The organism is Sulfuricurvum sp., assembly GCF_049587615.1.
In the GTDB taxonomy this organism is placed as follows: domain Bacteria; phylum Campylobacterota; class Campylobacteria; order Campylobacterales; family Sulfurimonadaceae; genus Sulfuricurvum.
The window spans coordinates 1-57,671 of the sequence record NZ_JBAVEF010000022.1 but is presented as its reverse complement, the minus strand read 5'-3'; the positions used below and the strand labels follow the sequence as shown (position 1 = coordinate 57,671).

Below are 57,671 nucleotides of genomic sequence, written 5' to 3'. Positions count from 1 at the left end.
CAGCGACCCCCCCAGTGCAACCGCATAGGCGGCAATCGCAATGATGAACGTCTCACTCAGGAGTTTCAAAATAATGGTACTCGAAGAGAGGCCGATGGAACGCATAATCCCAAACTCCCCTTTCCGGTCGTTTACTACCATACTCATCATGCTCACAATCCCCAATATCCCCATTAAAAAGGCCAAGGCGGCAATCACGCCCGAACTGGTTTGGATAATCTTGAACTGATTGTAGGAGTCGATAAAACTCTCCGTTGTTTTTGCCTCGATGTCAGAGCTCAATTGATTGATTTTTGCGACGATCTCATCGCTTTTACCCAAATCTCTCAGGCTGATCAAAAAGATCGAAGCACTTTTGTGAAACACGTTCCCCGCATCCGAGAGGCTCATCACTACTCCGCCGTCTTCAAATCCGATGCGGCTTTTAAACACTCCGCTCACCGCAAACGTTTTTTTAGAGAGGACAATTTTTTCGGGATGGTTGAGCGTCTCATAGATTTTAGACCCCAGCATCACTTCACCCGACACCGGATAGCCGCCTTTTGTCAGCGTATAGCTTTTGTAGCGGTTCTCACTCACCCCGTAAATGCCGACAATCGGCAGCGGGTCAACGGGGGCAGCCCCTAAAATAAGGATACTGCTCTCTTTCACTCCGTCGATATGTTCAATCGAAGCGCTCAAAGAACGGTTAATGTCACTAAAAAAGGTATCGGCAATCCCTTTTTGAGTAACAATAATGTCCCCATCGGTTTTGAGCATCGTGCTGTACATGCTCACAATTCCTCCTGAGATGGCGCTGATGAGAAAAATAGCGGCGATCGATACGGTCATGCTGATGAAGATAAGGGCGGTTTTAAACCGGTTTTTACGCAGTGCTTTGAGCGGTGTAATCACTGCTCAATCGCTTTTTTAACGTCTTCGGCTGTCGAGATAAACTCAATGGCGGTAATAATATTCTCCCGAAATTTCATAACGGTGATCTTCTCTTCCTGATACGGGAACTTAAGCCCCTCCTCTTCATCCTGAATCAGTAAAATCGTATGAGTATAGTTACGCATTTTCGGCAATGCAAAGGTTTCGGCGATAAATTTCGGCATTTGGCTGATATCGGCGACAAAAGCCGCTTTATTTTTAGCCAAATACCCTCTATCCTGAGCAGCAAGATACTCGTTAACCGTAGCCGCCGTCTTTTTTTCGAATGCCATAATCAACGTTTTTGGCATCGTTGTGAGGGTAACGCGTTTGCCGAATTGATCACTCAAATCCAGCGGCATGACCGATTGCCCCACATTATACGGAGCCGCCCAAACGCTCACGGCAACCAACAACGCAACAATCACTTTTTTCATAAAATTCCTTTTTTTATCTGATGTTACACACTTTGCTGGCAAAGCCTGCAAAGTGGCAGGGACATTTGTCCCTACAACCCCCTCAAGCTACCCATATCTTTCGGATATGGGAGAAAAACTCTCTTTTCACACTTCTTCAAGTTAAGTGCATAAAGTCAGTTTTTAATCCTTCAAAAGTGTAACCTATCAAGAGTAAACGGGCTATTGTGTTACGAAGGATATCGGTAGATGATGAATTTTTGATGAAAATGAGGTTTTTATCTTCGGCAGGCAAATGCGGTACAGAGGAGCGACCCTAATGGGTCAGTTTGCTTAAAAGCGCTCCAAGCTCCTCGTGCTGAGGAAGGGTGAGTGCGAAAGTCTCGTCCATCACCTTGTCGAGATGATTCATCTCGGTGAGGGTGATTCCAAAAGGATCTTTTTTCGCCACTTTGCTCCCCGCGGAAGCAAGGGTGACATTATCCAGTTTTTTAGAGCTGTGACGGATAAAATAGGTGAGGAAATAACCACCCGAATGATCTTTTTCGATGGCAACCACGACGCGCGAAGCGTTACTGCCGCTCCACGAAAGATCCGGGGCAAGGGTTTTGAAATCCTCGACGGAAAGATACCCCACATAGACTTTCGTATAAATATCGTGATACCGCTGCGTCGCCGCCCGACGGAAAAAATCGACATCAATCGGACTTTTTCCCCGCAATGAGCGTACCATCCAGGAGAGGGTACTGTAATATTTAAAGGCCGCAATTTTCAGCTCTTCGGCATGGGCAATTTTAGCGCTTTCGACACGGATCATCGGAGCACGCGGAGACTTGGAGCTCAGACGATCCAAAATATGGCGGGCACTGTAGGGTTTCGTCAGCCAAACCGAAGCATAAGAGGGGAGATCCGACGTTCCCGTTGCCCCTTCGTTCAACACCAGCAGTGCTTTGACGCTATAGCGGGGGAAAAGGACTTCAAGCAATGCCCGTTTTTTACGGAGCCGTTTTTTGAGATTGCTCACCGATTTTACCAGGGTCATTTCGACAAAATAAAGCTCTTTGTCGGTAAAAAGGAGCCCATCGAATTCACCGATCTCTTTGTGGCGGGCACGGTATATAATCTGCCCTTTCCAGCTCACGGAGAGGGCATCGCTCTGCGCACGGGTTCGGTGTTTGTGGGGCCCTTTGATGATAAAGCTTTTGATTCGGGGCTCATTGGCGGCATAACGGAGGAGTTTTTCGTAGATATAGTTCTCGTACACTTCCCCCTCAAATGAGCGAAATGCACTGATGTACCCTTCATCCTCCATTGTCAATCCCTTCGCTTCCAGGGAGAGAAGATGATCAATGTTATAGTCGTAATATAAAAGGTTATCGCCGAGTTCTGCATCGCCCTCAGGGATAACGGTATGGTCGAATGTTAGGATGGGAGCCTCTTTTGGGGGATTAGAACATTTTTACTAAATGCCCGTTACCATTTTACTTTATTTTAGCCAATAATTTAGATGCGTTCTAAAATTCCGTCAGCTATTTTATGTAACGGCAGTTGTTTTTCGACTGCACCGAGGTCATACGCTACTTTTGGCATGCCGTAAACGACACAGCTTGCTTCATCCTGCCCTAGGGTTCGTGCCCCCGCATTGCGCATCGATAAGAGACCTCGGGCACCGTCTCCTCCCATCCCCGTCAAGATAACGCCGATCGCATTAGCCCCGGCAATTTTGGCGACGGAGTTGAGTAAAACATCGGCGGAGGGTCTGTGTCCTGAAACTTTCTCTCCGCTCCCGATCTCGACGTAATAGCGTGCCCCCGAACGGCGCACCACCATGTGATAGTCTCCCGGCGCAATCAAAACAACCCCCGGAGTAATCGAATCGCCGTTGCGGGCTTCACGCACCTCCATCGCACACAACGAATTGAGCCGCTCGGCAAAGGGAGCCGTAAAATTGGCGGGCATATGCTGAACGATAACGGTTCCCGGAGCGTTTCTGGGCAATCCCATCAGGACATCTTTAAGCGCTTCGGTTCCCCCCGTCGAGGCTCCGATGGCGAGAATCTTATGGGTTGTTTCGGCGAGTGACGTCGTATTGGCCTGCAGGGAATCACGCAGTACATGTTGTTGCACTTTTGCTTTTGACGCCGATTTGATTTTTGCGATGAGTTCATCGCGCATCTCCTCTTTGCCGTCATAAATATGCGAATGGGGCTTGGGGACAAAATCGACGGCTCCCGCTTCCAGTGCTTCGAGGGTTGTTTTGGCGCCGTTTTGGGTCAAGGATGAAACCATAATAACGGGAATAGGCATATAATGCATCAGCCGCTTCAAAAAAGTGATCCCGTCCATCCGGGGCATTTCGACATCCAAACAAATCACATCCGGACGTAATTCGACGATTTTATCCCGGGCGATATAGGCATCCGATGCGCTCCCGACTACTTCGATCATCGGATCCGATGCAAGAATCTCCGTGAGCACAGCCCGTGCCGTAGCACTGTCATCAACGATCAATACCCGTATCGCCATCCCTTACCTCCCATTCATCATATCGCTGCGCTGCGCGTATTTTAAGAGCACTTTTCCCCGTTCCAGATCAAACTGAATCTTGCGGCCGTTTTGTCCCCCGATATCCTCGGCAACAATCGAAATTCGGTACTCTTTTAGAATCTCCCGCGCCACCAGTATATTTTTCTCTCCGATCATCATCGCCTCCGACCCGCTTATGTTCATTGACGCGCCGCCGAATATCTTGGCCTGAAGGGTTTTAGAACTCGACCCCTTAGCCATCATCGTTTCAATCAGTTTTGGAATCGCTATGTTCCCGAACCTCGGGGATTGCAAACCATTACCGTTCCAGAACGGCAAGAGGTAATGGTTCATCCCTCCTATCCCCAGGTTTGAATCATACAAACAGACGGCGACACACGATCCCAAAACCGTAGAAATCGCCCCCGGTGCACTGTCGATGTGAATCTGACCCACATGGATAAACGTGGAACACCCTTGAATCATCAGAGTTCGATCGCGTCATCAAACGATTCAAACAAAAACTCATTTGAACCGCACGCTTCTGAAGTGGAGAGGAGCGTTTCGAACGGAAGCGTTACGGTGAACGTGACGGTATCATCCCCGCTCGTATAGTCGATGCTTCCGCCAAGCCGTTCACACAGCTCTCTTACGATACTGAGTCCTATTCCTAATCCGTGTCCCCCATCCGGTCCGTGTGCAAAGCGGGTAAAAACCTGCGGTTTGTACTCCACATTCGGCCCTTCTCCGCGATTTTTGACCGTAATACAAACCGTTAAGCCGTTCTCGTGTATCCCCACCTCGAGCTTTTCGTCGCTTCTTCCGTAACAGCAGCCGTTAGCCAAAATATTTTTGAGGATGAGATAGAGTTTTTGGGGATCGGTGACGATTTTTTTCTCCAACGTGTTCTCAATGAGGAGGTGAATGTTTTTCGCTTTCAACGGGTATTTTAACGCCTCAGCTGCCTCATTGACCAGCTCTACGGGATCCACCAGGGCTTTTGTGATATTGCGCTCACCGCTCTCGATCTCAGCGGCCGCAACGAGATTTTGGATACGAAAATCGAGGATCAACGCCTCTTCATGCACCAGAGAGTGTATCGCCTCCAGCCGTTCATCGTTTTGGGGCGCCAAACGGGGGATCAATCCCAAAAGTGCCGTCATCGGGTTATTCAGTTCACTGGCGACCAGCGATAAAAATCGTGATTTGGCTTTCTCGCTTTCGATGAGCTGCTTATTGAGATCGAGGATTTTACGGCTTAAAAAAGCCACTTCCTCACATTTTTCACCGCACTCATCTTCGTGATACATACGCTTACTTTCCATGGTTCTCTTCCCTTGCTTTGATCATCACCATCTCCTCATGCAGACGTTCCAGAATCACAACACTCTCCTCGGACCTTTTCATCAGTGAGCGATTTTCACCGTCAAAATTTTGCCCCATTTTCTGCATGGTTGCGATCTCCTGAACCGTTTCACCGATCAATGCTTTGAGCTGAGCAAATATAATTCCAAACCGTGCCGACTCATCCGAACTTCCCGCCGCCTCGATCACCCCGTATACCTGAACATATCCCAGATACATCATCTGCTTTTCAAGCTGATCCAGATAGGCCAAAACCTCTTTTATTTCCCCGTTCAGTTCCCCTTGCAATGCTTTTGTTTTATCCGAATACTCCATTACCAAAGCAATCAGATCACAAATATTCCCGCGCATTTCAACCATCTGAACTTCACTGTTCTTACACAATACCTCATCGATCACGTACGTAACCATCTCAATTTGCAAACGAATAGCAGAGACTAAAAAAACTATCCCGTTCAATGCACTGGAGAGCTTTTCAATCGTTTGGTGGATCTGATGGATCAGGGCATCATTCTCTTTTGCATTGATGCGGATATCCCGCGCCAGAATACCGAACGTCTCCCCTCCATTCGCTACCTTATACGACGATACCGAGGTATTCAGCGATAAATTGACGATATCACGGGCGAGGTAGCGCAGAGCCATCCCCTTCTCTTCGAAAATCGATTTTATGTCGGCAAAAAAATCGATTTTTTCAAACCACCGATCATACTCTTGCAGTAATATTTCACACTGGGTATGCGCCGATTTAAGCTGGGACAACTGCGGATGTACCAGGACAAAATCTTCCGCTTTCATACACGATTGTGATTTGAGGTTTTGCCGCCCTTTAAGCTCAGATAGCAATGCATCCCCCATAAAGTGCTCATAACTTTCATATCCCACTTCACGCAACAACTCCGGCATTATCCTCTCGCTCTCGTCCATCCCCCCTGTGCTCTCAGCCATCAAAAGTTTAACGTAGAGTTCTCTGATAGCGCTAAACACTTTGGTATCGGGTTTGATCCGAATCGAAACGTATCGCTCTTTAAGAGGGAAAACTGCAGCAAGAACCCAGTAATATCCCCCCTCTTTTGTTTTATTTTTGACGTAGGCAACAATCGGTTTGCCGGCTTTTATATGATCCCATAAGGTTTTAAAAATAACTCTCGGCATATCCGGATGGCGAACGATATTATGAAAACTGCCGATCAGTTCGTCTTTCGTATATCCGCTGATTCGGACAAATACGTCATTCCCCGAGAGGATAGTACTGTCGTGGCTCGTGATGGAGAAAAAAAGCTCATTGCTATTTAATTTAGTTTCCTTCAAAGTCACGGTGTATTCATTCTTCTCCACTCAATTCCTTATAATCGTTGATAAATCGATGAGCCCAATAGCTTGAGCGTATCGCGATGACTGGTCAAAGATTCCGAACTCCCCAGAAAGAGGGGGGAACCTTTGGGCAATACCGTCGTAAAACGTCGAATCACTTCATGACGGGTCGGATCGTCGAAATAGATCATGACGTTGCGGCAAAAAACCATATCGAATTGGTTTTTGAAAAAAAACGGATCGGTCACCAGGTTATAGAGTCGAAACATCACTTTTTCCCGTAAATGAGAGGCAATCCGATAGTGAATACCCTTTTCGGTACGCACTTTTTCAAATGACTTCCCTATAATCTCTCTGGGCATCGCTTCGACGTTTTTAGCCTCATAACTCCCCTCGATTGCATGGGAGAGTACCTTAGGTGAGATATCGGTTGCCAAGATCTTGATGTCCCAGCTCTCGAAATCACTCAAATGGTGTTGTAAAAACATCAAAATCGTATACGGTTCTTCTCCGCTGGAGCACCCTGCCGACCAGATACGGATCTTTTTCTCCCGTTTTGAGGCGATAAGTGCGGGTAAATAGCTCTCCAGCCATTTCCACTGCGCCCCCTCGCGAAAAAATGAGGTGACGTTGGTCGAGATGGCGCTGACGAACAAGGCGAGCTCTTCCCCGCTCATATCGTGCACAAGGTAATCATAATAGGCCCGAAAAGAATCCAATCCCAATTGATTAAGCCGCTTATTCAGCCGCCCTTTGACAAGGGTGCTTTTCTGATCCGAAAGAGAAATGCCTACTTTTTCATAGATATACCGACGGAAAAGGGCAAATTCTTCGGGTTTAAGCTCAATTTCCACCATGAGATGCCTCGATCAATGGGCGCAGCTCATCGACGTTGAGGATCAATGCAATATCGCCGCTCCCCAGGATCGCTCCCCCGGTGATCTCTTTGAGACGGGCAAGTGCTTTGCCCAGAGGTTTAATAACCACTTGCTGACGCCCGACCAGTTCATCGACCATGATGGCGATTCGTCCCGCTTCCGTTTCGACACAGACGAGAATCCCTTCCCACGGCTCCAGGCGCTCGCTAACCGGAAGATCAAACACATCGCTCAGGCGAATCACGGGGATATGCTGTCCGCGCATGCTGACAAATTCCCCTTTTTCTTTGAGGGCGTGGACAATTTCCCGCTCGGGGCGGAACGATTCGACGACACTCAGCGTCGGGATGATATAGATCTCTCCTGAGGCTTGTACGAGCATCCCGTCGATAATGGCCAACGTCAGAGGGAGGACCATCGAAAACGTCGTCCCCTCCCCTTCGCGTGATTCGATCTCGATCTTCCCTCGCAGTTTCTCGATCGAGGTTTTCACGACATCGAGCCCTACCCCGCGCCCCGAGAGATCGCTGATCGTGTCGGCGGTTGAGAATCCCGGCTGCATGATGAGGCCGAAGATTTGGCTGTCGGTGAGATTTTCATCTCCCGTGATGATCCCCCGCTCTATCGCTTTGCGGAACACTTTCTCTTTGTTGATACCGCGACCGTCATCGCTGACGCTGATGACGATGCTGCCGCTTTTGTGGTAGGCGCGTAATGTAATCGTCCCCTCGACCTTTTTTCCTGCGTTCACACGCTCTTCCGCATCCGCTTCGAGACCGTGATCAATCGCATTGCGGATAATATGGATCAGCGGGTCGGAGAGGCTGTCGATCATCGTTTTATCGATCTCCGTCTCTTCCCCCTGTATATTCAAGCGAAGTTCTTTCCCCGTTTTTTTCGAGGTATCCCGAACTACCCGTTTCATTTTATCAAACGTATCGCGGATTGCGACCATTCGCAAACTCATGACCCGATCCTGAATCCGTTTGGTGATCTTTGAGAGGGTCTCAATCGTCCGGCTGATCGATTCGTCTTCTATGGCGCGAATCTTTTCATTCTGGGCGATAAAGTTTTGGGCAATGACAAGTTCACCGACCGAATCGAACAGTTCATCGAGTTTAAAGGTATCGATACGGATCGTCGATTTTGCCGAATTTGCACTTGCCGATGTATTCTCAGAGGATACTTTGGAAGCTGTTTTAACAATCTCCTGTGTTTTTTCGACATCACTCGCGCTCTCCCGGACTGCAGCAGCCGCAACCGGCTCAACCCGGGAAACCCGATATTCATGATCAAATAAAAACTCAAAATTTTCACGAACCTCTTCCTCCGTTTGGGAGGTTAATACGATCGTAGAGACCCGTCGAATCGCATTCTCATCGCAGGCAAATTGCCCCAGCGGCGGAACCGCTTCCATATCGAAAAAGCTCTTCATCGATGCCGCTTTTTCCCCCAAGAGCTTGAGAAAAAGGAGATGATCGAACCCCCGTTTGTAGGCGTCGGCATCCAGCATTAAATCGATTCGGTAAAGGCTCAATCCCTCGGTCTGAGAGGCTTGATAGAGCTGAAGCGTATTAACCACGTTATTCTCAAAGTGTTCCGTACAGCTCAACCCAAACTCAGACGCAAGATCATTCAACGATCCGCACGCCTCCTCTAGGAGATCCTCTATCGGCAGATTTTTTTTCGAAGCGATCAGTTTTTTGATCCGATCCAAACACCCCCCGTATTCCGAAGGAAGCTCCGGAAGGGCATCGAGTTCGCACGTCATTACCTCTTTAATAATGTCGACACTTCCGACGAAGAGTTCGAGATGGTGCTCTTCAATATCTTCCTGGGTACTGCGATAGTGATCGAGTACGTCTTCGAAATGGTGAACAAACTCTCCCAAACGGGTAAAGCCGAAGGCGTTAGCATTCCCTTTTAAGGTATGCACGCCCCGAAAGATTTCGTTCAACAGATTGAAATCGGCCGAATTCTCTTCAAAACGGAGAATATCGACATCGAGTTTTTCGATAATCTCCCCCGCCTCTTCGATAAAAATCGCTTTGACCTGTTCTTGTTTAGTCATGACACATCCAATGCAGGGTTCCATACGCACCGGACGTCGTCATTCCCCGTTCTAAAAACGGGATATTCAACTCCGGACGCGTCCGTTTCAAACTCACCAACAGTGCTATAAGGGCACTGCTTTGCAGTATTCCCCCCGCTTCAATGGCGATGGTTTCTATATACTCCAGACGGGGACGAATAAACTGCTCAAACTCCCGTATATCTTCCATCGATAATTCCGCCCCAATGGTGAGGACATCACCGTCGAATTCCATCTTAGAACTCTTTCAAATCGTCCTCATGCAGAGGAAAAATCTCGCTGGCTTTTGCCGGAGTTCCTCTGCTCTGAGAGACGGGAACGCTTCTGCGAGGAGCCGGCGGCGCTTTGATTTCCAAAGAGTGGAGCTGCTTTTTCTTTACAACCGCCGAGGGAGCATCATTTTCCATCCCGACCATTTTTGCCAGAACACGGACCGTTTCCATCATCGAGGTGGCTTGCGCGTTTAGCTCTTCGGCGGCAGCCGCGGCTTCTTCGGAGTTTGCGGCAACTTGCTGCGTTACCTGATCGACCTGACCCATCGCCTGATTGATCTGTGCCATCCCTTCGGCTTGCTCTTTTCCGGCAATAGCGATTTCACCGATCAAATCGGAAACTTTTTTCGATTGCTCGACGATCTCTTGGAACGAAGTGTGGGTAGCGAGGGCAATTTGATTCCCCTCTTTGATCTGTCCTACAACCTCTTCGATGATATCAGAGGTCTCTTTGGCCGCAGAGGCGGCACGCTGTGCCAAATTACGCACCTCATCCGCAACAACGGCAAAGCCTAGACCGTGTTCACCCGCGCGCGCCGCTTCAACCGCCGCATTCAACGCCAAAAGATTCGTTTGGAATGCGATTTGATCGATGGTTTTAATGATCCCGGAAATTTTCGCCGCCGATTCGGTGATCGCGTGCATCGAATGGGAAAGCTGTTCCCCCTTTTCGTATCCGGTACGGGCCGCATCGTTCGCATTTTTCGCCAAAATATCGGCTTGGCGTGCGTTATCGGTGTTTTGGGTATTGATGGCAGTGGACTCTTCCAAGGTCGCACTCACCTCTTCGACGCTGCTTGCCTGCTCACTCGCCCCTTGCGCCAATGATGAAGAGGATGCAGCTACCTGGTCAGAGGCCGACGTGATCTGCATCGCTCCGTCACGGATCGAAGTGACACTCGCGGTAATAGCCCGGGTGATCGATCGGATAATCACTATCGACAACATAAGGGCAAGAGCAAAAGCGATTGCCACAATGGTCATTGTCATTTGGACAGCCGCCGCAGACTCTTCGGTCGCTTTTTTCACCTCTTGATTTGCAATATCGATGTTGATCTGCGCAATTTTATCCATGCTCTCTAACGCCGCTGAACGAGGCGCACGGCTTTCTTCAACAAACTGGGTCATTTGAGCAAAATAGACCTCTATCATTGCAGGATCGGTATTGTTTGAAAGAGGAATAAGGGTGTTGGTTAAAAACTGTTTGCTCATCTCCTGCCATTTGCCCATTTGTTCTTCATATTTTTTCCACTCCATTGCCTCTTCAGGAGTTTGAGGGAGAGGTGCATAGAGCTTATACCCTTTTTCATACCGCTCGAACCCTTTATTGATCCGCTCTACAGCATCTTGAAGCTTATCGTGCATTTTCGGATCGTCTTTAAGGGCGCGAACCCGATTTTGCTGGATAACCACCTGATTAATACCAACCCGCATATCCATGATTCCGACAATCGAAGGGACTCTCACACCCCCAACTTCGTTCATTCCACGCTCCCATTTTTGGGTCGAGTCATATCCCAAATACCCGAGAACACCTAAAGCGATCATCATAACTGCGGTCAACAAAATCAACTTGCTTTGCAATACCATGTTTTCCAACCAATTCATCGTTACTCTCCCTCACTTATCTGTTTTTGCTGTATTTGTTCCAAACTCAAAAGTTCATCCGCTTCGAAAAGCTTCAAAACATCCAAAATCATCACCACGTTCTCCTCAATCTGCGCCATGGAGCAGATAAAATCGGTATCGATATGACTCCCGAACTTCGGCGGTTCGCTCAAGTGTGCCGAATCGATCGATGCCACCTCTTCGACCCGATCGACGATAAAGCCGACGTTCACTTTTTCCACCTCGACAATAATAATCGCCGTGTGCATATCGGGCTCTCGAATCTCCATTCCGAAACGGAGCCGCGTATCGACGATCGGGATGATTGAGCCGCGCAGATTGATCACCCCTCGCATATAGTGGGGGGTTTTAGGAACCTGGGTCACCTTCATCATCGCAATAATCTCTTTGATCCGATCAATCGCTATACCGTATTGTTCGTCACCCAAAAAGAACGTCAGGTAGCGTTCCCGTCTGGATTGGGTCGTGTTTTGTTCCATATTTAGACTCCCAACACCATTTTAAGTGATTTAACCAGCTTGTCATCACTGAACGGTTTAACCATCCATCCCGTCACTCCGATCTCTTTGCCTGCCATTTTCATCTGTTCAGAGCTCTCCGTCGTAAGGATGATGATCGGCTTCGTTTTATATCGATCGTCCGCTTTAATAGCACGTGCCAAATCAAGACCGTTCATTTCCGGCATATTGACGTCGCTGATCAGCAAGTCAAAATTCTCATTTCCCGCTTGCAGCGCCCCCAACAGTTCCAACGGGTTCAAATACGATTTAAATTCGATCACACCACTTCCGATCATCTCATCGAGTGCCAACTCCGCCGTTGCAACAACCGCCCTTGAATCATCCACAATAATCACTCTTTTTGCCATTATTTGTCTCCTTTAATATGTTTTTAACTGATCTTACACACATTGTATTCAAAGGTGCGTTGATAGCAGTTTTTCTCCCGTATCCGAAAGATACGGGAAACTTTAGGGGATTGCAAAGGACACGCGTGTCCTTGCCACCCAAATGAGCTTTGCTTATTTGGGTGTATCATATCAGTATCTTAAAAAAATTCCATATCATTATCATCTTCTACCTCTAGCTCCTTATTGCCGATAATCCCTTCGATCTGCATGCAGGAACTGAAAAACGAACTGTCCAGATAATGGATGTCTGCGGTATCTTGCAGATTGAAAATATGTTCCCTCCACGACACGAGATCCGAACCCAGATGTTCCATCAGCATGACCGTCTTTTTTAACGTGACAGGATCATCGATGATTGCCTTCGCATTCTCTTTTAAAAATGCCCCCAGGGAGGAGAGGGCGTAGCCGAGTGCGGTAAATTCCACCAAATTATTGATCGCATGGACATAAACGCCCAATGCTCCATCTACAAAATTGCGGAGGTTTTGGACGGTATGCTCTTCCTCCAATATTCGAAGTTTTTCTTCCCACTCTTCATTGAGGCTCTCCAAATCACGAATCTCATCGAGGACATCCCCGCCGATATCACGAACGTACTCAATGGCCGTCGTTTTATGGACGAAGCTTTGGCGCAGCATCTCTTTTTCTTCGGAATGAACGATGCGCGTCTCTTTTAGCTCTTTGATGACCTCATGCACCGCCATTGCGCTCGGAGGAGCCGGGGTTTCGATGACCGGAAGGGCGGTTTTCGCTTCCAAAACTGCCCTCTTTTGTGGAGCATTTACCACCTCTTTACTCATCCCCAGACGGACACACACCAAATTTTCCTGCACTATGCAGTCTGCTCCCAACTCTTGGATCAGAGTGGTTGCTTTGGGCTTCAGCTCAACCCTTTTCTCAAATTTTATCGTCACAAATATCTCTTCAAAACTCTCTTCGATAATAATACTCAGCGGTTCTGCGTTGCGTTTTCCCTGACGCATCAGCTCATAATAAAGTTCGATTACGCCGTCGACTTTCGTGCACGATGTCGCCCATTTCTCCTCGCACCGGGCAAGTACCCACATACCGAAATCCATCATCGCATCCGAATCACAAATATCAAAAACCGTTTTAAAATGGCGGATATCGGCACAAAAAGGGTTCAGTGCTTCTTTTTTGGAGAGTCTTTTAAATTTCCCCTTTTTTGCACGAAGCAGTGCGGCAAAATTTTCCAGTTTAAATCGGATAAGATCTTTATCGATGGGTTTGCGAATGTAGGCCGCAACGCCGATAGAGGTCATTTTCTCTTCCATCTGCGTATCCATCACGGCGGTTACCGCCATGATAATGGTTTCAGGATAATTGCTTTTAATGATTTTGGATGCCTCAAACCCATCCATCTGAGGCATCATAACATCCATTAAAATAATATGGGGGGACCAGGAGGCCGTTTTGGCAACCGCTTCCAGCCCATCTTCGGCTTCTGCGATCTCAAATCCCTCTATTTTGCGGCAAATCGCTTTGAGAACCAGCCGATTATCTTCGACATCGTCTACGATCAGTAATCTTATATTACCCATTCCGACTCCTCTTTCATGGCAAGTTTTTTCGTTTTAAGGGAAAAACAGCTCCCGCTTCCCTTTTCTGAACGTACACTTAATGCAAATCCCATAGCCTGCGCATACTCTTTTACAATGCTCAGTCCCAGCCCTGTCCCGTGATCATTGGATCTGACTTGCTCAAAAGGTTCAAAGATACGGGAGAGTTTTTCACTCGGAATCCCGATCCCGCTGTCTTCGACCTCAATGCAGCACACATCACCCTCTTCACTCACCCGAACTTCGATAAATCCATCCGGTGTAAATTTAAAGGCATTGGAGATAAGATTCGTCAAAATTTGTTTAAATTTTAAGGGATCACACTGTATCCATATATTATTTATTTTTATCTTAGACCTGTAGTCTATATGGCTGTTTTTGTTTAAACTTGAACAACTCTCATACGCCTCCTGTACTAAAGAGGCCGCATTATACGGCTCGATAGCAAAGGTCTCTTTGCCTGATTTGAGTTTGGCCATATCAAGCAGAGAGTTAATCAAGGACAAAAGATTTTGAGAGTTTTTATAGACTCTCTCCATGTACATCCGAACCAAATCCCGATTCCCCTCATCCTCCAGAATTTCGTCGAAATTTTCCAACGCCAAATCGGTAAAATTGACAATCGCATTGAGAGGGGTACGGAGCTCATGCGATACCTGATCAAAAAATTTGGTTTTGGACTCCAGAGTTTGAATCGCTTCTTCTTTTGCCCTTACCATTTCGGTAATATCCCGTCGTACCGACAAATACTCGACAACTTCTCCACGCTGATCTTTAATCGGGACAACCGTCGTATCAAAATGGTGAACATCCCCCTCTTTATCGACGTTTTGGAGAACCCCTTTCCAAATATTCCCTTTCACGATGGTCTCCCAGATAGACTCATAACGTAAATCATCCTGATCCGGAGCACAGAGAATGAGAATATTATCACCGATAAGCTCATCACGGGTATAGTTTAACGCTTCGCAAAAAGCGTCATTGACATAAGTCAAGGTCCCGTCCAAATTACTCTTGGATACGAGATTCGAGACGTCAATAGCCCGATCGTACTGCTGCAATAAATACTGAGCCTCTTCTTTGTCTTCGATACTGGTTCGGAAACTCTCTTCTAGCGCGGATTTATACCCCATCATCTCCGTAATGTCGGTCAACGTTATCACGAAAATATTGTTTGCCGGTTCCAAATGCTGAACTGATACATTAAAATGAAACAGACTCTCACGCCCCTCTACGGCGACACGATAATGGTATTTCTCTTTGCGAAGGATCGTATCAAACCACCGGCGCATTTCATACCCGTCATAAACGTATCCGTATTTATCGATTTTTTGAAAAATGTTGGAGAGGGAGAAACCCGGATCAAAAACATCCATCCCTTGAGCGGCGAAAAATTCACTAAACGCGGCGTTGGCGTCTATGATCGAATCGCCATCGGTAACGGCGATCAGATCGGAGGTAAAATTAAATAAAGATTTATAATAACGAAACGTAGGATCGTTCTCGCGCAGACGCTGTTTGATCTGCATTTTAAGCGTCTGTGCCGGCATGTCACCTTGCATGCATTCTCCTAAACTCACTTATTCGTCACACTATTGTAATCTCCTTTGCTTATGTTTTAATTATGCATTTCATCCACCTCTTTCATAGACCCTTTTAATTCCAAAATGCTATACTTGCATCATGCAACGACACACTGAAGATCAGATCCGGTCCCAATTCGTCACCTCGCTGATGGAGTATTTCAAAATCGAGGAGGACATCAACCTCCGCGCGCACGTCGCCGATTTGGTACGTGCCATCCATCCTTCCCAATATCGTGAATTTTTTCGGCGCTTATCGGAACGTCCGATGCCCTATAAAAACGGCTTTGAAAAAATTTCCCTCATTGCGGAAGAATTTGAGATCCAAGCCCTCACTCCCATCGATCAGGAAGCCCAGGAACGGGCCCAAAAGCTCTATACCCTGATGTACGATGTGCGCCGAGAGGTGAGCCTGATACGTGACCCGAACAAAAGTGCATTGGAGCGGTTTGAACAGATCCGTTTTACCTCCATCAAACACGTAGGCGAAGAGATACCCCTGCTCGATGAGACCGATATCAACGTCGTTAAAACACTGACCAAACGGTGGATTTATGACTACGTATCTCTCGACCGAACCCTTTTTGAAGCACGCGTGATACACGAATACCGCAACGAAATTCTCCGCCGGGAACGGGATAAAAACGAGAGTCTCTCCGCCCCCCTGAAAGCCAAACTCCTCCGGGGAGTTAAACGGACATGATTACCCTCCCCGAAACACTGATCGATCGTGATGATCTGAGCCTCATGGAGCGCGCCCTCATCCCCCTCATCGCCCGTCATACCCAGCAGTGGGGGGACAAACCGGGCGACATCGACGCTTCGACTTTGGCCCAAACCCTCCGCCATAGCCCGCGTGAAGTGATCGAAGCACTCGACGGTATGGTTAAAAAAGGGATTTTAAAAACACTCCGCCGCAAAACGGATCAAGGGGTGATGATCTACTACACCTTTGCTCCGATCACCGTTCTCACCTCTGTAACGGCGGCTCTCACCTCTACGGAATACAGCGACAGCAACTATTACCTCAACCTCACCAACGAAGCCTTTGAGGAACTCCACGCTTTTGCCCTGGAACTCTGCGCCCGCGAGGGATTGCGGCGGGAAATTTTCGAGGACTTCAATCTTTATCAACGAAGCCAGAATCGCCGCTCTTTCGACTGGTGTGCCGAGTTTGAACGGTGGGTGCGCAAAGAGATCGCGTCCAATGCCCCCGTCATAGCCTCCGCCCAAGAACTTGCCGAAGCCAAACCGACCACCGAAGAGTTCGAAATGGCGCAGTATTTCATCCGCCATCTCGCCTCTATCGATCCGCAATTTGAAGAACCGTTTAACGTGATGAGCTGGGCGGCACAGATTCGTCTTCTCACCGATACGGGAGGATATACCCTGCTCGATGTCAAAGCGGTCATAGACTGGCTCTTCAGTACCAAAGGGGATTGGTTCCGTCCCAATGTCCCCGACGCCTACCATCTGCGTAAATATTTCAAGCGGCTCATTGCCCACACCCGCTCGTTCCGCGACGGAAAACCCCGCCTTCCGGACGGAGTCGATTTATTTGATCTCTACGAGCAGATGTAATAAAAGGAGAAGAGGATGAATTTATTATCCCTGTATCTCGACCGTCCCATCAGTAAAACAACCCTTGAATATTCACTGGACCTGCAAATGAATAAAGGGGTTGAAAACGGCTATTACGGCCGAAATCAGACACTGCACGTCGTCCTCTCCCCTTTTGGGGTTCTAACCCTGATCGCGGATGAGAAAAAAACGATTGTTGATGCCCTCTCCGCATTGGGGATATCGATGAGCGATGAACAAAAGCTGATTACCCAAGATTACCCGATTTATATCGATCCCCGACACAATCAACCCTTTAGCGTTACCAATGAAGCGATCACCCTGCGCGAAGGGAGCGTCTTGAGCCTCAACGTCATTTCCCTCGCAATTTCGCAAAGTGTGGGATTGGAACGGTACGAAAAACGGCTCGATACCCTGTTTACCCAAAGCCGACGGATCGTCGAGTCGATCCATACCTTTTCGATGATGCGGCGAAGGCATCTGATGCAGTTTGCCAAACGGCTCGCACTCACCCGCCATGATATGGTGAGCAATCTCTTGTTGCTCGACAAGCCGAATATCTTATGGGACAATGAAGAAGCGGAAATCCTGTACACTCGCCTCGCTTTTGTCCTCGAACTCTATGACCGTCACGAAATTGCCCTCTCCAAACTTTCGCAAATTAAAGAGGATGTGATGCTCGTCATGGATCTCATCAACCACAAAAAAAGCGAATTTTTGGAATGGATCATCATCCTCCTCATCGGTGTGGAAATTGTCATGGGGCTCATCGAATTTATCCGCTAACGTCGAAAATAAAAATTTTTGTTATACTTTTTCAATGTACGAATAAGTGAAAGGGGTTAAGATGGATATCATTTCTCAATATTTTCCCGACATTCAGGGATGTATCAACAATTTTAGTATCAATGTTGAAAGCATTCACTTCAACCCCTCCAACGATCTTCTCTATACCCATGCGATAACGGAACATAAAAAGCTCCTTCTAGCCCTTCTCCTCTCTACTTCGGAAGAAGATATCGACAAAAACACCAAAGCGCTCGTACACTATACGATCGAAAACGATATTCCCTATCTGTTTCTCTACAGTGAACTCCTTACCGTCGCCCGCAAACTGCTGGGCCATTTGACAGAAACACATCATTGGGAGCATATTGATGAAATCAACCGCTATTTTGCGGCGCATGAGGAGCGGATCACCGCTTTGTATCTGCAGAAATTTTTACATCAGCTGAAGTTGAAAGGGGAACTCCGCCTCTCCCATATCGCCCTTATGCCGGATAAAAAGTTCATGATCCACTATGAGAGCCATATTCAATGGATCCTTAATCTTATTCACTACATCCAAGAAACCAAATTTGATGATAACTACCCGGAACTCAATCCGAGTCTCTGTGAATTCGGCCGATGGATGAACAGCACAACAACCTCATATCTCCTCTCAACATCCCATTTCAACGTGATCGAAAAGCTCCATGTCAACCTCCACGATCTGGCGGCCAACGTCATCAACTACTGCAAAAATAAAGAATTTCGACCGGCTACGCTCATCCATCTGATGCAGCGAATCGACTACTACTCGCTCGAAATCGGAAATGAAATTGCTTTTCTCAATGAGATCGAAGAGGGTGCGAAAGATCCCCTCACCCACCTGCTGACCCGCCGATTGTTTAATAAAATCATGATGAATACGCTGGACATCTCTAAAGCGACAGGGAGAGGGTTTGCCCTGATGATGTGTGATTTGGACCATTTCAAATCAATCAACGATACCTATGGCCATGCCGTAGGAGATATCGTCTTAAAACATTTTTCCGGTATATTGGAACAAAACCTTCGCAAGTCAGATTATATTTTCCGCTTTGGCGGAGAGGAGTTCATGATCTTGCTTCCCACGACGGACAAAAAAGATGCTCTTTTCCTTGCTCAAAAGGTGTGTGATGCAACCGCCGTGGGAGAAGTCATTGTTGAAGAGATAGCCATTCGGTATACAGTGAGTATCGGAACACTCGCGATTCTCGTCGATCATACCCTACCTATCACTCAAGATACCATCGACCGATACATTGCACAAGTCGATGAAAAGCTCTATCTTGCCAAAGAGCTAGGGCGAAACCGCGTCGAATAAAAGAAGGAAACCAATGAAAACAATCGTAATCACACTGGCAGCAATAGGGGCGCCACTCCTCTTTGGAGCCAATTTAGGGATGAAAATCTATGGAAAAAACTGCGTTGAGTGTCACGGAGATAACGGCAAAGATACCTCTGTCTCTCCCAAATCGATCGGAGGTGAAACCGGCGTTCTCGAAAAGCTGCTAGGCTATAAAAACGGAACCTACGGCTATGGACAAAAAGAGACGATGCAAATGTCACTCAAAACCCTCAAGGATGACGAACTCAAAGCCGTATCGGCCTACGTCGAAACTCTGAAATAACTGACCTTACACACTTTAGTTAAACAAGTGCGAAAAGGGTAGTTTTTCTCCCGTATCGTGAGCGATACGGGTAGCGTTTCAGGAAACATCCCTACGGGAGCACTTCGCTTGTTTTGGGGGTTGTAGGGACATTTGTCCCTGCCACTTTATGAGCTTTGCTCAGAAAGTGCGTAACATCAGTGAAATAATCCTCAAACGAGGAGTTTCTCAAACTCTGCCGCCGGAACCGGCGGGCTCTTAAAGTACCCTTGATACATCGTACACCCTTTTTCCCGCAAAAAATCGATCTGCTCTATCCGTTCTGTCCCCTCGGCGAGAACCTGAAAACCCAAAGCCTGCCCCATAGCGATAATCGCGGTAACAATCGCCATGTCATCCGCCTCAAACGGAATATCGTCGACAAAACTTTTATCAATTTTCAGCACATCGATCGGGAACCGTTTGAGATAACTGAGGGAGGAATACCCCGTCCCAAAATCATCGATTGCCAAGCGGATACCGTGAGCCCGAAGGGTGTGAAGCATCTCTACCGCCTCCTCTTCACGCTGCATCAACGCACTCTCGGTGAGTTCGAGCTCCAGACGATCGGCCGGATAACCGCTTTTTTTGAGAGCCGCCTCCACGATGAGGGGAATATTTTGGTGGCGCACCTGATGGGCGGAAAGATTCACCGCCAGCGTCAGCCGATACCCTTGATCGAGCCAGATTTTACCCTGGCGGCACGTCTCATTCAACACCCATTCGCCGATATCTCCGATCAACCCCGTCTCTTCGGCGATCGGGATAAATACTCCCGGAGAGATAATCCCTCGTTCCGTGTCGTTCCATCGGATCAGCGCTTCAGCCCCGACAATACGTCCCGTTTGAATATGGACCTGAGGCTGATAATAAACCTCGAACTCATTATTGAGGATGGCGCGACGCAGCCGCGTCTCACACTCAATGCGTCTGCGTGCCGAGTCGGTCAACGCATCCGTATAATACCGATAAGTTCCCCGCCCCTCCGCTTTCGCTTTGTAAAGTGCCGCATCCGCGTGCTGCAACAACGTTGAGGCTTCATCACCATGCTCCGGGAACAATACGATCCCGGCACTGGCTCCGATATGGATCGAGGCACCGCTGCTCAGTTTATACTCCGAACTCAATGAAGCAATCATCTCTTCGGCGAGTCTCCCCGCATCTTCCGGATGGGCAAGATGTTCAAGAACCACAGCAAATTCATCCCCCCCTAAACGGCTGATCAGATCCCCTTCTCGCAGCCGTGATCCGAAACGCTCGGCCACGGAACGGAGCAACTCGTCTCCCGCACCGTGTCCATAGCTGTCATTGATATCTTTAAAACGGTCTAGATCAAACATCAACAGTGCAATTTGATCTTTATGCCGTTTGGCTTGGATAAGGGTATTTTGCAGATGCGAGAGCAATAGGGCACGATTGGCCAGACCGGTGAGAGGATCATAATTGGCCAACATCTCGAGCCGCTCTTCATAGAGTTTTCGCTCGGTTATGAGCTGAACGCTCCCCACTCCGGCAAGTAGATGCCCCTCATCGTCTGTTTCAAGCTGTGCGTGTTCGCGAACCCATTTGAGTTCCCCTTTAACGAGGATACGATGCTCTATCTCATACGCTGCCCCCCGGAGCGCTGCCTGCCAAGCCCGATCAACTTTCATTCGATCATCCGGGTGAATCGCGGAAAGAAACAGTTCATAGCTCAAGGGGGTGCCGATCTCAACCCCGAAAATCCGATAAGTCTCTTCCGACCATTCCAGGAGATTTTGCTTCATATCAAGTCGCCAATTTCCGATATGGGCAAGGGATTGAGCCGCATTGAGATCGGCATCTTTGCGTTTGAGTTCCTCTTCATGCTTTTTACGCTCCGTAATATCACGGGCGATTCCAAGCAATCCGGTCACGTTCCCCTCACCGTCTTTCATCGGCACTTTAGTTACTTCAAACAACCCTTCATAACTTTTATCGGCAAAACTCAGATACTCTTCATTATTACGCGGTTTTCCCCCCTGAATCGCGGCTTGATCATTGTGACGAAAAAACTGCGCCAATTCCGCATCCACAAAATCAAAATCGGTTTTACCGATGATTTGAGACTCTTTGGCTCCAAAAAAGCGTTCGAACATCGTATTACAGGCTACATACGCCCCATCCAAATCCTTAGAAAAAATCAGATCCGGGATGTTGTCCAAAAGGGTCCGTAAAAAAGCGCTTTGATTCGCCAATTCCGACTGCCGCTCCCGCAAATCGTGTTCTCCTTTTTTTTGCTCGGTAATGTCACGAAACACCGCCATAACGTAGGGAATATCCAAAATCATGACCAAAACAACATTCACCCATACATTGATTAACGTGCCTGTTTTCGTTCGGTGGATCGTCTCAAACGTATCATAGCCGTCTCGAATAATCTTTTCCGTTCGGCGCTGTGTCTCTTCGGGCGATTCTTTTGCTTCGTAATCACCAATACCCATTTGGGAAAATTCCTCGGCACTGTATCCCAAATGCTCATGCGCGACACGGTTAAATTCGACCGATTTTTTCGTGACCGTATCGATCAGAACGACCCCGTCCGGAAGTGCTTCGAACAGCTTTCGCAGTTTAAGGGCATTTTTTTCGATTGAATCTTTTTCACTTTTAAGCTCTTTTTTCCGCTCCCCTATCTTCGTAATCATCTCATTTTTTTGATCGATGACCCGGATCAGAAACTCGAAATAGGCTCCATGAACCGCATGCAGTACATCATGACGGCTCAGTACACCGACAAGATTTCCTCCCCCATCCACAACGATGAGCTGATGAACGCCATGCTCTTCCATTAAAGCGGCGGCATCTTGAAGAGAGGCCTCTGTTTGGACCACCCGAAAATCGCGATGAAGCATCTTGCTGAGCGTCACACCCTGCAGCTCTTTTTCATGAGTATACCAGCGCGCGATATCCCGCTCCGTAATCACCCCAACCGGTTTACCCCCTTCCAAAACCACCGCATAATCGCATTTACGCTCGTGCATTGACGCTGCCGCTTCAAAAAGCGGAGTACCAGGAGAGACAATCAGCAAAGAGCCGTTCATCGCTTCGGAAACCGCTTTAAACGTTCCCAACTGCTCTAATCCGATATGGCGAAGAAAATCCCCCTCGCTTACAACCCCCGAAAATTGCCCTTCATTATCCACAACGACCAAATGGCGATACTCTTTCTCTTCCATCAGGAGATACGCATCATGCAGGTATAAGGTATCCTCAACACAAAAAGGGGCTTTTGTCATGACCTCGCCCAGAGTATTCTCAACATTAACGGCATCGGCAACGACACGCAGAGCATCATGTTCGGTAAATATCCCGATCGGACGGTTATCCTCATCCACGATGATGACCGAGCTGATGGAGAGCTTCGCCATCAGCTCCAGAGCCTTCGCAATCGTTTGGGAAGCGCGCAGGGCTTGTGGACGTTCCGAAATAATCGATTGTAACGTCATGGGCTTCATGATCGTGCCTCGCAGGCTACCGTCCGGTTACGTCCCCCCTCTTTCGCCGCATACATAGCACTATCTGCCCGCTCAATCGCGCTTTGGAGGGTATCCTCTTTCATCACTTCGGTTATCCCGATGCTGCACGTCACGTGTCCCGCCTCATCAAATACCTCATTGGCAAGAAGAGAGCGAATTTTCTCACCGACACCGTATCCCTCTTCGCATCCTGCATTACGCAGCAGCAAAACAAACTCTTCTCCCCCCCACCGGGCAAATAAATCCGCTTCACGCACCGAGGCGCTCACCAGCGTAGCAAACTGTTTGAGGACATAATCACCGATGTTATGGCCATAGGTATCGTTGATCCGTTTAAAATGATCCAAATCAATCATCACCAACGCGAGCTTGGCCGGCTGTCGTTTCAACAAAGAGAGCTCTTTTGAAAACAATTCGGCAAACATATGACGGTTATGAATATCGGTGAGGAGATCTTTCGTCGCCAGCTGGGTTAAATGGTGATTGCGCTGCTGAAGAATCTGGGTAACCTCTTCGAACTGTTTAAAATGGTCCTTCATCAGCTGTGACCATTTGAGATAAGTACGGGAAATCAAATCCTGCTGCGTCACGATTCCCATCACATGCCCTTCGTCATCCGTCACAACAATCCGTTTAAAAGGGCGCTGACGAAGATACTCAAGCCCTTCATTAATCGACGCTTTATCGCTCAGGGTTTCAACCGGAGAAGACATCACTTCAGAAGCCTTGGTCATCTCCTGTGCCTCCTTTTCGATAAAATGCAAGATATCTTTGGAGGTGAGTATCCCTACTGGATTGCCGGCTTTCTGGATAATCACGCAGTCACTCAGAGAATCTTTCATAAACTCCAAAATTTCCGCCATCAGAGTATCGGGTGCAAAGCTCTGATACCCGTATTTTTTCTCAAAAATAGTCGAAATCTGAAGCGAATCCAAAATAACCTGAGGATCGATACTGGCGATGATATCGCTGTTCGTCACCAAACCGTATAAACTTCCATCCGTGTTACAGACACAGATGTATTCATCACGATCATTGGTGAGATTGAGGGCATTGATGATATTGCTCTCTTTATCGATCATCGGCAAAGGGCGAAGCGATACTTGCGACAGTGGGGTAGAAAAGGCTATCCCTTCCAGTTTCAGACGGATAATATCTTTCGTCGAAATGATGTAATGGAGCGTTTTATTGACCACAATAATACTGCGATGGTTGTACATGTGCATGGCGGTGAGGGCATCTTGAATCGTCTGATGAATATCTACAGTTATTACATCCGTTGTCGCGATCAATCCAAGCGTGGGAAAAAACATCTTTTGTCTCCTCATGTCTAATACTTTATTATACCCTGAAGAGGATCACAAAAATATCAAAAAATACACCCTCGTTTAATCCTAAAATAATATACAACGCTATATAATGAACGAAGTTCTTAGAAAGGTGTTGATTGATGGATTTTCGTTTTTGCCTGTTTTCTATCCCGCATTTTCACCTTTTAATACCTACTATTTTTACCCCCTGTTTTTTACGATGCTAACCGTTATTCTCACACTCTTAAGCATGACAGCGGCAGCGGCATTTCTCTATGTGCGTCATCGTAAACACTCTCTCACCCCGCCCCAAGATTGCTACCTCGGCCTCTTTAACGATTCGCCTGCCGCTTTGATGGTTATCACCCCCGAGCGCCGTATCCTTGAATGGAACCAAGCCGCGGAAACGATGTTCGGCTTTAGCGAATCCGAAGCGCGCGGTAAAGACATTGTCAGCCTGATCGTCCCCCCATCGGACAGAATCCATGTCGTTTCCATTCTCGCTAAAGCCCTTCGAGAGGGAAGCAGCAACTCCAAAAATTCCAATATCACCAAATCCAAAGAAGACCTTTTTTGCGAATGGCGCAACACCCGTATGACCCAAAACAGGACCCATAAAGAGGGGATTATCTGTATGGCGCAAGACATCACCGCGTCTCAAAAAGCGCTCGATGATCTGAACAAACGCTCCAGTGCTCTGGAGTCTGCGGGGGAAGCGATCTTCTACACCAACCACAAAGGGCTAATCGAATTTGCAAACCGCAGTTTCTTTGCCCTCTTTCCGCTTGACAAAGATGCCATTATCATGCGGCATATCGGAGAATTTCTCTTTGGAAGCATTTCAGGTTTGAATGCTATCCTTCCGCAATTTGATGCGAACAATACCTGGAAAGGGACGATTATCAAAGCCTGCAAAGAGGGGGACAAAGTCTTTAGCGTCGTCCTCACCGCGATCTACAACCGAAACCGGCTGGTCAGCTATATCGCCAACCTTCACGACATTACCGAAATCAGTTCCCACGTCCATGCCCTCACGCACAAAGCACACCATGATCCCCTCACCGGAGCTGCCAACCGGGCCGCGATGGATACCCGTCTCATACAGGCGATCGGCCACGCACGAAACCATGAGACCAAAATTGCCCTTTTCTTTATCGATTTGAATGATTTCAAATACGTAAACGACTATTACGGACACGAGGCAGGAGACAAACTTCTGGCCGGTGTCGCCCAAAATCTTCGGGCTTGCCTGCGTAACAGCGATACGATCAGTCGTTTTGGGGGAGATGAGTTTGTTGTCATGATCGAAGAGATCAAAAATCAGGAGCATGTGGAGACGATTTTTCACACCATTCAAGCGGCGATCAACGAACCGATCGTGATCGATTCAACCACCACTCTCACGGCCAAAGCCAGTATCGGAATGGCGATTTATCCCGAAGACGCTGCCGATCCCGACGGGTTGATCAAAGCAGCCGACGCCTCGATGTATACGGTAAAAAAACAAAAAAACGGACAAAAAAAGTCAGCTTCTATCGAACCGGAACCAGTACTTTACGCTGACAGTCACAATCACTGAAATAGACCCATTGCTCTTGATAGACCGGCTGAGGAGTATAAACAACAGGGGATGGAGCACTGGAAACATAGGTCACCGACTCACGTCGAGGCTCTGAGAGGGCATATCCAAGCACTCCCCCGATCACGAGAGGAACGACCCAGTTCCCGCCGGAGTGGCGGTTGTAATGATTATAACTCGACATTTTAACGTGTCGGGGGGATTCATACCCTCCTCGATTATGTCTCCCATCGGCGTACGCCGAAACCGATAAAATTAGAACCGCACTTACCAAAGCGCTTAGGGGACGAATAGTTTTCATAGGGAACTCCTAGAGTTTAGATGTCGTAATCATGGCATCCTAATGTGAAGGAACTGTGAATAGAAACGACATTTAGGATCATAATTCGCTAAAATATGCTTCATATACCGGAGGTGCCTTATGCGATTTTTTACCATTCTAGGGATTACCGCCCTCTTTGCTTCCCTTTCATGGGGAAATCCACAGTGCTACCGTGAAGGGTATGGCAGCCTCATCACCTCGGCCGATGAAACCTCCCTCGTCCTCAAAGACGGGACAATGCTTCCCTACCGTACCGACACCCTTAAAACCTCATGGGAGGATAAGATTAACCATGCCGATCTCGCTACCCAACTCGTCCAACGCTACGATGCCGGGGGGAGTGAAACACCCCCTCCCTATCTCTTTGATCCCGGACGCCTCCGCTATCAGCCTTTTTTTCAAGCACTCTACGGCAAAGATAAAAAAGCGATCGAAAAAAATCTCGTCACCATAACGTGGCCGACGCTGAGAGGGTCGATCAAACTCCCCGTCAATCGTGTCGGCGGCGTCGATAAAAAACTCTATGCCATCGGTCAGGAGATTTCAAAACTCCCCAAAAATGACCGTATCTGGGCCGAAGGGGCAACCACCTATGCCTACCGCGTGATCAAAGACACAGATCGCCTCTCGATGCACAGTTTCGGGATCGCGATCGACCTCGCCCCCTCCACAACCCAGTATTGGAAAGACGAAGCCTCTTCCGAAACAGCCAAAATCGGCTACAAAAACACCATGCCCCTCTCGATCGTCCGCATCTTTGAGAAACACGGGTTTATCTGGGGAGGGCGATGGTATCACTATGACACGATGCACTTCGAGTACCGTCCCGAACTACTCGCCCCATCGTGCGTGGAAAAAGCCAAATAACCGATGAATCCGTGGATGGAGATCGCCCATAACGAAGCGCTAAAAGGGATGGAGAACAACGAGGGGGGACCTTTCGGTGCCCTCATCGTCCGCGACGGGAAAATCATTTCGCAAGCCCATAATGAAGTGCTGAAAACAAACGATCCGACGGCCCATGCCGAAATGGTTGCCATTCGCGAAGCGTCTCAAAAACTCTCAACGTATGATCTCTCCGATTGCACCCTCTACACCACCTGCTACCCCTGCCCGATGTGTATGGGGGCAATATTCTGGGCGCGGATACCGACCCTCTATTACGGTTCGTCCATGGAAGATGCCGCACAAGGGGGATTTGACGATGCACGCTTCTACACGATGATCCATAACCCTTCCAGCGCTCTTGATCTGCGCCCCGTCGATATCGACGCGGGTAAAACCCTTTTTGTGCGCTGGCTTGCGAAAAGCGATCGGGAGCTGTATTGATTTCGTAACCATTTCGTTTCGTTTTTGTAACCAACATTCTTTAAACTCATACACTTTTTTCAAGGTACAGAGTATGATCCCTTCCTCGCCATTGTCATTGTTCGGACGTATGTCGATTCGGCAAAAAATCACGTTTATCGTCACCGCTACGCAAGTCTTCGCCATCATTGCGATCACCATCGGCATCATCGGGATGTCCCTCTCCAATGCGTCTCTCACCCGGATTAACGACCAAAGTCTCCATCCTCTCAATCAATTACGCCAATGCAAACATGCCATGATCAACATCATCCAAGCCAAAGCCGTCGCAATTTCCGAAGGGAGTGGTGATTATACGACCGATCTCAAAGCGATTAAAGAGGCCCATAAACAGTTTACTATGCAATGGGAAATCTACCTCAAAGCTCCCAAAACGGCCAAAGAACTCACCGAGCTGGAAGAGGCAAAACAGCAAGTTGAACGGGCGAATCGCTCAATGAATGCACTCGAAACCGCAATCAGTAATCACGACATCATGGAAATTCATGATTTGGTTCAAAGCGATTTTCCGTTCAGTTTTGTACCCTTGGGCGACCTTTTTGATACACTCATCACGGTTCAGCTCGAAAATACCCAGTCGCTCTACAATGATGCGCAGACACAATTCAAACACACCCTTCTTTTGATCGCCATCCTTTTACCGATCGGCATGATCGCCATCTTTATCACCTTGCGTTTGATCACACGGGATTTACTGAAAAAAATCGGCAATATTTCCCACATCACACACCACCTCCAATCCGGAAATCTCACCGAACGGATTGATGCCTACGGGAATGACGAACTTGCCGTTGCCGCAAAAGAGATGAACAGCTCCATGGAAGAGCTGCAAAAAATGCTCATCAATATCAAATCAACGTCGCGGGAGAGCATTAGTTCGGCTCAAGAACTCAATAAAGTAGCCGCTACCATCCAACGAAGGCTTGAAACGAGCACCACCGATATCTCACAAACCCATACCCAAATCGTCTCACTCCAATCGATCGTCCACACATCAACGACTTTGGCACAGGATACCAACGAAAAAATCGACAAAGCAAACATCAATCTCACCGAAGCAAATAATCAAATTTCCCGAATGAACAGCGACATCCAGATGGTGGCGCAAACCCAGCAAAATCTCTCCGGTGAACTGCAAACCTTATCATCGCAAGCCCAAGCGGTTAAGAGCGTTCTTAACATTATCGGCGATATTGCCGATCAAACCAATCTTCTCGCCCTCAACGCCGCCATCGAAGCGGCCCGCGCCGGTGAACACGGGAGGGGATTTGCCGTCGTTGCCGACGAAGTGCGCAAACTCGCCGAACGCACACAGGAGAGTCTTTCACAAATCAATAGGACGATCAATACCATCGTCAATGCGATTACCGAAAGCAGCAAAAAAATGGACAAATCAACCGACTCTGTTTTAATCGTCTCCAAAGATTCGGATGCCATCCAGCGGATCATCAACGACTCCTCTGCGTTGATCTCGGTAGCTGCCGGAAGTGTCCACCATTCGAATGAAAGCATGGCCAATCTCATAGCAGGAATGACACTTATCGCGACCAAAATCGATTCACTCAACACCATCGCTTCATCCAATACAACCAGTATCCGGGAGATCACCGATGTCGCGTCGCGCCTCGATCAGAGCACAGACGATATCAACCAAAAACTTGAAAAATTCCGGACTTAATGCACCATTCGACTTTCTCCGCACCCGTGTCCACTCCCGAAATCGCCGTTAATCTGCATCACAACGAGAGCGAAAAGGGCAAAACCCTCTTTTTTGAGTGATTTTGATATTCGCCCTTATATTTCGTAATACTCCGAATCAACCGAGATTGTCAATCCGTAAAATGCTAATCTGAACCCTATATTTCTCGGATTAAGGGTACTTTTACACAGAAAAGACGATACTCTTTACACATATCGACACAAGGGGCTGCGAATGGACAAAATAGATTTAAAAAGAAGATATTTGATCTTACTCTTCTTTTTGAGCGTCATTTCTCATGCCTCATCCTCCGAAGAGATCGGAATCTCTCCTAAAATCGACCGGGTCACCGTCTTCACCGATACTGCATTGATCCGAAAAAGTGCGAATGTATCCCTAAAAAAAGGGGAAAACACGATCCGCATCCGGGATCTGACGCAATCTGTGATCGACGGCTCCGTGCAGGTAAAAATGCTCGATCCCTCCTCTGTGAAAATTTCCGATGTCAAAGTCGACCAAACCTACCTTCAAAAACAATCGGACGAAAATATCGAAAAAGTACGTGCAAAACTGGCTGAAACGGAAGCATTGATCCAGGCCGGCACGGACGATACCGCCGCCATCACCAACAGCATCGATTTTTTAAAGCGGATTTCCCCGTTTCCCAAAAACCAAAAAGTACTCCCCTCAGAACTCGAAGCCCATACGAAATTTCTGGAAAAAGCGCTCTTTGAGCGGTACGGCCGTATCGCCAAACTCGACACCCGCCTCAAAGAGCTTCGCGAGGAAAAAGCGCTGCTGGAAAAAGAGCTCAATCGCCTAAAAACACCCGATTTGAGCAAATCGGTTCAGGTGACCCTCTCCTGCGCGGCCGATCTGAAAGAACAAAAACTCGAAATTTCCTATCTGACCCAAAATGCCCGATGGACTCCTCTGTATACCCTCCGGGCCGATTCGGCGGAGGGGAAAATCGAATGGAGCAGTTTTGTCTCGATCACCCAATCCAGCGGCGAGGAGTGGGGCTCTGCCGAGATAGAAATTTCGACGGCTCACCCTTTTGGCACTCAAGCACCTGACCCGATACAAGCATGGTATATCGACATCTACCGTCCGACGCCTCCATCTCGTGCCAAAGCGCTGCTGTTTGAGGCGGATACGATGATACGCAGTTCTGCGTCGGCACCGATGGCGGAGTATGAAACACCTACGGTCAACGAGGAGACAACCTCATTTAGTTTTCTCCTTCCTGCACGGCACACTATCCCTTCCGACAATCAGCCGCACAAAATCTTCGTCGCCGCGGCTACGGTAAAGGGGGATTTTCACTACCGGGCCGTCCCAAAACTCTCGCCGTATGCCTATATGAGCAGCGAGGTCTTAAATCCCTTTTCATTTCCGCTGCTTGAGGGGGAGATGACCCTCCTGCTCGACGGTCATGTCGTGGGTACCTATCAAACCCCCGGAACGCTCTTTCCCGAAGAGAAAATCCAGCTCTCTTTCGGTGCGGATGAGAGCATTAAAATCGAGCGGAAACAAAACAAAAAATACACCAAAGAGACCGGCCTCATTTCTCACGAAACCCATGTCGAATACGACTATACCCATGAGATCACCAACGGTAAAAACAAACCGGTCCGCATCCGTGTCGAAGACCATTTCCCCATCTCCCGAAATGAACAGATCCGTGTTACTCGAGAGGCTCCGAAAACGGGAGAGGCCGATATCTCCTCCGAAGGGATCATTACGTGGGATATCGAACTGAAACCCCACGCCAAAAAAATTCTTCCGATGCACTTTAGCGTAAGCTATCCCAAAGAGGTGAGGGTCGAAGGACTTGAATAAACTATATCAGCGTGCCGGCATGCTTCCCCGTCCTCCGACGGGCGGCGGCGGAAGTACTCCCGCATCTGAGAGGGCACCTTCTCCACTCCCTTCGTAATAAGAATATTCCCGTGGCTTGTTCATAAGAATTTCCCACTTGATCATTTCGTCTTTCGCCGCACGGGCATCGGGTGCATCAGGGGATGCTTCGAGATAAAGCCCCATAGAGCGTAAAGCGTCGCCGTAAAGCTCTAGTTTCGCTTCGACAAGTGCCAGATTGAAATAAAGGCGTGAAGCATACGGAGCCGATACGAGCGCTTTTCTAAATTCACTCAACGCCTCTTGAAAATTGCCCTCTCCGACGAAGAACTCCCCTCTCACGATATGGCGGTGCGCTTCTTCGGGAAGAGAGACATTCGAAGCGTTCGCGAGCTTGAACATGGCTGAGCGGAGTGTTCCTCCTTGCGCTTCATCCTCGGCCAACAGCAGCGCATCGGTATACGAATCCAACGCAGCGCCGTTTTGACCGGAGCTTTCCAGTTCCGATCCCTTCGCATAACGCTCTTTCGCTATGGGGGACAACGTTTTAAGAAGTATTCGGCGCTCTTCCTGCAACGGAACGTTCCGTTCCTCCATCCCCTGCACGGCTATATCCCGAAAAAGTTCCAACGCCTTGGTGCTGTTTCCCCCAAGCGCATAAACGGCTGCTTCGAGAATTCGGGCATGAACATCTCCTTTCAGGGGAGAAGCGTAGCGCAAGGTTCCCGCCATATCCTCCCGCTCAAACGCAACCGCCGCCATCGCCAGCGCTCCTTCTTTCGGATCCAGTTCATACGCCCTGCGGGCATCTTCCTGAGCTTTCTGGATATTCCCTACTTTCCGGTATACCAATGCACGAAGTGCCAGCATCGGTGCGGATGAAGCCGTGAAAAAGGTTTCACGCATCAGCTGTTTCTGGAACGTCTCACCCCCGCGCACGTACGTAAGCGTCACCGGGGTGTTGACCGTGCCCCGAAGTTTTTGCGCTACCTCTTCGATCGACAACCCGATGAGGTTTTGCTGATCTACCTGCATTATCTGGTCCCCGGCACGAAGCCCGGCACGTTCTGAGGGCGAATTTTTTTCCACCTTTAGGATAATCGGATTTCCCCCGAGGGCTTCAAATTCGATCCCTATCCCCGTGATAGCATTTTTCTCCACTACCCCGTTCAAAAGTTCTGCACTCTCGGCGTAGTTTCCGGAGCGATACAAAAGACGAGCCAGTTCGAAATCAATCGCGACAGAAGGGGCGGATGTTCTGCTGTGGCGGAGTGTCTCTACCGCTTTAACCTCTTCTCCGACCTGTTCGTAACTTTTGGCCAAAAATACCGCCGTAACGCTATTTTTCGGGTTCAACGCAAGTGCATGACGCAAAGAACCGACAGCCTGTACGTATTGTTTTTTCTTCCAGTAGGAGACTCCCAAATTGTGGTGCGCATCGGCAGAGGCGGGGGAGAGATCGATCCCCCGTTTGGCGGCGACAATCGCATCATCATACTGGCCGCTCTTAAAATAGAGAGAGGAGAGTTTGATAAACGGTTCAGGCTGCCGTGGATCGGCATCGATTTTTCGTTTCATTGCGGCGATGGCAATATCGTAGCGACCCGTTTTTTCATACAGCGTATCGAGTGTCTGGGCGCACGCAGAGGTGGGAGCCGCCGTTGTGCGAAGGGAGCGGATTCTCGCGTCACGGCCGGCGGAATTTTGCGAAAGGGGATCAATATTAGCCGCTTCAAGCACCGCCAGAGCCTCGTTGTGGCGTCCCGTATAATAATAGGCCGTTCCGAGATTGCAGGCAATGGAGGTGTCGCTTGGGTTGAGGCTTTTTGTCTTGAGATACCACTCGATCGCTTCATTGTATTGACGGTTGGCGAAATAGGCATCGGCCAGCCCTTTGGCATTTACCGCCTTGTTGGGTTCTTCCGCATTCGCCTGTTTGTATGCCTCGATTGCCGCCGGGTAATTCTTCGCGGCATAATGGGATTTTCCGATTTCCTGCGGCTGTGCGCACCCCATGATAAACACTGCCGTTATGGCCGACACGGCTATCCTTCTAACGTTTCTCATTCTCTGCTCCTTGCGCTGTGTTTGGTTTGGGTATCTGAGCTTCGAGCATTTTCTTCGTTTCCTGCATGCTCTGCTCGATTTTTTGTTTGTCGCTCAGAAGCTTCTCATTCTCCTGCTGCGTCGCTAGCGAATCCATCTCTGCTTCGCTTAGGAGGGCATTGGCTTCGGCGAGGAGGGTATCGATCTCGGCTTTTTTAGCCGGGTCGTCGGTCGATGCGGCTTTGTTTTGGAGATCTTTCAAGATGGCATCTGCCTGCTCTTTTTTGGCTTTTGCATCGTCGATTTTTTCTTTATTTTCGGTGACTTTAGCTTCAATTTCCTGAATCTGCAGCGCCTTTTCCTCCATCTGCACCCTCGCCTCTTCGACTTTTTTAAAAAACGCCATCTCTTCAGGACTCCACAGAGGCTCCGGAACCGGCGCTTCAGGAACCTGTGGCAGTCCCTCGGAGAGATTGCACGCTTCGCTATACTTTCCGCCGCTCATGACCCGTTCGGCCTGGTCGCTATAATATCGTGCATCTTCGTTACTACCGCTGCGATTTGCTTTGGTCAAGAACTGGTTACTGCACACCGCTCGCTGAAGTGCCGAGAGGCTTGAGGCATCATTCTCTGCTGCTGCCATCGGCTTGAAATCCAGCTGCCCGACTCCTGTTTTCGAACCGAAAAATCCGGTCCCTCCCAGCGACACCAGCTGCAACCCCCCTCCGGTACTTCCCATTTTCGCTGCGAGATTGGCACCGTCCCGCGCTTCCTCTTCTTTTCGCTGTTGTTCGGCCCTCGCCGCCTCTTTGCGTTTTTTCTCCCACGCCTCTTTGGCCGCTCTTTTCTCCGCTTCGGTTTTTTGGCGCTGCAGCTCGGCTTCGAGACGGGCCGCTTCTTGCTGCTGCCGCTGCTGTTCGGCTCTTTGAGCCTCCTCACGCTGCTGATTTTCCAGCCCTTGCATGAGCCCCTGCATCAGCCCGCTGACAATTCCCTGCATCATCTGATATTTCCACAGATCTTTACTGGAGCCGCCGCCCCCTCCGGAGGAGCCGCCATAAGAGCCCCCCGAAGAGCCGCCCGAGCTTGTGGGACTGCACGTTCCGCCGCCGGAGGTACATTTACACAGATATCGGGTACCGTTTAGGGAATCGTTCCAGGAACTTCCGACGGCATAGCCGCAATACCCGCGCGAATCGCAGCAGGCGGCAACCTCTACCCCCGCATACGCCCAATTGGGTAAAACAGCTATCGCAATCACAGCCGCTGCTTTGGCGATTCTCCTCATTTTGCCCCCTGCCACGGTTCAGGATTGATAAAACGGACCGATTGAACCGTCTTCTCAAAGACTCCGTGGCATTGAGCAGCCATCGATTCGGAAGCTTTGTAATGAAAAACGAAAAAACCCCGCTTTGCAGGAAACACCCTAAACGATTCGAGCACAGGAACCATTTTCGCCATCATCTCTCCGTTGAGCCGATACATGATCCCCGGTTTAAAAAGGGGAGCGGAGCTAGTAGCTTCAACCGTCCGGATCGAAAATGCCACCCCCTTTTTACCTCCGGCGTTCACCTCAGCCAAAGAGGTCTTATTATCATCCTGCCGATCAAAACTTTGACGCTTTAGACGGATGTAATCGCGGTAATCGGAGAAAAACCCGCCGTGTTCGTAATAATGTACCGATATTTCGGCCGCTACCCACGCATCGTCCAGCGGCCCTTTGAGATGGACCCCTGCAACGTTGGCTTCCGGCGTCTCATACGGGAACTTCTCTTCGCTTTTCGTCCACCCTTGCGGAAGCATCAGCGAAAACAGTCCCCCTTTTGCCGTATAAAGTTCGACGGCTCTTTCCGGGATCGGAGGCTGTCCGTAATGGCGGATAGTGCATTCACCGCCGTGCAACTGTATCCATATCAGGAGAAGGACGAAAACTCCCTTATACATCATCGTTCCCACCACGGTTTTAAAGAGAGTTTCAAAGGCTCGACATGCGCCGTCCCTTCCGGAGAGAGTGTCATTTTTTCTCCCCCTTTCAGTATCGTCACGGCGGACGTTTTAGCATTGGTCACGGCAATTTCTCCCTCTATCAGCTCGATTATAGTCGCTCCCGCCTCGTCGGCGCTCATCGCAAACGTTGTACCTCTGACCGAAGCGGTTCCCGAACCGGTGCGCACTTCGAATTTTTTGCTTTTGCTTTTGGCCCATGCCCGGATGGCCCCGAGATCATACGCCAACATTTTATTCGGATCATCAGCTGCCATGGCCGCCTGTTTTTCGGCCCACTCTTTGAATGCTTCAGCTTTATCTACTACAGTATGAATGGTCCCTTTGGCCAGAGAAATGGTTTCAGAGAGGGAATCTTTTTTCTCCATTTTTACACGGCTGAATTCTCCGATCGTCATACTCCCTCGGCCATCGAGGAACTGTATTTGCGCACGGCTGTTGTCATAGGTCTCGATGGTATCCCCCTCATGGAAATATCCGGGATGTTCACTGTCCATCGCTGCCGCTTCATACGGGGGTTTTCCCGATATGACGCGGACTCTGCCGCTGTGGCTCGTCACCATCCCGCTGATTTTAGCATCGATCCCGCTATGTTCCGCCATGCGGTTCTCAATATAGGCGATGTTTTTATCGATTTGAAGTTTTTTGAGCTCGTTTTGGCGCTTGTTGTCCTGCGCTTTTTGAAGCGCCTGCAGAGCAACTCCTTCGGCTGTTTTGTTGCCGGCATTTTGCGCGCGGGCTATAAGACTGTTCGCTTTGACAATCGTCTCGTCGGCTTTGCGAATCTTTTCCAGGATTGTTTCCCGGTCCTCTTTAAATTTAAAAATCATTCCAACCTGCGTCATCGACCACTCTTGCTCTCCGGGCTGATCGGCTCCTAGGGTACTGACACATCCCAGTATCATGCCGATTACAATCCATTTTTTCACTGTAACCCCTTTTTATCCGGATCATTTTTGATTGTATCTCGGACTCAATTGATCTATTCTTAGGCTAAAAATTCGACCACCTTCTCTACCGGACGGCCGATTACCGCACGATTCCCTTCAATTACAATCGGGCGTTCAATCAGTTTCGGATATTCTACAAGCGCATCGATCAACTGTGCTTCATTGGTGATCTTAGCCAATCCCAGTTCTTTGTATAAATCTTCTTTAGTACGCATCAGTTCCCGTGCTGAAATTTCCAGCACAGCCAAAAGTGCGACAATCTCCTCTCGCGATGGAGGGGTATCAAGATATTTGAATACTTCGAATGCTTCCCCTTTTTCTTCTAAAAGCTTAAACACTTCACGCGATTTTGAACATTTCGGATTGTGCCAGATCGTTATCATCGGTAACTCCATTTTTTGGCGCTATTATATCTTGCCGCACGCGACTTCACCCCTGAGCAGATCACGGCCTGTGGTGAGTTTGACAACATCGCTTCAAATATTTAATAAATTCTTATTTTTATTATTTAACACAAATGTAACACTAATTCTTCATAATCGCACTTTTTAATCCTAAATTTTAAGGAAGTGCGATGGTAAATACCCGCCGAATCACCCACAGCCTCTTGCTCTCATCTCTCCTTGCCACTTCATGTTTCGCAACGGAAGACCTCGGCATTATCGGCATCGATTCCACTACGATCGATGATCGATTCCACTCCGGCAAAACCGAAGTCTCTTCTACCGCTACCATTGACGGAGAAACAGTGGATGAAGCCCATATTGAAAATCTTCAGCAGGTATTACAAACCATACCGGGGATCACTACCGAAATCAAATCCGGTGACAGTCTAAAAATCCATATTCGAGGGGTTGAAAATCAACGCTATATGGGAGAGAAGCCCGGCGTTGCCGTTGTTATCGACGGCGTTCCCGTCTTTGAACGTACGGGAAGCGTCAATATTGATCTCGATAACATTGCCTCGATCAAAGTAATCAAAGGGGGAGCTTCATACCTCTTTGGCGATGATGCCCTCGCCGGAGCCGTCATTATCACCACCAAAAGAGGAGCCGTTAATAAATCCATGGTTGCCTCGGAATTCGGCAGTTTCGGCTATCGAAAATTGCTCGCGGAAACCTCTTTCGCCAACGATTCTCTCAACGGGCGTATTCAAGTCAGCGAACGCAAAAGCGACGGCTATTGGGAAGATTCAGAGTATCTCTCCCGCTATGCCAATGGAAAGCTCCAGTACTACATCGACGATACCAGCGATCTTACCTTCGGAGTTGAGGCGTCTCACCGTGAAAAAGACTCCCACGGTACGGTAGAGGGGATGACGCAGGCACTCACCGATCCTACCAGTATTGCAGGACGGGATTACTCACGAATGTACGATGTTGATCTTCTCAAACTCTTTTTGACTTACAGTAAAGATTTTGGAAACAACTCCAACCTCCTCGTGAACGTCTATCAATACGGAGATGATACCCAATTCGTCAGTGCACCCCAAAAATACAGCTCTACCGGTACAGTCGTAACCGATCCGGATGCCTATACCACTCTTAACGATTATCACCAAGTTCAACGGGGACTAAAAAGCGAGTACCGCAGCAGCAAAGAGAACCTTGCCTATATGGTCGGAGCCGATATCCGCAATAATATCTATGAAAACAAAACCTCTTACCTCGTCGATTTCAAAACGAGTGCTTACTCTTCGACAATCTATACCGCCGGAACTGTCACAGGAGAAAATAAAACCGTCGAAGAAGTTTATGCCCCTTATCTCGAAGTCAAAGTTCCTCTCAGTGAGGCAACTACCCTGACCCTCAACGGCCGTTACGACAATATCCGTCTCGATTATGACGATCAGCTGCATGCCCTGTCGCTTCAAAAAGATTTCGATGTCTACTCTCACCGTATCGGGATGACCCATACGCTAAACGACTCGGCAACCTTATTTTTGAGCCGCTCAACCGGTTTTCGTGCCCCCTCCATCGATCAGCTCTTTAACGGAACGATTACCCTCGATTCGAAAGTGCTCAACAACCCGGATCTCAAACCCGAACAAGCGGTCAACTACGATCTCGGACTTCGCGGAAACTTTCCGGCATGGGATAACACCCTCACATATGAAGCGACCCTCTTTTGGCTTGATCGAAAAGACTATATCATGTCCTCCATCGGTCAATACACGGCCGCCACAACGACCAATCCGCAGCAATACCAAAACATCGGCGGAATGCGAAGCAAGGGATTTGAACTCTCTCTCCAAAGCAATTCCAAAAAAACCTTCTCTTTTGATGCAGCCTACACCTATCTGGATGCCTACTTTACCCAGTACGATAATTTCTACCTCGGACTCGGAAGCCCTTATTTGTCAACCTATACGCAGGTACAGTATGACTTGACGGGCAATACCGTCCCGCGTACTTCACGCCATACCCTCAACCTAATCGGTAATTACAACATTACCCCCTCTACCGTCCTATCCGCGGAGCTGACGGCCAAATCGAGCTACTACGCCGACGAACTTAACCAGCTCAAAATGCCGGGTTACGAAGTGGTCAACCTCCTCGCCCGCCATTCGGAGAAATGGGGTGATTTTACCTTTGATATTTTTGCCCGTATCGATAACGTCTTTGACAAATTCTATTTCAACACCGCCCGCAGCAGCGGGGATCGAGACTACAATTTCGTCTACAACCAAGAAGACCTCTCTCTCACCGTTAATCCGGGGCGTGTCTATACCGCCGGCTTATCGGCCAAATTTTAAGGAGTCGGTATGCGAATCTTGCTATCTGCGCTCGTTGTCAGCGCATCACTTTGGGGATATGGCGAAGGGGTTCTGTACTGGACTCCGCATGGGTGCGATGAGGGGAAAGCGTCTGCATCCAAACACGGCGGACACGGAAAAGACGAAAGCGCTATGTTCGCCCTGATGAATAATGAAGGAAACACGTCTGCCACCCTCATTCTTCCCAACCTCTCCGAGAAATCACTCCCCCTCAAAAACAATACCGTCATCCTCCCAAAGCCTCCTATGGGGGGATACTACGCAATGGTAGCCGAAGCTACTACCGCAACCCGGGTCCAAAGTGCCGTTCGCTATCTCTCGCTGCACGGTCGTCCTGCGAAAGTTTCACCGACTTCACTCACCGCCCTTTCCAAAACAACGCTAGAGATCGTTCCCGATCCTCTGCACCGAGAGCATGACCGTTATACCGCCTCGAAATCGTACCGATTTATCCTCAACTTTCAGGGCAAGCCACTCAAAAATGCAACCGTCACCTTGGAAACCCACAAGACTCCGGTCCAAAACTACATGAGTGATGAAACAGGGGCTTTTACGATTACGCTCCCCAATGATTTTACCGATGTCCGTGTCGGCCGAAGCGAAAACAAACCTTCCGAATTTCTCCTCTGCGTGCATCACAATAAGGATTTCACAGAGTATACAAGCACGTTTTCAATGCCCTATTACGTTAATCCCAACGATTTCTGGCAATCCCAAAGCTGGGGAACCGGTGCCATTTTTATCGGATTTTTAGGAGGATTACTCCTCTACCGCCGACACAAAAAACAAGGAGTTGCCCGTGGATAAATTATTGACCGTTACGGCTCTTCGACGGGTCATTCAACTCACCGCTTTTTTCTTTTTTGTCTACGGAGCGATGATTTTTACCACATTTTATACCGATGATAAACTGACCCAAGCCCTCCCGGCCCTCTCCTGCGCTTATGATCAGAGGGGGGGGGATTACTGTGCCCTCATCCCGCTTCAGCATCAGATGGATCACCGTGTTTCATCCCTCTTTACCGAAGGCTCAAAAGTCATGGAAGCGTTGATGGGGACACTCATCACCATTGGAACCGTTGCCCTTTTAATCTTAATCCTCAACAAAGCCTTTTGCGGATGGCTTTGTCCCCTCGGATTTTTCCAAGAGACGATCACGATGATCGGAACCAAACTGGGACTCACCCAGCTCACCTCGCTTTCCCGTGAGACCGTCACTAAAATCCGTCCGATTAAATGGTTTATTTTTCTCTTTTTGGTGTTGATTTTCCCGCTGTTGACAGGGATCGGATTGCTGGGGCATGAGTGGGGATCCCCCTTTTGCTCTATCTGTCCCAGCCGTATCATGACGACGGCAATGACGGGGGATATGAATCAAATTTATATTTCCCAAGCGGGGTGGGGATACTTCGCCCTCTCCCTCATCGCCGATCTGCTGTTCGGATTGATGATCGCCCTCGCCCTTTTCGTCCGTCAGCCCTTTTGCCGTATCTGCCCGATCCTCCCGATGCAGACACTCTTCAAAAAAATCGGCTTGCTTCGTCTGGTCAAAAACGGCGATTCCCACTGCGATACGTGTTCGAACTGTGTTAAAGCCTGCCCGATGGATATTTACGAAATTCAAAGCCAAGCAGACAATAAAAACATCACCCACGCCGACTGCACCCTCTGCGGCCGATGTGTCGAATTTTGTCCTCATGATGGGGTGATGAATTTCAAATATGGCCCCATCACCATCCTCTCTTCCTCCAAAGAATCGTTTAAAAAACGGACAAAAATCGATAAATGGTGGAAAGGGTAAAACGTGGAAGCCCTCACGCTCCTCTCTCTATTTCTCATTGCCCTCTCGTACGGGGCAACCGCCTGCATGCTCACCTGTATGCCGTTGCTCTCTCCGATCCTTTTGGCCAACAGTGCGACACGCCGACAAAGTTTGCACGTCCTACTTCCTATCAGTATAGGACGTATCACCGGCTATATTGCCCTCTCTCTCATCGCCTATGCGGGCGCTGCTCTTCTTAAAACCCTTATCAGCGATAAAGCGCTGATGGGGTACCTGCTGGGGAGCGTCACCCTGATCCTCGCCGTGCGCTTATGGTTTTCTCTTCATACCTCAGCATCCTGCTGCAGCTCAACACCCCATACGCCCAAAGGACAGATTTCCCTCTTTCTAACAGGTGTTTTTTTGTCCATGTCCCTGTGCGCCCCCGTCATCACCATGATGACGCTGAGTGCGACAACGCCCTCTTTGGGATGGGCTATCGCATATGGTGCCGTATTCGGTTTAGGGGCAACCCTCCTGTGGTTTCTCTTTTTTTCAGTCATTCTCACGGCCATACTCAAAGAGAGCCTGACTCACCTCTCCCGCTATCGAACGGCTCTCCAACACTCGGCACCGTTTCTTCTCGCGGGTGTCGGCATTGCAATTTTTAACGGATGGATATACCTATGAACAGTACACGAAAATCATTTCTCCTCTCCCTTATCTTCCATGCCCTTATGGGAACATCGGCTTTTTTCGTCCTAACCCAGATGCATACCCCGCCGACGCTCCTGCACACTCCCATCCAGTCCATGATGCTGGTCTCATTATCGAACCCTGCACCCGTTCCGAAGCAGCAGGAAATAGCTGAGGAAATGACGCGCATTACACCGTCGAACCCGCCCAAACCGATCAAGCCGCTCATCGCACCGCAGACACTTCCCCCGCAAGCTCTGAAACCGCAACCAACTGCCATTCCCACTCAAGCGGTAGCAAGCACGGCACCTTCAGCCGTTCCCGTTGTTTCTGCGCCGCCGCTCGTCCAACATCGGATTCCTACTGCCCCCTCAGCGGAAGTCGTCCAAACACCCCCTAAACGCTCAAGCGATCTTGCGGCGGAAAAAAGATCGTTCTTTGCCTCTTTACGCTCAACGATCCAAAACCATCTTCGCTACCCTACCGCCGCAAGACGCAGAGGGATGGAGGGGGAAGTCGGTGTCCGCTTTACCCTCGGTAATGATGGGACCATCGATGCGATAACCGTTCAACGCGGAGATGCTATCTTCCATAATGCAGCCAAAACCGCGGTGGCTTCAGCTTCAGGGATCGATGTACCCAAAAACCTCACAGACTCGCTGCCGATGGAGATTGAACTTACATTAGAGTTTAAACTCAATGGCTGATGGGAAAGCCAACCTTATTTGACTTTATGCTACGATAAGAACAATTTTAACAAGATTCAGTCATTAAGAGGATTGTACGTGTATCTCAGATTTTTCTCCCTTTACTTCGTAGCCTTAACCTCATCTATCTATGCAGATAGCTACGAATTCGGTCATGGATTCAACCTCTATGATCAACTTACCGTAGGGGGATACGTATCCACTGAATTTGAATCCAATACACGATCAGACACCTTTACCATCGATGATGTTGCCGTTATGGCATACGGTAACATCGGATCAAACTTTTCCTATTTGGGGGAACTCGAAGCGATTGGCTTTTATCACAAAAACGTTACCGACGGAGATGAAGGGGGAAGTCAAAAATTTCACATTGAGCGCTTATACGGTGATATCTGGATATCCGACACCTTTAACCTCCGTTTCGGAAAACAAATAACCCCCATCGGATATTGGAACCTTGAACCGATCAATGTCCTCAGAGATACAACCTCCAACCCCCTTTACAGCAAACTCTTGTTCCCGAAATTCTTAACCGGGATGGATATAAACGGCTATCTTCCAGAAAGCAGCTCAACCCATTATCACCTCTTTGGACAAACAACGCACGATATGGATGATGAGTATATCAATATCCCCAATACCCATTTTTACGGAGTAGCCTTAGAGCATGAACTCTCATTTGAAACGAGCTTGGGCGGTAGTATCGGAGAGTTTATAACGTTGTCTTCCAACGAGCGGACACGCTTCGTACAAGGAAATATGAAATACGACAACGGTTCTTTACTTATTACGACGGAAGCCATCGCATCTAGAACCGAATATCAAACCTCCCAAACGGACTACACCCTCAGCGGATATCTCCAAAGTGTTTATCACATTAGCAATGAACACGCTGTCGTAGGACGCTATGAATACTATGACGATCACCATTTGGATTACACCGATCATATCGGTGTTTTAGGGTACAGTTATCGCCCCATCTATCCTGTCTCCATCAAAGGGGAGTATCAGTGGCATTCTCAAGAAAATGAGAACCGCACCTTATTCTCCTTTTCGGTACTTTTCTAATGAAACAGATTGCACTTCTTTGTTTACTCTGCATAGCGCTGAGTGCATCTGAATACAGTGTTGTTATCTCTAAAAAAACCATGATTTCGGCAGTGACAGCACAACAGATACGCGATATCTTTTTAATGAAACGCCATTCCCTAGGAAATCAAAAAGTGATCCCGGTCAACCTGCTCGGTCAAGATATCTCTCGGATCACCTTTGAAAATGAAATTTTGAAAATGGACCGTGATCACCTGAATACCTACTGGATCAAACAACATTTCCAAGGGACCACCCCGCCCATCACCCAATCCTCTTATGACTCCGTCAAAATGTTTGTTCAAAACGTTGAAGGGGCCATCGGCTACATCCCCTCTTCTATGGTCGATAACGGTGTAAAGGTGATTTATGAGTTTTAAGCTTAAAACCATTCTCCTCTTTCTAGCCGTTAGTCTCATCCCCTATGCATTAACCATGTTTTTGGTAGGGAATTCCTTTCGGCAAGAGTTGTATGACGCTGTTACCCAAGAGATGCATACCCAGCTTCGATTGAGCGTTGAGCGGATCGATCAACATCTTCAAACCTTACAAAGCGATATGACCTTCCTTGCCAAATCGGATATTATGAACGATGTTTATACCCAAGATTTGGATCGGCGTATCAGTAACGCACTTCTGGCAAAAAAAACGGATTTGAAAATGGCGGGGGATTTTTATCTCCTGACCCCGACGGGAATCATTGTCGCTTCAAGCGATTTTGCCGTTATTGGAAAAACCATCCGATCCAAACCTTTTGTAGAAGTACCCGTATATTCAACCTTTTCTACTCAGGCGATCGGAAAACTTGCCGTCACCTATCCATTGGAAAACTTTAAACGATTTTTTTCAAATACCCAACAAAGACACTATTATATCCGTCATGCAGATGGGTCAACAGCACTGCGTCCCTCTTTATTTCATGATTCTCTCAAAGTCTCTAAAACGCTCAAAAATGCCCCGGATCTCACCATCGTTCTGGAAGAGCAAAAAGAGTTTGCCTATCGTCTCTTATACAAGTACGAGCTATGGTTTATCCTCTTATTAATCGGGGGCGGGATATTTATCGCACTTGCCGCATATTACATCGCCACCCATTTGATTGAGCCCATCATTACCCTCTCCAATACCGCTAAAAAAATCACCCGGACTCAAGATTACACCCAACAAGTACACTTGCAGCGAGACGATGAAGTCGGAGAACTCTCTCATGCGTTTAATACGATGATTAACGGAATGGATGAGGCCCTCAACGAAATAATCGGACTCAACCAAGAGATTGAAGAGACCCAAAGAGAAGTCGTTTTCACGATGGGTTCTATCGGAGAAAGTCGCTCAAAAGAGACGGGAAATCATGTCAAAAGGGTCGCTGAATATTCGAAACTGCTGGCGTTGTACTACGGATTGGATGAAGAGGAAGCCGAGATGCTCAAACAAGCCTCCCCGATGCACGATATCGGAAAAATAGCCATTCCGGATGCCGTTCTCAACAAACCGGGACGTTTCGATGAAGAAGAGCGACGCATCATGGACACCCATGCCCTACTGGGGTACGACATGCTAAAACATTCCAACCGCACGTTGCTTCAAGCTGCAGCGATTGTTGCCTATGAGCACCATGAAAAATACAACGGAAGCGGATACCCCAGAGGGCTAAAAGAAGAGGAAATTCACATTTACGGTCGCATCACCGCACTAGCCGATGTTTTCGATGCATTGGGGAGCGATCGTGTCTATAAAAAAGCATGGGAGGATGAACGTATTTTCACCCTATTCCAAGAAGAGAGGGGAAAACATTTCGATCCTCAGCTCATCGATATCTTTTTTGATCACCTCACAGAATTCCTTACGATTCGAGAAACATTTAAAGATATTCACGAATCCTAAAAAGCGCAAAAGTACCCCGAAACGCTAAGACTCACTATGGTATAATCGCGCCATTATTTACACCTTAAAAGGTCATTATTATGCGCCAAACCATTACTGAAAAAATCTTCTCCGAACACGTCGGACACCCCGTTTACGCAGGTGAAATCGTCCGATCACCTATCGATATGGTCATCGGAAACGACATCACCACCCCTATCTCGATCAAAGCGTTCGAAGATTCGGGTGCCACTGCACTCGCTAATCCTGATGGGTTCTCCATCGTCCTCGATCACTTCATCCCCGCCAAAGATATTGCTTCGGCAAACCAAGCGCGCATCAGCCGTGATTTCGCTAAAAAACATCAGATGAAAAACTTTTTTGATGAAAAAGATATGGGTATCGAACACGCTCTTCTCCCTGAAAAAGGGTTGGTTGTTCCGGGTGACGTCATCATCGGTGCCGACTCCCATACCTGTACCCACGGAGCACTGGGAGCTTTCTCTACGGGGATGGGTTCAACCGATTTGGCATTTGCGATGGTAACCGGAGGGAACTGGTTTAAAGTCCCTGAGTCGATCAAAGTCATCTTAAGTGGCAAACCTGGCAAATACACGACAGGTAAAGATGTCATCCTCGAAGTCATCCGCATGATCGGGGTTGATGGAGCGCTCTACCGCACCCTCGAATTCACGGGAAGCACTATTCCCTACCTCACGATGGATGATCGATTTTCAATGTGTAACATGGCGATCGAAGCAGGGGCAAAAAGTGGGATCGTCGCCTACGATGAGATCACGGCAGAGTTCCTAGCCGATAAACCTCTCGCACGTGAACCGAAAATTCACTATTCCGACGAAGACGCAACCTACGTTCAGGTGCTCGAAATCGATGTCGCTGCACTCGAACCGGTCATCGCTTATCCGTTCTTGCCATCCAACGGACACAGCCTTACTCAGGCGGTCAGTGACCAAATCAAAGTCGATCAAGCATTCATCGGAAGCTGTACGAACGGTCGCTTAAGTGACCTTAAAATCGCTGCTGAAATCCTAAAAGGCAAACGTGTCCATCCGGATGTTCGTCTCATCGTCACTCCCGGGACTCAGCGTATCGCTCGCGAAGCGACGAAACTCGGTTACATGGATATCATCATCGATGCGGGCGGTGTTGTCTCTAACCCGACCTGCGGTGCATGTTTGGGCGGATATATGGGGATTTTAGGGGACAACGAAGTCGCCGTTGCAACAACCAACCGTAACTTCGTAGGACGTATGGGTTCACGCTCCTCCAAAGTCTATTTGGCGAATTCTGCCGTTGCGGCCGCTTCGGCGATTACGGGCTATATTACCGATCCTGCGACGATAAGCTAAGAGAACAACCTCTTAGCACTTCCTATCACACACTAAAATACTTATTCTCAATTAACATAATTTTCTATTTGAATGAATCAAAATCATAGACAAATGGGTAGAAATTTAGGCATTGACTAGGTAGGCATATTAATTGCTTTTAGTGAGCATGGAATGCAAGAAGTGTGGATCACTCCATATCGTGAAAGCAGGCATGAAGCCGATGGTGATATATTTATTGATCCAAAAAATGCTAAATTATTAAAAAAACAAGGCGTAGAATTTACAATTAATGAAAATAATAAATAAGATATGGATTCACGCTCTTCCATAGTTTACCTCGCCAACTCCGCCGTCGCCGCCGCTTCGGTAATTACCGGATATATCACTGATCCAGCAACGATCAAATAATCTCTCTGGGGTTAAACCCCAGTATTACACGCTTCCAACGTCCCTTTATCAAATCCTCTTTTAAACCACTCCATCCGCTGAGCCGACGTTCCATGGGTAAACGCGTCGGGGACGACATATCCCTGTGATTGTTTTTGGAGAGTGTCATCGCCGATCTGACTGGCGGCGTTGAGTGCCTCTTCGATATCTCCCTCTTCGAGTACCGCTCTCTCTTTTTGGGTGTGGAATGCCCATACTCCGGCGTAGCAATCGGCTTGTAGTTCCACTTTCACCTGTACGGCATTCCCTTTGGTCTTGTTTGATCTCTCTTGAACGCTGTGCACCTTATCCAATATCCCGAGCTGATTTTGGACATGGTGCCCGATCTCATGGGCGATTACATACGCCTGGGCAAAATCTCCGGGTGCGTTATGACGGCGGGAGAGTTCATCGAAAAAGCTCAGATCCAGATACACTTTTTGATCCGCAGGACAGTAAAACGGTCCTACCTGGGCATCGGCATATCCGCAGCCGCTTCGGACACTTCCCCTAAACAGTACCAACTTCGGCTCGCGATACGTCTCCCCGTTTTGGGCATAGATACGGCTCCAAACCTCTTCGGTTTGACCCAATACCGCCGAAACAAACTGTACCGATCTATCCTCCTCTACACTATTGACCGCACGGCTTGTTCCCGCAGAGGATCCCCCGTGATCCAGCAGGCTGAGAGGATTAAATCCCATAAAATACGCTACAACTCCCACTGCCAAAATGATTCGTCCGATCGTTGTCCCCATCAGTATCCGGATGATCGGGATCAGAAGATTCACCCCCCGTCCGCCGCCGAACCTGCCCCCGGAGCCTTGAGAACGCAGATCCTCGACATTCGTGCTCCGCTTTAAATCTTCCCATTTCATATCGCTGTCCCTATACACTCTTTCATTATTCGAAAAACTTCCATATTATACTTTCCGTCCGTTATAATATGGGAATTTTTTTCTGGAGACGACTATGCGTTCACTCACTCTCGCGGCATCATTACTGTTGATTTCCAACGCCAATGCCTTTGATTTCGGTTCGTTGATGCAAACCGTAGCCCCGGTAGCACAAAGTGCAGCTCCCCTCGCTGACAGTGCACTCATTTCCAACCCCCTTATTAAAAACATTACCACAACCCTCGGAGTAACCCCGACACAGGCCATAGGGGGAACAGCCGCCATTATCAATGACGCCAAAGGGAATATGAAGCCGACCGATTTTACCGCTCTGACCAAACAGGTTCCTCAGGCCGGGACGCTCCTTGCTGCCGCACCGGCCGGAATGCTCGGGTTGGGAAGTCTGGGATCACAGTTCTCTTTTTTAGGGATGGATCCGTCAATGATCGACAAATTCTCCCCCTTAGTGCTTCAATACCTCCAAAACGGGGCGACACCGAGCATGGATAAAATTCTCTCTGCTGCGTTTGCTCAATAATGTTCGCTCTGCCATGCATCCTCTTCGCCGGAGGAAAAAGCTCCCGGATGGGGGAGGATAAATCGCTCCTCCCTTTCGGCGGATATCCTACCCTCACACAGTTTCAATTCGACCGGCTCACCAAACTTTTTACCCATGTCGCCATTTCCACCAAAACAGCGGATAAGTTTGATTTCAGCGCCCCTTTTATCCTGGATCCGCAAGAAGTCGATTATGCCCCTACCGCAGGGTTTGTGAGCGCATTTAGAGCCCTCAGCGACGAGCGGATCATGGTACTGAGCGTCGATACCCCGTTTATCGATGAGGGTATTTTTCAAACGCTTCTGGATGCGGATGAAGAGAGCTTGGATGCGGTTATCGCCCGTACGTCCAGCGGAACGCATCCGCTGTGCGGTATTTATCATCGTTCGCTTTTCGAAGAGTTCGAAAGAATGTTGGCCGAGGGGGATCACCGTCTGGGAAAACTGCTCTCCTCCTCAAATACCCGCTATGTCCCCTTTGAGAATGAAGATTTTTTTGACAACCTGAACCATCCTCACGAATATCACAAGGCATATGCACGCTACGGCGAAAACCGATAAGGCTTTGGCTACAATCATTCTATGAGTACCCCGATTTTATTTCCGTTCATCGTAACGATCTTTTTTGCCATGGTGCATTATCTCAGCTATACACGTGTAATCAGCCATTTGCATGTCAAACAAAGTACCCGGACTTTTTTAAAATATCTGTTATTTCTCAATATGGCGGGGATTATCGGCTACCTCTCCAGCCGCTATTTTCTCAGCCCTCCCAAACTGCTCTATTTTATCCTATCCCTCAGTATCGGCATCGGCTTTGTCCTTTTCATGGGAACCATTCTGTACGAACTGCTCCATCTCGTCCAGCGGCTGGCCCCTTTTAATGAGGAGAAACGAACTTTTTTCAAACGGACCAGCGATCTTGGCTTTTTAGCACTGGGAAGCGCGTATATCGGAGCAGGGATACGTGAAGGGACCAAAGATCCCGTCGTGAACTTTATCGAAGTCGAACAAAACCGCTTTGGCGGGAAGCCCTATACGATCGTCCAAATCAGCGATATGCATATCGGCGGGCTGATTGATCGGGAATTTGTCGCCAAGAGTGTAGCCGCTATCAATGCACTTAAACCCGACCTCATCGCCATAACAGGCGATTTGTCTGATGCCCATATTGATGTGGTGAAAGAAACGATTGACGAACTGCGCCATCTCAAAAGCCGCTACGGTACTTACTATGTGGTCGGCAACCATGAATATTTTCACTCGATTGACGCCACAATCGCATACCTTAAAACCCTGGGGATTCATGTACTGGAAAACAGCGCCCTCCCCATCAACGACGATTTTTACATCGCCGGAGTGTACGATCTCTTCGGATACCGAGCCGGCACCCATATCCCCGACATTACCCGGGCAATGCAAAATATTCCGCCGAATATCCCCACCCTCCTCTTAGCCCATCAACCCAAATACCTAGAGTATCTGGAAGGATTCACCCCCGCGTTGATCCTCAGCGGCCACACGCATGGGGGGCAGATCTGGCCGTTTGGATATCTCGTCAGCCTTGCACAGCCTTATGTCAAAGGGCTCCATAGGCTCGAAACAAACCGCCATATTTATGTGAACAGCGGTATCGGCTTTTGGGGGCCTCCGATGCGGCTGGGCTCACAGGCTGAAATCACCTGTATCCAATGGTCCTAAAGCTCAACCCTCTTCCCGTATCACTACGGGATCTTTCTCGCTTTTGCGTACCAAATAAATAAAGACCGCAAACACCAGCAGCAAAAATGCCAGTGCCGCAATCAGTGTCGAAGCGTACGGAAGATCTTTGTAATCATGCAGTGCGATTTTAAAGACCACCAACAGCGCTTCGATTAACAGGGCGATAATGATTGAAACCGAAAAATTGAGCAGTGTCTTCGCATTAAACGCCTCGCTCACATGTTGCGTTCGAGGCAATACCTCCTGCTCGAAAATCGTTTTTCCCAAATCATACACGGCCAATCCGAGTGTCAGGGCGATAATCGGTTTGAACACGGTATCCATGCTGAGCGGCTCACTGCCAACCAAATAGCCAATAAACGTATAAAATCCATAAAGGACGACAAAGATCCCGAAAAAGAGAAGCCCCCCGCCAATGACCGCATAGGACGTTCGATTAATCCGCTTAAAAAAATCATTTTTCTCAATCAGATCAAACCGCTCCAACAGACTCCGTACCCGAAAATCTAAAAACAGATATCCGTCCCCTACGGCATATATGACCGTGATACACAAATGCCCCGTTGCCGTGGAAATATAGGGCTCGCTGACATGGTACCCTTTTTGTATAGCCACTTCATCCACCAAATAAGCCCGATCCACTCCGGCATGGTGCCCCTCTTCCCGATCAACATAGATATTGGGCGAATTTTGGACAAACCCCTCATCGCATTTATACACCAATTCCAAGCTCGGAAACGTTTTATAAAGTCTCTCCGCAAGTTGTACGTTAAAGGTTTTTAAACTGACTCGCCCCAAAGATGTAAGGATAAATTTTTCAATTAACGGGGCATTCGCGGCGTAACTTCGCACTAAATTTTGCATTTTTTTCCCCTAATGTATTATTTTTTTGATTAATTGATTAATTAAAAACTGAACTTTACGCACTTTTACAAAAAGAGCGCACAAATACCTCTAAAATTCTCAAAAACGCAGTTTTTGTAGCTTTAGGGGATTGCAAAGGACTTGAGTCCTTGCCGCTAAAACGGATGTATTCGTTTTAGTGCGTAACATCAAAGTCTTGCCCTGCATTTGTAGTCACCAAAACAGGACAATTCTTAGGAATCTTGAAGGAGGTTATGAGGATTACGGAATTACATGCTATCCGCAGCACCACCGTAATCTCATGACAAAACTATAGCCCAATTTTTATCTCAAAGATGATTATTTTTTAATCAATCTCTGATTTACCCCTCTTGGATATAATAATAAAAAGAATTAGTGAAGAGAATAAAATGAACTTAACCCATCTCGATGAGCGAGACCGGCCGAAAATGGTCGACGTCTCCGATAAAACCACCACCTCGCGGGTTGCTGTTGCCAGCGGTCTGATTACGATGAGCCAGGATGCCTATGACGCCGTCGTCAACCAAACAGCCAAAAAAGGGCCCGTTCTCCAAACGGCCGTTATCGCTGCAATTATGGGGACAAAAAAAACGTCGGACCTTATTCCGATGTGCCATCCGCTCAACCTTTCAGGCGTTCATTGCGATATTGAAGAGCTTTCCGCATTACCGGGTTTCAAACTCACCGTTACCGCGAAACTCAGCGGTCAAACGGGGGTGGAGATGGAAGCATTGACGGGAACCAGTATCGGTTTGCTCACCATCTATGACATGCTCAAAGCGATTGACAAAGGGATGGTGATCGGTCCGATCCAACTCGAAACCAAATCAGGAGGAAAAAGTGGTGATTATCAACGAAACAACACAGAAGCTTGAACTGGAATATCCCTGCAACTGGTGTTACAAAGTGGTCGGATTTGAGCGAGCCGGGATCGAAATCGCGGCACTGGAAATCTTCGCTGAACGTCCCTATTCACTCAATCCTTCCAATACCAGTAAAAGTGGAAAATACATCAGCATGAACTTAGAACTGTTAGTGCATAATGAGGACGAACGGACCTATTTTTACGAAACGCTCAAAGCGCATCAACACATTAAAATGGTGTTATAAAGGACAGTCAATGAACTTAGAGACTCTTAAACGCGACATCAGAATCCGATACAAATCGCTTCAAAGCACCGCTATTGAAGAAAAAGTAGGCAATGTTATCGACGCATTGGAGAGCGAGTTCTCACTCAAACCCGACCTTCTCACCCTGCAAGAGCTCAAAACCTTTACCGGCGCGATACTCGAAGAAGAGACCCTGTCCCTGCATGATGAGCTCGAAGAGTTAATCGCGCAAAAAGAGCGGATCGAACGTCTCATTCTTCGTAAAAGCGATGAGCTGCAGCATCTCAAATACACCCTCTTTGATACGTTTGAAAAAATGATGGGCTCCGAAGAGCAAACCCTCGAAAAACTCCATCAAATCAAAATTCAGTCGGTCGATTTACTCGATATACTCGAAGAGATGGTCGAGAGTGCCATCATTACGACACTTGAAAAAGGATCCGATGTTGAGGAGACACTTCATGAGATCATCAAAGAGATTACGTACGAAACCCTCAATGCCAATGTTCTCAATGCCATCCGCATCCGCCGTATCTTGACAAGCATCCTTCAAAGTGCCCTGAATATTGCCGAAGCAACCCCAAATCAGGCCGATACGATTCTAAGAGGTACCTTGCTGGGTATCCGATCCGCACTCCATAAATCGATTGAAAAATTCCATCAATATCTCCTTTACGTCCCCGAAGAGGTCAAAGCACTTTATCGGGATGAATACAAAACCATCGAAGAAGAGCTCGATCATATCGATACCCTCTTTGCCCAAGTGATCCATTCTTTGAGCAATCGCAATGACTCTGTATTGATTGAGCGGTTAGAAGCGGTTAGCCATGAGATCCGTTTCGATACCGAAGAGATTAAACACCTCTCCAAGGAGACGGTAGAACTTCTCCGTACCCGTCTTTCGAAACTTACGCGCGGCGTCACGGAACAAGGAAACAAGCTCCTCAAATCCAAATCAGCCCAAGAAGCCAAAGCGATGGGGGTACGCGCATGGAGTGTTGCCAAATCGGCGATGGAAGGTGCCATCAAAGGGGCAAAAGACGCAATGGATAAAAAATAATTAATATGCCAAAAAGCACACAAGGGTGCGTGGGCTCTCTGCCGAAGAGCACTCAGCGTGAGTATGAGAAGCGTCATCTAAAGTGAGTAACCTCACTTCAGTAGGTTCGGAACCAAAGGCGAAGGGTTTACCCCGCCGTCGGCTTTATCGGACTTTGTTCGATTGGCGTTTTAAACCAGTAGCTACATATCCCGTGCTAATGTAAACATATTGGCGTGTTTCGCCATAAAGCTCGTACAACGGTCACATATCGGATCGCCCCCTTTGTACGGATACGGACAGCGGCATTCATGACAGGTCACCATCTCATAATGGACGAGCTGTTCTGAACGCTCATACGCAACACTCACCAAATCAAACCCCTCTTTTGAAGTAATCGCATTGGGTTTACAAATATCCTCACAAATACCGCATCCGATACATTTGCCCTGGCTAAAATAGATCCCCTGCTTATCTGAGGTAGGAAACAGTGCATCCGTCGGACAAAACTGAGTACAATCACCGCAATTGGTACAGGTTTCAAAATTGATCTGTTTGTTAAAAAACAAGGGACTGCTTATCGCAAATGCTGTTGTCTCCATCCCCCCAACAATCTCTTTGAGAGAGTTTTTAAGCAATATCCGCTTCAGCGGCATCTTCATATCGGGAAGCTTATGATGGGCCGTTGTCATTGAGACATGGGCAACCGACTCTTCGGCAAGCGACTCTTTAACTTTCTCAAATCCCTTGCGGAAGAGGGCACGTCGATCTGCCTGCTCTTCTTTTACCTCAATGGTTTCGATACGGTGAGGATTTTGAATCGTCTCTAAAAACTGGTTTGCCCCTTCCACCTTTGCACGGATCGATTCTTCCAATTTTCCGTTTTCATTGAGGACACATCCCGCACAATGGCTTAAATCACACGTTACGCTTTTATCGCCGCGAAGTGCCATCACCGTATAATGTTCGACATCAAAAACGCCCAAACACGGTGTGCTTACTTTACACGTGAGCGTTGGTGCCTCTTCGTGATGCTGGTACGATGCAGCGTATCCGTTAGGATCGAAGCTCTCGATTTCCAATGCTTCGGTCGGACAGCTGCCGATACACCCCGCACACCCGACACATTCGTTTTCAAAAAGGGTCAGCTTATTGCGGACAATATGGAAAGCCCCCTTCGGACACACATCGATACAAATGCGGCAGTCATTATGGTAATACTCATTTCGAAGACAACGGGTTGCCGTATAACTAAAAAGATTGCTTTTTTGAACGAAATTAATATTACCCATTGTGTGATCCCTGTACCAAATACTCATAATCAGCACTTAAAAATTCAATAATGAAATCACACATGTCGCGGTAGAACGGCGTATCTGCCATACTTTTCATTCCCATCATGTAGGGAACTACCCATGGAAAAATATGCTGATCGAGAAATTCGAATTGTGATTTCTCTTCTTGGCGGTACACCAAAGTTTGCATAAAGGCAAACTCGATCCCCAGATGATCCGGTGCCATAATCTGTGTCTGATCCATATTCACTTCAAATCCATGGGTAAAATAAAACGCCATGACCGGATTCTGTAGCCCTACCAACGTCTCATTTTTAGCATCGAGGACAAACGACTCGACCGGCTGCGTATTGAGGATATACATCGAGGTATAATCGGTATTGAGCTGATCGTATATCTCCTCTGTATCGGTAGAACCTATCCATGTGGCAGTCTCTTCACCGATAATCTCTAAGAGTGACGTATTACTTTTGAGATCATTGATAAAACGACGGTCAGGAGTATCGCTCATAACCCGGGATAAAAAAGCATAGATATAAAGTCGATATTCGTTATTCATAGTGATTCCTGAAAAAAAGTAAGGGATTGTGTCATACGGAGACTTTGAGACAGCAAAGCTTATACAATTAAGGCACTAACCCCAAAAGGGGTTAGATTGGTGTTATAGACACCCTTTAAAGAATGATTTTTTCGGAGGTGGAGGAGATTTAAACTCGGTCGCTTTAATCGTATTAGTTGCTTCATCAAGAACACCAACAACGACAACACCGTTTTTATTCATACCTTCACGCATTTCCGCAAGTTTCAATTTTGTGGTATCGATCGTATAAACTTTACCGGTATTGTGTTGATAAAGTGCATATTTTGCATCTTTCGTAATCACACCGGCATCAGTTTTTTTGAAACATCCGTCCGATCCACATGCATAGTTTTCCAAATAACAATCAGCGAATGCGCCTTGAGCGGCACATCCCGGAGTTGTCAATAAACCTTCGAACTCTTCAGGCTCGTTGGCGAATGCACTAAAAACAAGTGCTGCACATAACAAGGCTACTTTTTTCATTATTCTACCTCCGATTTCAGGGTTTTGAGGTATGCCACGATATCATCGACTGTTGCTTTATCCAAAAAGCTGAAATCAGTCATGGTCGAGACACGTTTACCCTTTTCAATATTGTACCACGGCGTATTAGCGTGCGCATTACGATTGTAACCTGGCACAACAACCGCAGACGGTTTTAAGATTGATTCACGTAAATACTCAGCAGTAGAGTATCCTCCGACGTTTTTGAGTGATGGTCCAAGCAAACTTGGTGCATCCGCAGCAGTCATTTGGTGACATCCGGTACACCCGTTTGTTGCAGCGGCCTCTTTACCTTTAGCCGCATCCCCTTTTGCATCGGTTGTCAATTCGCCAACCATTGCACTGTTTGCTTTTTGCCCTTCAAGATTGATAGCAACCCATGAACTGAGGTTTTTCAAACCGTTACGCCCCATGCTTGAACCGTCCCAAACCGCAATCGAAACCGGAACAGTTCCGTTTAGGTTGACATATTCGTCTTTAAGAGGACGGCTTAGTGTTCCGCTCCAGCCTGCAGGGCCATGGACCATTGCACCGTTTGATTTGATCGATTTGTCTTTGACTTCGGTCAATGAACGGAATCCTTCACCGACAAACACACGCTCGTAATCGGTATTTGCCAATGATGCTACTTTTGCATCGAAATCAGCCAACTCTTTGCCGAATACACCGGTTTGCTGACGATTGATTTGAGTGGAAACATCTTTGTTTCCGTTTGGCTCATATACTTTTGCCGTTGCTTTTTGCAAATGCACCACTACCGGACGACCTTCTGAACCCATACCGATATACGGGAGAGGCTGAGCTTTTTTGGTTGCTCCGGCAAACTGAACCGCAAATCCGTCTGTGTAAACGTCACTGCTCATGCATTGTTCAACGTCTTTGGTTTTATCGGCCCATTTCACCATAATTGCGATGTTTTTTCCATCGTGCAATGCAGCGACTTGTGCTTTTTTACCTTTTGCATTTGCGACCAATGCGTTGGCTTTTTTATCATTAAACTCAATCGCTGTTTGAGGATAAAGGATAACGGTTTCAAATTTCGCTTTTGACCATGCAGCAGAATCTGCTTTGATGGTATCGAGACTATCCGATACTTTTACCGCTGTAATGGCAGGATTAGCCGCCAGTGCCGCAGAAGCGGCAAGACCCAATGAAAGAATGGTGGTTAATAGCTTTTTCATTAGTGGTGTCCTCCAGCTTTTGTAAACTTACCGGCGATATAACGGGTATCGACAGGTGCCAATGGAGTACGTTTGTTCTCTTTCGCCACTTGCTGATAGTAGTTATTGTCAAGACGGAACATATCAGAGTGTTGATACGCAATCAAAAGATCCATCAATTCACTGACTCCCGTCTCTTTACGTTTTTTCATCTCTGCTTTGAGCGTTTTGATCGCATCATGAACCGCAGGTCCAAATAGTTTTTCCAGTTCTTCTACCGGAAGGCGCGTTGAACCTTCGATGATTTTACCTTCTGCGTCAAATTTTGCAGGAGATTCGGTCGGAGGGATGTAGTAAACATTTGGTTGGGTACCATAGTCTGAACGAAGTCCCAATGCTACTTTGTATTTGTGTACCAATTTATGGACTTGTGACGCTTCATCATCCAAGAATCCAACGAAACGGATACGTCCGACACATTGTTGCGCACACGCCGGCGGCAATCCCTGTTCGATACGTGGGAAACAAAGGATACATTTCTCTGATTTAGAGATTTTCGGATTGAAATAGATTTTTTTGTAAGGACATCCCGCGATACAATAGCGGTACCCTTGACAACGATCCAAGTCAACCAATACAACCCCGTCTTCTTCACGTTTGAAAATCGCGTCACGAGGACACGCACTCAAACAACCCGGATTGGTACAGTGGTTACAAATACGCGGCAAATAGAAGAAATAGTTGTCCTGAGGGAACACGCCGGCACCCTCGTCTTCATCCCAGTTCGGTCCCCATGTCGGAGAGACATGCGGATGGAAACTGTTGCTATCGCTTTGTCCACCCATCAATGATTCATAATTGTAATCCCAAGGTACCCCGTAATCGGCTTCAAGATTAGGGATAACACCTGGTTGGAGATCACCGGCAGCGTCAAATCCGCCGCCAAGCTCCATCCAGTTTTTAGGATAACCGGTACCTGGATAGGTCTCGACGTTATTCCAATACATATATTCACGACCGTTACGGTTCGTCCATTGCGTTTTACATGCTACGGTACATGTTTGGCACCCGATACATTTGTTCAGGTCCATTACCATTGCTAATT

General features: G+C 48.0%; 55 protein-coding genes and 1 pseudogene (1 of these 56 running past the window's edge). 26 read left to right on the top strand and 30 right to left on the bottom strand.

Features of this window, described 5'->3' with window-relative positions; all coding sequences use genetic code 11:
• The 15 genes from WB308_RS04255 to WB308_RS04185 all read right to left on the bottom strand — a co-directional run.
• Positions 1–894, bottom strand: the 5' portion of a protein-coding gene (locus tag WB308_RS04255) for an ABC transporter permease (RefSeq protein WP_424189334.1). Its footprint begins 186 nt before the window's first position; 894 of the gene's 1,080 nt are visible here — the first part of the coding sequence; its start codon is at positions 892–894; its stop codon lies off the left edge, out of view.
• The gene (locus WB308_RS04250) at positions 891–1,349 is read right to left on the bottom strand and encodes a hypothetical protein (RefSeq protein WP_424189332.1); all 459 of its coding nucleotides are present in this window, start codon (positions 1,347–1,349) and stop codon (positions 891–893) included. Before WB308_RS04250 ends, WB308_RS04255 begins: the two co-directional genes overlap by 4 nt.
• A gap of 295 nt (positions 1,350–1,644) precedes the next feature.
• Positions 1,645–2,640 (bottom strand): hypothetical protein, encoded by a 996-nt coding sequence (locus tag WB308_RS04245; protein WP_424189330.1) that lies wholly within the window; start codon positions 2,638–2,640, stop codon positions 1,645–1,647.
• Between the two features lie 191 nt (positions 2,641–2,831).
• On the bottom strand, positions 2,832–3,854 hold the full coding sequence (locus WB308_RS04240; RefSeq protein WP_424189328.1) for a protein-glutamate methylesterase/protein-glutamine glutaminase: 1,023 nt from the start codon (positions 3,852–3,854) through the stop codon (positions 2,832–2,834).
• A 3-nt stretch (positions 3,855–3,857) separates the two neighbouring features.
• A complete protein-coding gene (locus WB308_RS04235; RefSeq protein WP_424189326.1) occupies positions 3,858–4,340 on the bottom strand; it encodes a chemotaxis protein CheD in 483 nt (160 codons plus the stop codon).
• Positions 4,340–5,179 (bottom strand): sensor histidine kinase, encoded by an 840-nt coding sequence (locus tag WB308_RS04230; protein ID WP_424189324.1) that lies wholly within the window; start codon positions 5,177–5,179, stop codon positions 4,340–4,342. The genes WB308_RS04235 and WB308_RS04230 overlap by 1 nt, the downstream gene beginning before the upstream one ends.
• Positions 5,169–6,530: a PAS domain-containing protein gene (locus tag WB308_RS04225; RefSeq protein WP_424189322.1), complete on the bottom strand. Its 1,362-nt coding sequence runs from the start codon at positions 6,528–6,530 to the stop codon at positions 5,169–5,171. Before WB308_RS04225 ends, WB308_RS04230 begins: the two co-directional genes overlap by 11 nt.
• 35 nt (positions 6,531–6,565) lie before the next feature.
• Positions 6,566–7,390 (bottom strand): CheR family methyltransferase, encoded by an 825-nt coding sequence (locus WB308_RS04220; RefSeq protein ID WP_424189320.1) that lies wholly within the window; start codon positions 7,388–7,390, stop codon positions 6,566–6,568.
• On the bottom strand, positions 7,377–9,482 hold the full coding sequence (locus tag WB308_RS04215) for a chemotaxis protein CheA (RefSeq protein ID WP_424189318.1): 2,106 nt from the start codon (positions 9,480–9,482) through the stop codon (positions 7,377–7,379). Before WB308_RS04215 ends, WB308_RS04220 begins: the two co-directional genes overlap by 14 nt.
• Positions 9,475–9,738 (bottom strand): hypothetical protein, encoded by a 264-nt coding sequence (locus WB308_RS04210; protein WP_424189316.1) that lies wholly within the window; start codon positions 9,736–9,738, stop codon positions 9,475–9,477. Before WB308_RS04210 ends, WB308_RS04215 begins: the two co-directional genes overlap by 8 nt.
• Position 9,739: 1 nt before the next feature.
• Positions 9,740–11,383, bottom strand: a complete 1,644-nt coding sequence (locus tag WB308_RS04205) for a methyl-accepting chemotaxis protein (protein WP_424189314.1) — start codon at positions 11,381–11,383, stop codon at positions 9,740–9,742.
• A gap of 2 nt (positions 11,384–11,385) precedes the next feature.
• Entirely contained in the window at positions 11,386–11,883 is a 498-nt protein-coding gene (locus WB308_RS04200; protein WP_424189312.1) for a chemotaxis protein CheW, read from the bottom strand.
• A gap of 2 nt (positions 11,884–11,885) precedes the next feature.
• Positions 11,886–12,272 (bottom strand): response regulator, encoded by a 387-nt coding sequence (locus WB308_RS04195; protein WP_424189310.1) that lies wholly within the window; start codon positions 12,270–12,272, stop codon positions 11,886–11,888.
• Between the two features lie 179 nt (positions 12,273–12,451).
• Positions 12,452–13,876, bottom strand: coding sequence for a response regulator (locus tag WB308_RS04190; RefSeq protein WP_424189308.1), 1,425 nt, complete (start codon positions 13,874–13,876; stop codon positions 12,452–12,454).
• Complete coding sequence (locus WB308_RS04185) at positions 13,864–15,456, bottom strand: PAS domain-containing sensor histidine kinase (RefSeq protein ID WP_424189306.1); 1,593 nt, start codon at positions 15,454–15,456, stop codon at positions 13,864–13,866. The genes WB308_RS04190 and WB308_RS04185 overlap by 13 nt, the downstream gene beginning before the upstream one ends.
• 121 nt (positions 15,457–15,577) lie before the next feature.
• Here WB308_RS04185 and WB308_RS04180 point away from each other — a divergent pair, with 121 nt between their 5' ends.
• The 5 genes from WB308_RS04180 to WB308_RS04160 all read left to right on the top strand — a co-directional run bounded on the left by WB308_RS04180 (position 15,578) and on the right by WB308_RS04160 (position 19,493).
• Entirely contained in the window at positions 15,578–16,180 is a 603-nt protein-coding gene (locus WB308_RS04180; protein ID WP_424189304.1) for a hypothetical protein, read from the top strand.
• The gene (locus WB308_RS04175) at positions 16,177–17,058 is read left to right on the top strand and encodes a hypothetical protein (RefSeq protein WP_424189302.1); all 882 of its coding nucleotides are present in this window, start codon (positions 16,177–16,179) and stop codon (positions 17,056–17,058) included. Before WB308_RS04180 ends, WB308_RS04175 begins: the two co-directional genes overlap by 4 nt.
• A gap of 15 nt (positions 17,059–17,073) precedes the next feature.
• Positions 17,074–17,844 (top strand): RMD1 family protein, encoded by a 771-nt coding sequence (locus WB308_RS04170; RefSeq protein WP_424189300.1) that lies wholly within the window; start codon positions 17,074–17,076, stop codon positions 17,842–17,844.
• A gap of 61 nt (positions 17,845–17,905) precedes the next feature.
• On the top strand, positions 17,906–19,186 hold the full coding sequence (locus tag WB308_RS04165) for a sensor domain-containing diguanylate cyclase (protein ID WP_424189298.1): 1,281 nt from the start codon (positions 17,906–17,908) through the stop codon (positions 19,184–19,186).
• Positions 19,187–19,199: 13 nt separating this feature from the next.
• A complete protein-coding gene (locus WB308_RS04160; RefSeq protein WP_424189296.1) occupies positions 19,200–19,493 on the top strand; it encodes a c-type cytochrome in 294 nt (97 codons plus the stop codon).
• Positions 19,494–19,684: 191 nt separating this feature from the next.
• Here WB308_RS04160 and WB308_RS04155 read toward each other — a convergent pair whose 3' ends face one another.
• Both WB308_RS04155 and WB308_RS04150 read right to left on the bottom strand, forming a co-directional pair.
• Positions 19,685–22,984: an EAL domain-containing protein gene (locus WB308_RS04155; RefSeq protein WP_424189294.1), complete on the bottom strand. Its 3,300-nt coding sequence runs from the start codon at positions 22,982–22,984 to the stop codon at positions 19,685–19,687.
• Positions 22,981–24,318: a diguanylate cyclase gene (locus tag WB308_RS04150; protein WP_424189292.1), complete on the bottom strand. Its 1,338-nt coding sequence runs from the start codon at positions 24,316–24,318 to the stop codon at positions 22,981–22,983. The genes WB308_RS04155 and WB308_RS04150 overlap by 4 nt, the downstream gene beginning before the upstream one ends.
• A gap of 106 nt (positions 24,319–24,424) precedes the next feature.
• Here WB308_RS04150 and WB308_RS04145 point away from each other — a divergent pair, with 106 nt between their 5' ends.
• Entirely contained in the window at positions 24,425–25,894 is a 1,470-nt protein-coding gene (locus WB308_RS04145; RefSeq protein ID WP_424189290.1) for a diguanylate cyclase domain-containing protein, read from the top strand.
• Here WB308_RS04145 and WB308_RS04140 read toward each other — a convergent pair.
• Positions 25,848–26,195, bottom strand: coding sequence for a hypothetical protein (locus WB308_RS04140; RefSeq protein ID WP_424189288.1), 348 nt, complete (start codon positions 26,193–26,195; stop codon positions 25,848–25,850). The genes WB308_RS04145 and WB308_RS04140 overlap by 47 nt on opposite strands.
• 120 nt (positions 26,196–26,315) lie before the next feature.
• Between WB308_RS04140 and WB308_RS04135 the strand changes: the two genes are divergently transcribed.
• From WB308_RS04135 to WB308_RS04120, 4 genes and pseudogenes are all read left to right on the top strand, one after another.
• Positions 26,316–27,083: a M15 family metallopeptidase gene (locus WB308_RS04135; protein ID WP_424189286.1), complete on the top strand. Its 768-nt coding sequence runs from the start codon at positions 26,316–26,318 to the stop codon at positions 27,081–27,083.
• 3 nt (positions 27,084–27,086) lie between these two features.
• Complete coding sequence (locus WB308_RS04130; RefSeq protein WP_424189284.1) at positions 27,087–27,545, top strand: nucleoside deaminase; 459 nt, start codon at positions 27,087–27,089, stop codon at positions 27,543–27,545.
• Positions 27,546–27,657: 112 nt separating this feature from the next.
• A pseudogene (locus WB308_RS04125) lies at positions 27,658–28,933 on the top strand (methyl-accepting chemotaxis protein); the annotation flags it as partial.
• Between the two features lie 584 nt (positions 28,934–29,517).
• On the top strand, positions 29,518–31,125 hold the full coding sequence (locus WB308_RS04120) for a mucoidy inhibitor MuiA family protein (protein ID WP_424189282.1): 1,608 nt from the start codon (positions 29,518–29,520) through the stop codon (positions 31,123–31,125).
• A 6-nt stretch (positions 31,126–31,131) separates the two neighbouring features.
• Here WB308_RS04120 and WB308_RS04115 read toward each other — a convergent pair whose 3' ends face one another.
• Genes WB308_RS04115 through arsC form a run of 5 tightly spaced genes read right to left on the bottom strand, consistent with a single transcriptional unit; the run spans position 31,132 to position 36,526 of the window.
• On the bottom strand, positions 31,132–33,210 hold the full coding sequence (locus WB308_RS04115; RefSeq protein WP_424189280.1) for a tetratricopeptide repeat protein: 2,079 nt from the start codon (positions 33,208–33,210) through the stop codon (positions 31,132–31,134).
• Positions 33,197–34,477, bottom strand: a complete 1,281-nt coding sequence (locus tag WB308_RS04110; RefSeq protein ID WP_424189278.1) for a hypothetical protein — start codon at positions 34,475–34,477, stop codon at positions 33,197–33,199. The genes WB308_RS04115 and WB308_RS04110 overlap by 14 nt, the downstream gene beginning before the upstream one ends.
• Positions 34,474–35,136, bottom strand: a complete 663-nt coding sequence (locus tag WB308_RS04105) for a hypothetical protein (RefSeq protein WP_424189276.1) — start codon at positions 35,134–35,136, stop codon at positions 34,474–34,476. Before WB308_RS04105 ends, WB308_RS04110 begins: the two co-directional genes overlap by 4 nt.
• Positions 35,133–36,122: a FecR family protein gene (locus WB308_RS04100; RefSeq protein ID WP_424189274.1), complete on the bottom strand. Its 990-nt coding sequence runs from the start codon at positions 36,120–36,122 to the stop codon at positions 35,133–35,135. Before WB308_RS04100 ends, WB308_RS04105 begins: the two co-directional genes overlap by 4 nt.
• Positions 36,123–36,181: 59 nt before the next feature.
• Entirely contained in the window at positions 36,182–36,526 is a 345-nt protein-coding gene (gene arsC, locus WB308_RS04095) for an arsenate reductase (glutaredoxin) (protein WP_424189272.1), read from the bottom strand.
• 191 nt (positions 36,527–36,717) lie between these two features.
• Between arsC and WB308_RS04090 the strand changes: the two genes are divergently transcribed.
• The 10 genes from WB308_RS04090 to WB308_RS04045 all read left to right on the top strand — a co-directional run bounded on the left by WB308_RS04090 (position 36,718) and on the right by WB308_RS04045 (position 46,697).
• Positions 36,718–38,898 carry a TonB-dependent receptor gene (locus WB308_RS04090; RefSeq protein ID WP_424189270.1) on the top strand — a complete coding sequence of 727 codons (2,181 nt, stop codon included), beginning with the start codon at positions 36,718–36,720 and terminating at the stop codon, positions 38,896–38,898.
• 9 nt (positions 38,899–38,907) lie between these two features.
• Complete coding sequence (locus tag WB308_RS04085; protein WP_424189268.1) at positions 38,908–39,726, top strand: hypothetical protein; 819 nt, start codon at positions 38,908–38,910, stop codon at positions 39,724–39,726.
• Entirely contained in the window at positions 39,719–40,720 is a 1,002-nt protein-coding gene (locus WB308_RS04080) for a 4Fe-4S binding protein (RefSeq protein ID WP_424189266.1), read from the top strand. The genes WB308_RS04085 and WB308_RS04080 overlap by 8 nt, the downstream gene beginning before the upstream one ends.
• A gap of 3 nt (positions 40,721–40,723) precedes the next feature.
• The gene (locus tag WB308_RS04075) at positions 40,724–41,371 is read left to right on the top strand and encodes a sulfite exporter TauE/SafE family protein (RefSeq protein WP_424189264.1); all 648 of its coding nucleotides are present in this window, start codon (positions 40,724–40,726) and stop codon (positions 41,369–41,371) included.
• Entirely contained in the window at positions 41,368–42,084 is a 717-nt protein-coding gene (locus WB308_RS04070; RefSeq protein ID WP_424189262.1) for an energy transducer TonB, read from the top strand. Before WB308_RS04075 ends, WB308_RS04070 begins: the two co-directional genes overlap by 4 nt.
• Positions 42,085–42,162: 78 nt before the next feature.
• Entirely contained in the window at positions 42,163–43,155 is a 993-nt protein-coding gene (locus tag WB308_RS04065; protein WP_424189260.1) for a hypothetical protein, read from the top strand.
• Positions 43,155–43,556 carry a hypothetical protein gene (locus tag WB308_RS04060; protein WP_424189258.1) on the top strand — a complete coding sequence of 134 codons (402 nt, stop codon included), beginning with the start codon at positions 43,155–43,157 and terminating at the stop codon, positions 43,554–43,556. Before WB308_RS04065 ends, WB308_RS04060 begins: the two co-directional genes overlap by 1 nt.
• Positions 43,546–45,060, top strand: a complete 1,515-nt coding sequence (locus WB308_RS04055; protein WP_424189256.1) for an HD domain-containing phosphohydrolase — start codon at positions 43,546–43,548, stop codon at positions 45,058–45,060. Before WB308_RS04060 ends, WB308_RS04055 begins: the two co-directional genes overlap by 11 nt.
• 80 nt (positions 45,061–45,140) lie before the next feature.
• Positions 45,141–46,409 carry a 3-isopropylmalate dehydratase large subunit gene (locus WB308_RS04050; protein WP_424189254.1) on the top strand — a complete coding sequence of 423 codons (1,269 nt, stop codon included), beginning with the start codon at positions 45,141–45,143 and terminating at the stop codon, positions 46,407–46,409.
• 153 nt (positions 46,410–46,562) lie between these two features.
• Positions 46,563–46,697, top strand: coding sequence for a hypothetical protein (locus WB308_RS04045; protein WP_424189252.1), 135 nt, complete (start codon positions 46,563–46,565; stop codon positions 46,695–46,697).
• A gap of 113 nt (positions 46,698–46,810) precedes the next feature.
• On the opposite strand, the gene ypfJ is transcribed toward WB308_RS04045, so the two are convergent.
• The gene (gene ypfJ / locus WB308_RS04040) at positions 46,811–47,695 is read right to left on the bottom strand and encodes a KPN_02809 family neutral zinc metallopeptidase (protein ID WP_424189250.1); all 885 of its coding nucleotides are present in this window, start codon (positions 47,693–47,695) and stop codon (positions 46,811–46,813) included.
• A 94-nt stretch (positions 47,696–47,789) separates the two neighbouring features.
• Between ypfJ and WB308_RS04035 the strand changes: the two genes are divergently transcribed.
• From WB308_RS04035 to WB308_RS04025, 3 genes are read left to right on the top strand one after another with little or no spacing between them, the layout of a single operon-like run.
• Entirely contained in the window at positions 47,790–48,251 is a 462-nt protein-coding gene (locus tag WB308_RS04035) for a DUF2780 domain-containing protein (protein ID WP_424189248.1), read from the top strand.
• Complete coding sequence (gene mobA / locus WB308_RS04030) at positions 48,251–48,832, top strand: molybdenum cofactor guanylyltransferase MobA (protein ID WP_424189246.1); 582 nt, start codon at positions 48,251–48,253, stop codon at positions 48,830–48,832. The genes WB308_RS04035 and mobA overlap by 1 nt, the downstream gene beginning before the upstream one ends.
• 21 nt (positions 48,833–48,853) lie before the next feature.
• Complete coding sequence (locus WB308_RS04025; RefSeq protein WP_424189244.1) at positions 48,854–49,972, top strand: metallophosphoesterase; 1,119 nt, start codon at positions 48,854–48,856, stop codon at positions 49,970–49,972.
• 3 nt (positions 49,973–49,975) lie between these two features.
• Here the strand turns inward: WB308_RS04025 and WB308_RS04020 are convergent, their stop codons facing one another.
• Positions 49,976–50,857, bottom strand: coding sequence for a hypothetical protein (locus WB308_RS04020; protein WP_424189242.1), 882 nt, complete (start codon positions 50,855–50,857; stop codon positions 49,976–49,978).
• Between the two features lie 410 nt (positions 50,858–51,267).
• Between WB308_RS04020 and moaC the strand changes: the two genes are divergently transcribed.
• Genes moaC through WB308_RS04005 form a run of 3 tightly spaced genes read left to right on the top strand, consistent with a single transcriptional unit; the run spans position 51,268 to position 53,048 of the window.
• Positions 51,268–51,753, top strand: coding sequence for a cyclic pyranopterin monophosphate synthase MoaC (gene moaC / locus WB308_RS04015; protein WP_424189240.1), 486 nt, complete (start codon positions 51,268–51,270; stop codon positions 51,751–51,753).
• On the top strand, positions 51,722–51,988 hold the full coding sequence (locus tag WB308_RS04010; protein WP_424189238.1) for an HP0495 family protein: 267 nt from the start codon (positions 51,722–51,724) through the stop codon (positions 51,986–51,988). Before moaC ends, WB308_RS04010 begins: the two co-directional genes overlap by 32 nt.
• Before the next feature lie 10 nt (positions 51,989–51,998).
• Positions 51,999–53,048 carry a DUF6781 family protein gene (locus WB308_RS04005; protein WP_424189236.1) on the top strand — a complete coding sequence of 350 codons (1,050 nt, stop codon included), beginning with the start codon at positions 51,999–52,001 and terminating at the stop codon, positions 53,046–53,048.
• 182 nt (positions 53,049–53,230) lie between these two features.
• Here WB308_RS04005 and WB308_RS04000 read toward each other — a convergent pair whose 3' ends face one another.
• The 5 genes from WB308_RS04000 to WB308_RS03980 all read right to left on the bottom strand — a co-directional run.
• A complete protein-coding gene (locus WB308_RS04000; protein WP_424189234.1) occupies positions 53,231–54,319 on the bottom strand; it encodes a 4Fe-4S binding protein in 1,089 nt (362 codons plus the stop codon).
• The gene (locus WB308_RS03995; protein ID WP_424189232.1) at positions 54,312–54,881 is read right to left on the bottom strand and encodes a TorD/DmsD family molecular chaperone; all 570 of its coding nucleotides are present in this window, start codon (positions 54,879–54,881) and stop codon (positions 54,312–54,314) included. Before WB308_RS03995 ends, WB308_RS04000 begins: the two co-directional genes overlap by 8 nt.
• 102 nt (positions 54,882–54,983) lie before the next feature.
• On the bottom strand, positions 54,984–55,385 hold the full coding sequence (locus WB308_RS03990; protein WP_424189230.1) for a hypothetical protein: 402 nt from the start codon (positions 55,383–55,385) through the stop codon (positions 54,984–54,986).
• Entirely contained in the window at positions 55,385–56,587 is a 1,203-nt protein-coding gene (locus WB308_RS03985; RefSeq protein ID WP_424189228.1) for an ethylbenzene dehydrogenase-related protein, read from the bottom strand. Before WB308_RS03985 ends, WB308_RS03990 begins: the two co-directional genes overlap by 1 nt.
• The coding region (locus tag WB308_RS03980; protein WP_424189226.1) for a 4Fe-4S dicluster domain-containing protein at positions 56,587–57,671 on the bottom strand (1,085 nt) is incomplete at its 5' end. The genes WB308_RS03980 and WB308_RS03985, both read right to left, overlap by 1 nt.

Coding starts and splice junctions, on each gene's coding strand:
- WB308_RS04115 (WP_424189280.1), bottom strand. CDS start 33,210: ATGAGAAACGTTAGAAGGATAGCCGTGTCGGCCATAACGGCAGTGTTT.
- WB308_RS04185 (WP_424189306.1), bottom strand. CDS start 15,456: ATGCAAGGTGACATGCCGGCACAGACGCTTAAAATGCAGATCAAACAG.
- WB308_RS04165 (WP_424189298.1), top strand. CDS start 17,906: ATGGATATCATTTCTCAATATTTTCCCGACATTCAGGGATGTATCAAC.
- WB308_RS04050 (WP_424189254.1), top strand. CDS start 45,141: ATGCGCCAAACCATTACTGAAAAAATCTTCTCCGAACACGTCGGACAC.
- WB308_RS03990 (WP_424189230.1), bottom strand. CDS start 55,385: ATGAAAAAAGTAGCCTTGTTATGTGCAGCACTTGTTTTTAGTGCATTC.
- WB308_RS04180 (WP_424189304.1), top strand. CDS start 15,578: ATGCAACGACACACTGAAGATCAGATCCGGTCCCAATTCGTCACCTCG.
- WB308_RS04175 (WP_424189302.1), top strand. CDS start 16,177: ATGATTACCCTCCCCGAAACACTGATCGATCGTGATGATCTGAGCCTC.
- ypfJ (WP_424189250.1), bottom strand. CDS start 47,695: ATGAAATGGGAAGATTTAAAGCGGAGCACGAATGTCGAGGATCTGCGT.
- WB308_RS04155 (WP_424189294.1), bottom strand. CDS start 22,984: ATGAAGCCCATGACGTTACAATCGATTATTTCGGAACGTCCACAAGCC.
- moaC (WP_424189240.1), top strand. CDS start 51,268: ATGAACTTAACCCATCTCGATGAGCGAGACCGGCCGAAAATGGTCGAC.
- WB308_RS04025 (WP_424189244.1), top strand. CDS start 48,854: ATGAGTACCCCGATTTTATTTCCGTTCATCGTAACGATCTTTTTTGCC.
- WB308_RS04090 (WP_424189270.1), top strand. CDS start 36,718: ATGGTAAATACCCGCCGAATCACCCACAGCCTCTTGCTCTCATCTCTC.
- WB308_RS04105 (WP_424189276.1), bottom strand. CDS start 35,136: ATGATGTATAAGGGAGTTTTCGTCCTTCTCCTGATATGGATACAGTTG.
- WB308_RS04000 (WP_424189234.1), bottom strand. CDS start 54,319: ATGGGTAATATTAATTTCGTTCAAAAAAGCAATCTTTTTAGTTATACG.
- WB308_RS04130 (WP_424189284.1), top strand. CDS start 27,087: ATGAATCCGTGGATGGAGATCGCCCATAACGAAGCGCTAAAAGGGATG.
- WB308_RS04230 (WP_424189324.1), bottom strand. CDS start 5,179: ATGGAAAGTAAGCGTATGTATCACGAAGATGAGTGCGGTGAAAAATGT.
- WB308_RS04045 (WP_424189252.1), top strand. CDS start 46,563: ATGCAAGAAGTGTGGATCACTCCATATCGTGAAAGCAGGCATGAAGCC.
- WB308_RS04160 (WP_424189296.1), top strand. CDS start 19,200: ATGAAAACAATCGTAATCACACTGGCAGCAATAGGGGCGCCACTCCTC.
- WB308_RS04035 (WP_424189248.1), top strand. CDS start 47,790: ATGCGTTCACTCACTCTCGCGGCATCATTACTGTTGATTTCCAACGCC.
- WB308_RS04005 (WP_424189236.1), top strand. CDS start 51,999: ATGAACTTAGAGACTCTTAAACGCGACATCAGAATCCGATACAAATCG.
- WB308_RS04215 (WP_424189318.1), bottom strand. CDS start 9,482: ATGACTAAACAAGAACAGGTCAAAGCGATTTTTATCGAAGAGGCGGGG.
- WB308_RS04085 (WP_424189268.1), top strand. CDS start 38,908: ATGCGAATCTTGCTATCTGCGCTCGTTGTCAGCGCATCACTTTGGGGA.
- WB308_RS04235 (WP_424189326.1), bottom strand. CDS start 4,340: ATGATTCAAGGGTGTTCCACGTTTATCCATGTGGGTCAGATTCACATC.
- WB308_RS04190 (WP_424189308.1), bottom strand. CDS start 13,876: ATGGGTAATATAAGATTACTGATCGTAGACGATGTCGAAGATAATCGG.
- WB308_RS04220 (WP_424189320.1), bottom strand. CDS start 7,390: ATGGTGGAAATTGAGCTTAAACCCGAAGAATTTGCCCTTTTCCGTCGG.
- WB308_RS04135 (WP_424189286.1), top strand. CDS start 26,316: ATGCGATTTTTTACCATTCTAGGGATTACCGCCCTCTTTGCTTCCCTT.
- mobA (WP_424189246.1), top strand. CDS start 48,251: ATGTTCGCTCTGCCATGCATCCTCTTCGCCGGAGGAAAAAGCTCCCGG.
- WB308_RS04055 (WP_424189256.1), top strand. CDS start 43,546: ATGAGTTTTAAGCTTAAAACCATTCTCCTCTTTCTAGCCGTTAGTCTC.
- WB308_RS04120 (WP_424189282.1), top strand. CDS start 29,518: ATGGACAAAATAGATTTAAAAAGAAGATATTTGATCTTACTCTTCTTT.
- WB308_RS04250 (WP_424189332.1), bottom strand. CDS start 1,349: ATGAAAAAAGTGATTGTTGCGTTGTTGGTTGCCGTGAGCGTTTGGGCG.
- WB308_RS03995 (WP_424189232.1), bottom strand. CDS start 54,881: ATGAATAACGAATATCGACTTTATATCTATGCTTTTTTATCCCGGGTT.
- WB308_RS04140 (WP_424189288.1), bottom strand. CDS start 26,195: ATGAAAACTATTCGTCCCCTAAGCGCTTTGGTAAGTGCGGTTCTAATT.
- WB308_RS04060 (WP_424189258.1), top strand. CDS start 43,155: ATGAAACAGATTGCACTTCTTTGTTTACTCTGCATAGCGCTGAGTGCA.
- WB308_RS04245 (WP_424189330.1), bottom strand. CDS start 2,640: ATGGAGGATGAAGGGTACATCAGTGCATTTCGCTCATTTGAGGGGGAA.
- WB308_RS04070 (WP_424189262.1), top strand. CDS start 41,368: ATGAACAGTACACGAAAATCATTTCTCCTCTCCCTTATCTTCCATGCC.
- WB308_RS04240 (WP_424189328.1), bottom strand. CDS start 3,854: ATGGCGATACGGGTATTGATCGTTGATGACAGTGCTACGGCACGGGCT.
- WB308_RS04110 (WP_424189278.1), bottom strand. CDS start 34,477: ATGAGGAGAATCGCCAAAGCAGCGGCTGTGATTGCGATAGCTGTTTTA.
- WB308_RS04170 (WP_424189300.1), top strand. CDS start 17,074: ATGAATTTATTATCCCTGTATCTCGACCGTCCCATCAGTAAAACAACC.
- WB308_RS03985 (WP_424189228.1), bottom strand. CDS start 56,587: ATGAAAAAGCTATTAACCACCATTCTTTCATTGGGTCTTGCCGCTTCT.
- WB308_RS04210 (WP_424189316.1), bottom strand. CDS start 9,738: ATGGAATTCGACGGTGATGTCCTCACCATTGGGGCGGAATTATCGATG.
- WB308_RS04200 (WP_424189312.1), bottom strand. CDS start 11,883: ATGGAACAAAACACGACCCAATCCAGACGGGAACGCTACCTGACGTTC.
- arsC (WP_424189272.1), bottom strand. CDS start 36,526: ATGATAACGATCTGGCACAATCCGAAATGTTCAAAATCGCGTGAAGTG.
- WB308_RS04145 (WP_424189290.1), top strand. CDS start 24,425: ATGAACGAAGTTCTTAGAAAGGTGTTGATTGATGGATTTTCGTTTTTG.
- WB308_RS04020 (WP_424189242.1), bottom strand. CDS start 50,857: ATGCAAAATTTAGTGCGAAGTTACGCCGCGAATGCCCCGTTAATTGAA.
- WB308_RS04195 (WP_424189310.1), bottom strand. CDS start 12,272: ATGGCAAAAAGAGTGATTATTGTGGATGATTCAAGGGCGGTTGTTGCA.
- WB308_RS04205 (WP_424189314.1), bottom strand. CDS start 11,383: ATGAATTGGTTGGAAAACATGGTATTGCAAAGCAAGTTGATTTTGTTG.
- WB308_RS04150 (WP_424189292.1), bottom strand. CDS start 24,318: ATGTTTTTTCCCACGCTTGGATTGATCGCGACAACGGATGTAATAACT.